This is a genomic window from Sphingomonas alpina, assembly GCF_014490665.1.
Taxonomy (GTDB): domain Bacteria; phylum Pseudomonadota; class Alphaproteobacteria; order Sphingomonadales; family Sphingomonadaceae; genus Sphingomonas; species Sphingomonas alpina.
Genome location: NZ_CP061038.1, coordinates 3,434,728 through 3,492,398, shown reverse-complemented (window position 1 = coordinate 3,492,398; position 57,671 = coordinate 3,434,728). Strand labels below are relative to the sequence as shown.

Below are 57,671 nucleotides of genomic sequence, written 5' to 3'. Positions count from 1 at the left end.
TGGCGGGGCGCTTGACGCGATGATGGACGCGCCATTCGCCAAACTGGAAATCGAAATCATGCGCGCCCGATGGTGCTGACGTTGCCGCCACCGGTGCGGAAGCCTGATCGGACGCGAAGGCGGGAATTGGTCCGCACAGCACGACCATCATGACGATCGCCCGGGTGATGCGAGACTCTCTCATGTGAATCCTTTCGGCAGGATCGGTGGTGGCGGAAATCTAGCGCGCTTCTCCACTACATGGGAGTCCGTCACGCAACTCGGGATGAGGTGGCAGCGAGATGATATGTCCGATCCTGTGTGATGGTTGAATCGCAATCGGGTACAGCGCTGCGGGGATCAGCATGTGCGCGGGGAGGGCGAGCGGCGGGAGATATGGGACACCGGTATGTGTCAGCCCCTATTCCGTCGCCATCTCGGCGGATTGCAAATAAATCTATTATATATCAGATATTTAATAAGATATGATTGCCGCCGGGCGCGAACTTAGCCGCCCGTCATCAATCGTATCTCCACCACCGCACCCTTTCTGGCTGGCAATATCGCAATCGTGCCGCCGGTAGCCGCGAGCAGCGAGCGGGCGATTGACAGGCCAAGGCCGGTGCCGCCGCTTTCGCGCCGCCCGGTGAAGAACGGTTCGAACACGCGTTCGGCATCGGCGGGTGGGATGCCGGGGCCGTCGTCATGCACGACGATCACGATAGCGTCGCCCGCCAGGTCGATCGCGATCGACACGGTGCGCGCGCCGGCCTGGGCGCTGTTGGTGACGAGCGTGTCGAGGACGGTTTCAAGCACTTCGGGCGCAATGCGGGCGAGCGCGCTGGTCAGGTCGGTGGTGACGGACACCTGCATTGTTCCGAAGCGCGCGGCGACGCGCCGGGCGATCGGGGTGATATCCGCGATTGCCGCGCTGTCGCCTTTCGCCATATCGGCGCGAGCAAGGTCGAGCAGCCGGTCGGTCAGGCGCTGCAGCCGTTCCGCATCGGCACTGGCATTGGCGATGAAGCGGCGGCGATCCTCCGCATCCATCGTTGCCCAATGATCGTCGAGCAGTTCCAGCGCCCCGCGAATACCGGCGATCGGAGTCTTGAATTCATGACTCACGGCAGTCGCGAAATCGCGCAGATAGCGCGAGCGCAGCGCAATGCGATCGGCCATGATACGGAAATTGTCGAACAATTCGCGAATCTCGATCGCGGCGGTCGGTGGCGTTTCGGGAATCTCGCTCGACCCTTGCGCGACCGCCTGAGTGGCGCGGGTCAGAGTCGCGATCGGCCGGGCGATGCCGCGCGAGAGCAGCGCCACCAACACCAGCAACGTGCCGAAGATCAGCGCCACGCCGAGCGCGATCTTGCCGCGATCCTGATAGATGCCGAGCAGCAATCCGCGCGGGCTGCGCGAGAGCATGACCACACCGACGATCTGCCCTTGCGCGATCACGGGGCGAGCATGATGAACACGGATGGTCGCCGCACGGCTGATCGTTTCCCAGAAAATGCCGTCGCGAAACTCCTGGCGCTGGCGCAGCACCGTTCCGCTGCGCCCGGTCAGCGCCCGGCCGACCTCGGGTGCGCCGGCATAGCTCTGGCCGAGATCGCGCCGGCCTAGCACGACGATGCCGTCGCGATCGAGCAGGCGCACGGCCGCGAGCGTCACGGCCGCGGAATCATCTGCGATCGATTGCATCTGTCGGGCCACGGCAATCGCATGCGGGTCGGCAGGATGATCTGCGGGATTGGTCGTGCCGGGCGGCAATACAGTCATGGTGCGCAGGTCGATTTGCGGCGGTTCAGGCGCAAGAGGTTGAGCCTGAGGCTCCTGCTTGCCGTCATTCCAGGCGGATTTATAAGCCGCCGCCAGCACCGCTCCCTGTGCGATCAGCTCGGCCTCGGTCTGCTGCACGATGGTGTTTTCATAGACGCGCAGGAACACCGCGCCAAAGCCGGGCAGGGCGGCGACGAACAGCAATGTGCCGAACAATATCGTGCGCAGCGGCAGCGCCGGCCAATGGCGCTTGGCCAACTCCTTGATCGGACGGATCAGGCGCACGCGCCGATACGATAGCCGATGCCGGCGCGGGTCTCGATCAGGTCGCTGCATCCGGCCTGGACGAATTTCGCGCGCAGGTTGCGGACATGGCTGTCGATCGTGCGGTCCGTCACCGCAAAGCCCGGACCGTGCAGCCGATCGATAATCGCATCGCGCGAAAACACCCGGCTGGGCAGTGAGGCGAGCAGCAGGAGCAACTGGAACTCGGTCGCAGTGGTCGCGACCGCTGTGCCGTCCCAGCGTGCTTCCCATGCTTCGGGGTCGAGCGCGAGGCGGCGATGAACGACCTGCTTGCTCGCGCCCGCCGTGCCGTTCGATCCGTTCTGGCGCTTCAGGATTGCCCCGACCCGTGCGACGACTTCGCGTGGCGAAAAAGGCTTCACGACATAATCGTCGCCGCCGACCTCGATCCCGACGATGCGGTCGATCTCATCGTCGCGCGACGAGAGGAACAGGATCGGCAGGTCGGCCTGTGGCAGGCTGGAGGCGCGCAACCGGCGGCACAGGTCGAGCCCGTTCAGGCGTGGCATGTTGATGTCGAGTACGATCAGATCGATCGGCAGGGTCGATGCATCGGCCGCGATTACGGCAAAGGCCGCTTCGCCGTCCGCTGCCTGCGTGATCCGCATGCCCGCCTTGGTCAGCGCAAAGCTGAGCAGCTCGCGGATATGGGGGTCATCATCGACGACAAGGATATGGTGGGACATTGCGTGCACCGTGTCACTCCGGGGTAGCGGTCGTCAACGACGCTTGCTCGACGGTAAGCGACGCGGTCCAGGGACCCGTCGACCGGCCGAGCAGCGCCGCCCAATACCAGGACGAAATATCGGGCCAGGCTTCCCCGGCCTGTATGCCGCGGACCTGTTCGCAAGCCAGCAGGGTATGACCGTCGCGTGTCGCGGTGAAGCAGGCGGCGGGTTTGCCGTCGGGGGCGATGCGCATCGCGACCGGCTCGACCGAATAGCCGATCGCGCGAAAACAATCGCTGGCCGGATGGAGTTTGCGGGTCGCGGCGGAGAGGCGGCGCAGCACGATCTGGCGGTGTCCATCGCTGAAGCGCGCGATCTCACCGGGAAAGTCGCCCGCCAGCGCTTTGTCCGTGGCAGTGGCGGGAATGCGGCTGATCGGGCGTCCTTCGAAACGGGTTGGCCAAGGAGAGGTGATGAGTGGCGAAGGCGATCCTGTTGTCGCAGCCAGGGGCAGGGCGGCCGCGGCAAGAGCGAGCAGGACGGCTAGCCCAATTGTCGCTGATCTCCGGATAGGTCGGGAAGAGTGCGGCCCGAAGCGGTCGACGTTCATGCCAATTTCCTCGCTCGCGGTGCAACCATCGCCACCAGCGCACCGGCGGCCATGATGAAGGCCGCGATTCCTACTGCTTCATGCGCGAACGACCCGTTCAATCGCGGCACGAAACCATTCTCGACATAGAACAGGCTTGCCGCGCGCAGCGCGTTGGCCGCGATGGTCAGCACGATCGCCAGGCCAATGGCGTGCGCATAGCGTGAAGGCGTGAAGCGCGCGGTCAACGCAATCGCGCTGACCAGCAATAGCGCCGCCCAGAGCATCTTCACCCCGGCACAGGCGGCGTCGAACAACAGCCGGTCACCGTTCCAGTCGAGCGCGACACCGTCCACCCCGACATTGATCCCGCCGAGCCGCAGCAGTGCGGCTGTGAGCATCGCCGAGACGAGCCGCAATGGATAAGCGAGGAAGAATTCGAGGCTCGGCAGCACCGGGAGTGCGAGCAGGCCAAGCCCGAACGCCGGGGCAGCCGGGAAGTCGTTGCCCGCCGCCTGGCGCAGGATCAGCACCAGACCGACCACGGCGATGCTCATCCGGATCAATGGCGGCATGGTCAGTGCGGCGAGACCATAGCCAGCGAAGATGGCGCATAACAGCATCGGCGAGACGGCACTGGCCTGACCATCGCGAAGCTTGCGCACCATCGGCCAGATGAGTGCTGCTGCAACCATTGCGAGCGGAAGCCAGGTCAGTCCCTCGCCGAGCCGTCCGGCAAGCAGGCGACCGGCATCCCAAAAGGCCAGTATGGCCAGCGCCAGGGCGAGACCCGGATGCATCAAGCAAGCGCCTGTGTGAACGTCGAGCCGAATGGGCGATGGCGGCGCCACAGCCAGGCAAGGAATGCCGCGATGATGGCCAGCAGCGCCCATTCATGCGGCTCGGGAATGGTCGGGACGGCCTCCGGATCGGGGATGGCCAGCCCGTTTTCCTTATAGTTGGCATCGGCTTCCAGCACGACCGCGCCGCTGATCGGAGTGACGACATTGGCCTGTCGTGCGAGCAGGATCGCGGCCTTGCGCGGTGCCTCCTTGCCGTTCAGTGCTTGGGTCGCCTCGCTGGCGGCCCAGAGCCGCGCGATATGGATTGATCCCGATGGAGCCGTGCCTGCCGCCTCGGCTGTGCGTGTGACGCGCCAGATCGTGCCGCTTTGCGCGATATCCTCGAGCAAGCCGCGCAGGTCGCGCGCCGGATCGGCCGTCGGTGAAACAAAGCGCGCGGTTTCGAACCAGGGCTGACCTTCCTCGGTGATGGCGGCACCCGCAGTCGCCTGATAGCGCACCAGGCGCGGCAAAGCGGTCGAACGCTCAAGCATCTGATCGAGTCGTGCGCTGGAACGGTCGAATTTCACCGGTTGCGGGCCGTGGATCCATAACAATTTCGCGTTCGCGGCGGATGTTTCGGCGATCGCGTCGCTAACCGCAGGAATATTGTCCTGCCCGCCCGCAAAGCCGTTATCGGACAGTGCCTTTTGCACCAGGTCGCGCTGTGCCGAGCTCCATGGCGCAAGTGGGACCGTTGCCGGCCGCTCCGCCGCGATGCGCAGCGACACGGGCAAGCCGCGTGGCAGCGTATCGAGCGTGGTGGCGAGCGCGTCGGCCGCACTCTTGTTGCCGACCGATCCGTCGACGACGATCGCCAGCGCGCCGGGGCTTGTTGCTGCCACGCGTTCGATCCGCTGTGTGACGATGATGGCGGGCTGCTTGCCAGCGGCGGGTATCGTGCCACTGCGCAGGCTTGGGCTGGTGATGGGTGTGATATGCAGTTGCGGTCGCGCACGCGCATAATCGGCATCGGAGATCGTGCCCGTCACGCCGGCCTTGCCCTCCAGGATCGAAGGCCTGAGTGCCGCAGTTGTGGCGATCGGGCTGTCGCCCTCGACCCACACATTGTGCGGCTGATCGGCGGCTATGTTGAAATTGCGCTCGACGATCGCCGGTAGCGATATGCTGCGCGATCCATCGCGGGCGATGATCAGCGGCGCCGACAGGCCAATGCGGAATTGCATCGAGGCATTGGGCCCGATCGGGAAGGCCTGGACGAGCAGTCGTCCAGCCCCGTCGGTGGTCACCAGCAGCGGGTCGCGGCTGCGCTGAACGACCGCAGTGTAAGCGGCGCGTGTTTCTGCTCGTCCGCCAATGCTCGCTTCACGCGGTTCGCCATTGATCCATAGGGTGGCGCGCGACGCGACGGCACCTTCGGGCAGCGCCAGGGTCAGCCGTGCCTCGCGCTGTTGGTCGCCGCGGTTGGAGACGGTACCGGTCCATTCGAGATAGGCAAGACTGTCCGCACTGCTGATCGATCCATCGATCCGCGACCCGGTCAGCGCCAGATCGTCGATCCGTCCGCCGACCGATGTGCCGCCCTGATCTGCATCCCAGTCGAACATCCCGTTACGGCGCGCAGCGGCCCTGACAATGGATGGATCGACCGCGTTGAATGGGGTGCCGGTGACACGGTAATAGAGCTCGCGCGCGGCCGTGGAGGAATCCTGCGGTGCGCCGAAGCCGCCCGACTGCCAGCCCGAGGCAATGAAACTCAAAATGCCCGGTGCCCGGCCGGTATCGCCGCTGCCGAGCCGGAACAGGATGTCACGATCGCCAATCAGGCGCATCGTCGTTGCGGCGCGCTGCTGGCTGGTTGGGTCGCCGTGCCACCAGCCGACCGCGAGATAGGTTGCAGTGGCGGGCACATCGACCGCAACTAGCGCGGCGATCCCGATCATGACGCCGGCTGCGATGCGCCGTCCGCTATGCTCGATCCAGTCGGTCAGGCGATTGGTCAGCCGGATCGCGACGATCAGCGATCCCAGCGGCGCGAAGGGCAGCAGGCCGAAACCGAAGAAGATGATCGCCACCAGTGCGATCGGCAGAATCGGCAGGAAGACCAGCGCATAGCCCGCCGCAATGCTCATCGCCGCGCCGCCCAATATGATCAACGCCGCCTTCGGTGCCTCCTCGCGTTGCGCCGCGCGCCACAGGAAGAAATTGATCAGCGGAACGCTTGCCACCAGCAGGACATGAGCGAGCGTCGGCATCGGATCGAAAAAAGCGTTGGCGCACAGGCCGGTGAGCAACTCGATCAGTATGACCAGCGCCGGGAAGATCGTGCCGATGATCAACGCCAGCGGACCGGGTGATGAACTGACGGGGGTGCGGTAGGACATGGCGACGCTCCTGACGGCTTTGGTCATGCCGCTGTGGCGGAGCGATATCGTCGGGTGTTCCGGGTGGCGTGGAAATACCGGGGAATTGCCATGCAGAAATTGTGCAGGTCGCGGCGAGCCGTTCAGTGGGCCCTGGCAAGCGCAATGCCGGCGAGATTCTGCGATCGCTTCACGTGGCGGATCGGCACCTTGCCGATGGAGCGCGTGAGATCGCGGAAAACCTGCAAATGCCCCTGGAGATCGGCACCGCGGCATTTCCACAGCCCGTTGGCCTGGTTCACGACCGTCGCGGAATCGCCGATCAGCACGAAGTCGGGCTCCTCCAGTGAGAGCGCGATCCGAACAGCCTGGATCAGCGCGAGCCACTCGGCGTCGCTGCTTGTGCCATATCCATGGCCGCGCGAGATGTACGTATGCCCGCGGGCCACGACGGCGATCTCGATTGCGCCGGGGTTGGGCCGGCAGCCACCATCGAAATAGATTTTGAGCCTGTGCGGTCTGATTCGAGCGAGGGCTGTGGGTTCCTGCGACAATCCGATCAGCCCTCGGGATAGGGCCGCTCGACCGGTAGCAGGGCGCGCGCTTCCGCTGTCTTGCCGTTCGTCACAAGATCGTGGATCGCATGCGCCAAGCCCGTCACATCCGTAATCCGCCTGATCCAGTCGTTGACATAATGGGCAACGGTCACCCCGCCGAGTCCGATCTGGATCGCGCGATGGGGTAAAGGTTGCAATGCGAGATCGCGTTCCGGATCCCATTGGATGCGCACCGGGGAGTTGGCCTTGAGCCGGTCCCAATCCTGTTCGCTCATCGATGGTGGAGGCTTGCTCGGGCAGCTGTTGTCGAGCGCCCAGTTGAAACCCGCGTGGCTGATGTCGATCGCCAATACCCGGTACTGATCGCGATCTTTGCTCGCCCAGCCCGAGCGATACATCATCCACAGGAATGACGGTTTTATCCAGGTCATCCGTTCCAGCTTGAACGGTGGCGATACAAAAGTGCCGTGCGCCAGTGCCGTATCGGCGATCGCGTCATTATAGGCCTGATAGACCCGGATCGCGTCATCATCATACAGCGCGCGAATCTGGCGATCGGGTATCTCGGCTTTCACATTACCTCTTGGAATTATGGCACCTCTTAGAACGGTGGCGCCTGCGAGTCTTGCGCCGATTCAAACCCTGCGCCACCGCCGCTAACCCACCTGTATGACCATCAGCATCACCATCTGTAATCTCGCCCTGGGCGAGCTTCGTGCGCCGCCTATTGTCGACATCGATGAGCACAGCATCGAAGCGCGAGAATGCGCGCGCTATTATCCGCAATGCCTGACGGTGCTGCTCGAACGGCATGAGTGGAGCTTTGCGACGAAGATCGTGATGCTTGCCGCGCTGACGCTCAACCCACGGTCCGACGAATGGGCCTTTGCCTATGGCCTGCCCGCCGACCTTGCCACGGCCAAGCGGCTCGTGCCACCGGTGGGGGCAATGGCACTGGGCGGCAGTCAGCCGTTCATCGTCGAGGCGGGCATCCTCTATGCGCAGGTTCCTGGCGCCGTGCTCGAATACTCCACCAACATCATTGCCGAAGCGGTGATGCCGGCGATGTTTGTCGACGCGCTGGCCTTCGCGCTGGCTGCGCGGCTCGCCGTGCCGGTGCGCGACAGCCGCGAGTCCAGGGGGCAATTGCTGCAACAGGCCGAAGTCGCGGCGCAGCGCGCGATCGCCGATGACCGCAACCGCCAGCCGCAGCATGATATGCCGTTTGCCGATGAAGTGACCGCCGCGCGGCTGGTGGGCGTCTGATGGCGATGCGTACCGGCCAGCCCAATTTCAGCAAGGGCGAGATCAGCGAAGACCTGCTCGCGCGCGTCGATGTCGCCGCCTATCAGGTCGGACTGCGCCGTGCGCGCAATGTCACGATCCTCAAATATGGCGGCGTCACCAAGCGACCGGGCACAAGGCTGGTCGCGCAGGTCTACGCCGATACCAGCGAGGCGCGCTTCACCGGAAGCATCATGGGCGCTGTGCTGACCGTCGCGGCCGATGGCGATGTCACATCGGGCGGCCTTGCCGTCGGGCAGACGATCACCGGAACGGGCATTGCCACCGGGACGATCATCACCGGCTACGGCACAGGCAACGGCAAGGCCGGCACCTATATCGTCAGCCCGGCCCAGACTCCGGCAGTTGGGCCAACCAGCATCTTCGCAACCATGCCCGCGGCGGTACGGCTGTTCCCGTTTCAATTCTCGCTGACCCAGACCTACGCGCTGGAAATGGGGCAGGGCTATATGCGCCCCGCCGCGAATGGCGGATTGGTGATTGAGGAAAAGCTCACCATCAAGGCGATCACACTTGGCACGACCACGGTGATCGAGGCCGATTATCACAGCTATGCCGTTGGCGATCAGGTCTATTTCTCCGGCATCGAAAGCATGACCGAACTGAACGGCCGTGTCGCGCGCGTGCTGGCCGTGGCTCTCCACAGCTTTACCATCGATGTCGATTCGACCGGTTTCACGCCGTTCGTTCCGAACTCCGACACGGGCGGCACGACGCGAGTTTCGCCACCTGCGCCGCCGCCGCCGCCGCCAGCTGTGCCTCCGCCATCACCACCGCCTCCGCCGCCCGATGTCGGTGGCGGCGGCGGGTTCGGTGGGCACTGCGTCACCGTCGATACGATGATCCTGATGGCCGATGGCCGCGAGAAGGAAGCGCATCTGGTGCATATCGGCGACCTGCTGCGCACGCGCCACGCGCGGACGCTGGAATGGGGCAGCTATCCGGTCACCGCGATCTCGTTCCACACCGCACCGGTATGGCGTGCCGAGGGGCATCCGCGCGCCACCGCCGGACATCGTTTCTGGCACGACCGCTGGGTGCGGATGGACGAGATCGGCGCGCCCGATGGCGAGGCACTGGTTGCGCGCATCACGGTTGCTGACGCGCAGACCTATGTCTCCGCCGGCGTGCTGTCGCACAATTTCAAGGAAAATTCATACCAATGAGCGTCGCGCGCATTTATCGCACCGGATCGCCCTATAATGGCAATGAACTGGCCGAGATCGATTTCGAGCAGTCGGCCGATACCATGTATCTGGCGCATCTCGACCATGCGCCGACCAAATTGGTGCGCACCAATCACGCCGACTGGACCTTTTCGAGCATTGCCTTCGAGCCGACATTGCCCAAGCCGACTGGTCTGGGGGTCACCCGGGTAACGGACAATTCGGTAACCAGCGGCGATGGCTATTTCGCGCAACCGGCAACCTATGTCGTTACTGCGGTGAACGATGTTTCAGGCGTTGAAAGTCGTCCGTCCACATCCGTCACGACGAGCAACGACCTGACCCTGAAGCGCAACTATAATTCGCTCAGTTGGATTGGGGCAACGGGCGCGTCGCGCTACCGCGTGTTCAAGGCCGATAACACGCAGGAATATGGCTATATCGGTACGACCACATCGCTGAATTTTACCGACGACAATATCGGGCCGGACTATTCCGATGGTCCGCCAGTCAGCCAAAACCCGTTCGAACTCAAGGGCAACTGGCCCTCCACCGTAACCTTTATCGACCAGCGGCTGTTATGGGGTCGGACCAGCAACCATCCCAATGCGGTCTATGGATCGCGATCGGGCAGCTTCGAGAATATGGACATCTCGCGGCCGTTGAAAGCCTCCGACGCGCTGTCCTTCGCGCTGGTCGCCGGGCGGGTCAATGCAGTCAATCAGCTGGTATCGATGAACAGCCTGCTCGCGCTGACATCGGATTCGATCTTCAAGATCGAGGGCGGCCAGAGCGGCTATATCAGCGCGACCGACTTCGTCGTGCGGCGGCAGAATGGGCGTGGATCGTCACGCCTGTCGCCGCTGGTGGTGGATAGCGTCTGCTTCTACCAGACCAGCGTCGGCAATGGCGTGCGCACGCTCGGCTATCAGTTCCAGACCGACTCGATCGATTCCAACGATGTGACGATCTTCTCGCCGCATCTGTTCCGCGGTTTCGACATCAGGGCCTGGGCCTATGCGCAGGAACCGCGGTCGATCGTCTGGGCGGTGCGCAATGACGGGAAATTGCTCTGCTTCACCTGGGAACAGGAACAGCAGGTGTGGGGATGGACGTTGTGCGAGACCGACGGGCTGGTCGAAAGCGTATGCGTGGTATCGGAAGGGGCCGAGGACCGGCTGTATCTGACGGTCAGGCGCAATGGGAAATTGCTGATCGAGCGGATTGCGGCGACGCGCTGGGCCGAGGTCGAGGATTGCTGCTTCCTCGATAGCGCGGTCACCTATCAGTTCGAGACGCCGGCGACGGTGCTGCGCAATCTCGACCATCTCGAGGGCAAGGCCATTTCGGCGCTGGCCGATGGCAATGTCGTGTCAGGCCTGACCGTGACCGGCGGTGTCGTGACCCTGCCGTTCAAGGCGACCAAGGTGACGGCGGGCCTGCCATATTCCGCGACGATCGAAACCTTGCCGCTCGCAGTCCAGGGGCAGGGCGGCTGGACTGTCGCCAAGGTGCAGAGCCAGGCCAAGGCGGTGATCCGTGTGATCGACAGTCGCGGGCTGAAGACAGGGCCCACCGATGCGACGCTGGAGCCGCTACGCGGCCGGACGCGCGAAAGGCCGGGGCAGGCCAATGCGCTGCAGACCGGATTGCTCGAGACCTATTTACGGCCCGACCTCAATGGCGGCGCCAGGGTGGTGGTGCGGTCGGACGATCCGCTGCCGATGACGGTCAGCGCGATCTATCTCGATCCCAGTGTTTCCGAATGATCCCGTTCGTCTCTTCGCGCGGTTGCGGGGAAGGCGGGGCGCTCCATCCGGGGATTGAATTCCGCCCCGCCTCGCCGGCGCATATCGGCCCGATCGCGCACCGCATGCGCGACGACGACCGGATCGAATGCGCGGCCCTTGGTCATGGCCCGAAACAGGCCTTGCGCGAGGGGATCGTCACCTCCTCATTCTGCCTGACGGTGTTCGTCGATGGCCGGGCCGAAGCGATGTTCGGACTGGTCGTGACCAATGCGTTGTGCGGCGAGGGGCGACCCTGGATGCTCGGCTCGGACATGATCTATGCTCGGCCGCGTGCGATGCTGCGCATCGCGCCGCACGTCATTGCCGCCATGCTCGATTCAACACCGCGCCTGACCAACCTAGTCGCGTGCCGGAACAGCCGCGCGATCCGGTTCCTGACACGCATGGGCTTTGCCCTTGCCAAGGAAAGAATCGTGCACGCCGGGACGGAATTTTTCTCTTTCGAATTGGAGCAACATCGATGTGCGATCCCGTCAGTCTGACCATTGCCGCGACCGCGGTCGCCGCCGGCGGCAAGGTCGTATCCGGCATCGGCCAGGCGCAGCAATATCGCTACCAGGCGCAGATCGCCGACCAGAATAACCGCCTCGCCAATGAACAGGCGAGGGATTCGATCGACAACACCAACCTCGAGGCGCGGGCGCGCTATCGCGAACTCGCGCGGATGAAGGGCGCGCAGGAAGCGGCGCTCGCGGCGAATGGCGTCGACCTGAATTTCGGCAGCGCCGCCGATATCCAGAAGGACACCGCGATGACCGGCGCGGAGGACATCGCCCAGATCTACAAGGGCGGCAACCAGCGTACCCGCGGCTTCGACATCAGCGCCTTCAACGCCCGGTCGGATGCCGCCGCCAATCGTGCCAAGGCAAGTGGCGCGCTGATCAATGCAGGGTTCGATGCACTGGGCACGGCCCTGAGCGGTGCGTCGCAAGCGGTCGAGACGAACATGCGCGTCAAGAAGCTCAAAACCCCTGCCGGGGGATAGCTTGTCGGGGGTGCCCGATTCAACATGCCGCAAGACCCGCTTAGTCAGCGGATATGCCAACAGTCCCAATCGAGCAGAACCGCGTCGGCCTTGCCGGCGTTACCGATGAAAAACTTCGCCCCGGCGACTATGGCGGCAGCGGCCTGCAGGCGGCCGGTGCCGGTATGGAGACGCTGGGCAGGGCGCTGGGCGGTGTCGCCGGCGACCAGCTGATCCGCGCGGAACAGCGCCAACGCGATCGCGCCGCGGCGGAGGATGCGGCGCTCAAGCAGAGCTACAACGCCTATGATGCAAGGGCGCGTGCCTTGCTGCGCGATGGCGGCGCGGCATTCTATGCGCAGGCGGGGCAGGTTGCGGTGGATGCCGCCGATGGGATCAGCGCGACACTTCGCCAGATTCCCGATGAAATCGGCAAGACGCTGCAGCCACATATTCGCGCGCTGTTCGATCACGTGATCGGGCAGCGTGTCGGCCAGGATATTGCCGGGGTTCAGGACCACGCCGATGCGGAAAAACGTGTCTGGCAGGAACAGCAGGCCGAACAGTTGATGGCGGCCAGTGCGCGCAATGCGCTCGACCATATCGGTACGCCGCTGTTCGCCGATCATGTCGCGACGGGTCTGAAGGCGATCGATGATCGCGCGGCGGTTCAGCGATGGGATCCGACGGTCAAGCTGGCGGCCGAACAGCATTATGTCTCCGGCATCCACAAACGGGCGATCGACGGACTGACCGTCGGCGATGCGATCATGGCTGAGAGCTATTACCATCGCCATAGCGCGGAGATGACGCCACAGGATCGCTCAGCGATCGAGGACAGCCTGCGCGGACCGTTGCTGGAACGGCAGGGAGCCGCGGTGATCGATGGCTATGGGAATCTGGTTGACGGCGCGCATGACGGGCTGGCTTCGCCCTATGCGCCGCGCACCGTCGATCTGCCCGCGATCTACGGCCATATCGAACAACAGGATCTGCCCGATGCGGTGAAGCGTTCGGCGCGGACGGATGCCGGCGCGCGCGCGACGCGGAACGAGCGCCGGATCGAACAGGAACAGCATGCCGCGCGCGATGCGGCGTTCGTACAGGTCGACGATCTGGGCGATGCGTTCATTTCGGTATCGCAGCTGTCGCCGGAGGTGCTCCGCGGACTCGATATCGAGACACTTGATGCGCTGAAGCGCCAGGTCGGGGTGAATGCCACGCCCGGGCGCATCGAGCCGCATGGCGAGACAGCACATGAACTGGCCATTCTCGCGGCGACGGATCGACAGGCATTCGCCAAACGCGACTTGCGGCTCGACCGCGCTCGGATGACGCCGGACGAATATGCCGCGATGAGCCATGTGCAGCAGGGTTGGCGCAGTGATCCGCCCGCCATCGGCGCATTGATGCATCAGCGGGTTTGGGAAGCCGCCCGCCGCAGCGATCCGACCGGCGACGAGCAGAATCTGCTTCTCCCGGATCAGGACGGAGCCGCGCCGGGCATGGCGACGCATGCTGCGGCCGACCAGGTCGTCGATCGAATCTTCCAGCGCGATTTCGGCATCCCGACCGCACAGTCTCGCCCCACACAACTCGCCGCCAAATCGCTACTTTCCAAAGGCGTGATAACCACTCAGGACGTGGAGGAAGCGACATGGGTAATGCATCAGGCCATGGCGAACGGGGCTTATGACCATGCCGATCAGGCGTTCCTGAACACACTCAACGACAGAGTCGCGATCCGTTCGGGATACAAGGCGAGGGCGGCGCCGGAGCGCAGCTTGCAGCAAAGCGAGATCGGTCTGATCCAAAGGGCGCTGCCGGTTGGGCTGGATCTGAAATCTGTCCGCATTGTCCGGGGGAGCGGAGGGAGCGCCATCGCGGCCGTCGCGTTCAGCCGGGGCCATCCCGCGATCACGATCGGGAATACCGTCTACCTCGATTCCGGCGAATACTCACCCGATCTGGCGGCGAGCGCGAAGGGCATCAGGACATTGATTCATGAATTGAACCATGTCCGTCAGTACCAGCGATATGGCATGCTCCCCGTTTTTGGCCGTATCGGCCGCGAAAGCGCCGTTTACGGCGAAGACGGGGCGTATAATTATTTCGCACATACTGGAAAAAACTATGAGAGTGCCACTTTGGAGGCGCAGAGCCAGATTGCAGGAGATTATGCCGTGTTCATGGAGCTTGGCGTGCTGCCCGTGTACATGCCAAACGGAAAGCCATATCAGGTTACGGCCCAGCAACTGAAAGCCCACGCCAAAGGATCGGGAATCTATGGCAATTAAGTCAAAATCGTTTCTGACGGCCACCGTTATGGTGGCGGCCATGTCCGTTTCCGGCTGCAACAGGTCGAAAGATTTGATTGTTGAACAGGTTGGGGGGAAGATTCAGGCGAGATTTGACGATGAGGAAAAGGGAAAGGTCTGTATAAATTCGGTTTCGGTTTATAAGGTCGGGGCTGATATCTCATTGAGGACGGAAAAAGACCTTGTTTGGAATATAGCTTTAAATGCCACCCGCATGGGTGATTGTAGGTCTGGTATTGAGATTCTGACGACTCCAAAGGAATTCGACGAAAAGGTCAGAAGAAAATTATCTCGCGGAAGGTATTTGATTCAGATCAATGGCGGGCTTTTGTCCGGTCAGGGATTCTTCGAGCTACGATAGAGCAGCGGCTACTTTTCCAACCTGCGCACCTTCGAGGCCATGTGCTGGTGCTGTTGAAAATAGAGCAGGATATTTCAGGAAGTTGAACGCCGGGTCGGATGGATCAAATGGGCCGATGAGACCTTGAGAGGTCATTTCGGCCCCTGGCGCCGCATCCTGCCGGATGCGCAAATGACAGGATCATCGGCGCACCAACGCCTGCCTCCACGGCCTAGCGCTGAACGACCCCCATTGGCTTGTCGTTGCCCTGCTGGATTTCCTCCGTGGCATTGCCATAGATCATCAGGCCGACAAACAGCAGGAGCAGGCTGCCGAGCACGATCGCGGTGCCGAAACGTTGCCAGAAACTGGGCTTCATCCGATTATCCAAGTGCCAGGACCAATGAGCGCTGCGCCTAGCGGAGCGCTCGCCGCAAATCCAGCGGCTTACCCCTGGTTGCCCCGGAAATCCGCTCGCCCCGTCGATTCAACTTATCTTTCGCCGCGGTTACGCACTCCTATCAACAGGAGGCAGCAAGCGTGCCAGCAATCAGCCCGACCGTGTACACCGGACCCTATACGGCGAACGGAACACAGACCCAATTCAGCTTCAATTTCTCGATCGTCGGTGCAACCGATATCGCGGTCGAGGTCGACGACGTCGCCATCTCGTCGCTGCTCTATACCGTGGAATTCAACGCCACCGGCGGCACGATAAGCTTCGCCACGCCCCCCGCCGCCGGCGCACAGGTGATGCTCCTGTCTGCACCCGACTATCTCCAGACCAGCGAGTTCGAGAATGAGGGCGCGTATAATCTCGATACGGTCAACAAGATCAATCGTAGGGCATCGGTCAAGGCACTGGTTACCGAGGATAAGGCGAGCCGGGCGTTGAAGGTGCCGCGGGGCGAGGAGGGGCTTGAAGTCCCTCTATCGGACGTGGTGTCGATTGTTGCTGTGGGCAATAACCTAATTGCGGGCAACGATATCTCCACCGTTGCCGCGCATGCCGCTTCAATCGCTATTGTCGCCCCTCATGTTGAAGAGATAGCCGCAATAGCGCCCCGCTTACCCTCAATCGCAACGGTCGCCACAGATATCATAGGTCCAAATACCGTAGGTGATGTAGCGGGTGTAGCAGCTCAAGTTGCGCAGATTGCGCCGCATGCAATGGCAATCTCGGCAGTGGCACCTCATGTAGCAGGAATCGACGTGGCTGCTGCTAACATTGCTGCGATCATTGCAGCACCCGCGGCTGCAACGGAAGCTACTATGCAAGCCGCAATAGCAGTGGCGGCCGCCGCTACCGTCAATGCTTCGATTACGCCGATCATTTACGGTCGAGGGGCTCCTGATATCGTGACAGGAGGCCCAGACGGAGCAACTTATATCGATACGAGCTCTGGCCGACAGTATGGGCCGAAAAAAGCGGGGTTATGGCCCTCGCGGTATATCCAGCAAGCAAATATAGGTACAGGATTCGAGTCGGCTACCGTGGTGTTTACAATCGGTCAATCAAATGGTGATGGATACTCAACGAACTATTCAGTAACTACGCCACTTGATGCAGGTTATGGTTACGAATATTATTATAATAACGGCGGTTTTGGTGCCGTGCTGCCACTCGGCCCCAACCGTCTCGGTCGTATTTTCGGTGGTCCGCAATCAGCATTCGCTCAAACCTGGGCTGCAGGCGGCGGCGGTACGGTAATATTTGTGGATTGCGCGATCGGTGGTTCATCGATGGTGTCTGCATATAAAACGACCCTGACAGGAACATCCGATATTTGTGCTCTGTCGGGAGGTACTTGGGATTTATCAGACCCAGCAAATCTATACGACAATTATATCCGCTCTCACATGCAATTGGCATTGCGAGAAATCGCCCGTCTTGGTTTCACCGTCGCAAAGAAGGTCGTGTATCACTCACAGGGTGAGCAGGATGCGTTGGGTAACTGTTCCCAGGCTGCGCATGAGGCAGCGCTGCGGCATCTCGCTTCGCGAGTGAAATCAGACTTTCCCGATATGTGGTGGCTGACGGAAAGTCTCGGTACCAATCAATCGGGCAGCAACGCGGTCGCATCTGCAAGAATCAGGGCGTCGCAGGTAGCGGTTGCTAGCGATGATCAATTCTCAAGTTGGATGAAAATTGGTTCAACATTAGCGCAAACCTTCTCAGGTTTGGGATATTTCAGTGACTCATTGCATTATGATCAGGCTGGATACAATCTACTCGGTGCAGAAATGGCAATGAATGGCCTGCCGTTCACTCGCTCTAGCGGCATGTATTCTGCTCCAGACGGTAAAAAATATGCCGACTTACTATCTCATTTGCCTCCGGTTAATAATTGGTATCGCATAGCATTGACTACAATTGCTAGCGGAGCGTTCAATATTAGCGTTTTTAACGATCCAACGACGCCATATGCGGCGACATGGTACGACACTAGTGGAATTAATCGAGTAGATGGGGCGCAGTCTCTGGCGTGGGCTTTCCCCAACAACAATTCGAAAGAGGTTTTTCTCTATGTCCACAACTCAACAGGGGCGACGCTGATGATTAACGCCTTTACAGCTAATGCTAGGATTTCGGCGGTCTCGGTGATCGACGACGGATTTCCCCTAAGCGGCCTGAACATCAATGGCACCAATGAGACTGTTAGCGGCATAGTTGTCACGGACGCCGACCTATACCGGCTCTCGGGTGCCAAGATGCGAACAATTGGTCTTGGTCCCTTTGCGAACTTCACCGCAGCGACGTTGAGCAACACGCTATTGGCAAAGCTCAGTGGCCTGACGGGTCTATCTATCGCGCGCAGCCCCGCAATTGCTGCAAATCTTGACCTGACGCTTACTCCGAATCTCATAATGTATAATCACGCGGCTTCGGGCTTGAGCGTCGCGCAAGTGAATGCCCGTTTAGTCGCGCTAGATACGAATGGGAAGAGTGGTGGCTCAATCAATATCGCGCAATATCTGGTCGGAGTTTACGCTAGCTCGCCCCCGAGCGGCGCCGGAGTAACTGCAAAGGCAAACCTTCAAGGCAAGGGTTGGTCGGTCAGCACAGATTAGTTAAAGAGCAATAAGGAATCCGACTAAGCAAGTGGCATTTTTGGATGCATCTTTAGAGATCGGAGCCCCACACATGTAATGAACAGCATCTCGACAAACGAAAATATCGAAAGTATAAGATTAAACGTCAGGACCGCTCGAGTACTTGTGAAGCTGGAAGACAGACCGACACCAACGATCGCGACGACGTGTATTAGATAGATCATCGTCTCGATTTTCACCCAACCCATGGCGCGGTTAAAGCGACCGAGCATCTGCGCGACGAGAGAGAGCGAGGCTGCAGAAAGTGCGAGGATGAGCTCGTGATGGAGACCGGCATAGGCCTTTCCGAGCAGGAACAATGCCTGATCCGAAAAGGCCGCTGCCAATAGGGTCAACATCAGGCAGCCCGCGCCAACGATTGCAGGCGGCAGCAACCCGTTGCGGATCGCATGGCCGTCGCTGCCGAGATTGGCGATACGTGGGATGACGACGTTTGCCATCACGCTGCTGATAACGACAAATATGGCGGCGAGGCGGCCAAGCGCAAAGGTCTGCGCGATCACCTGCGAACTTCCCTGCAGCGATGCCAGCGAATAGACCAATATATCTTGTGTCGCGAAAATGACCGTGCCCAACATCGTGCTCAGCACATAGCCAAGCACGGGCTTCATTTCGGATGGTGCGCCTTTGACGAGGAACATTGATCGGTCGACGCCCCGTCGGGCGATGAAAATAGTGAGAAGCGTCGTTGCACCCATAGTGGCCAGGGGAAACCAGGCGCCGCGAACCAGGAGTAGGAACCCCACGCCAGCAAGCGCGGCGCGGGCCAAAGAACCGGCGAGTTCGGCCGAGTAGGCGCGCCGCAACTGCAAGCCGAGGCGCGCGAGCGATACGATCATCCCGCTCCTGACCTGTAGCCAGCCCGTTACGGCGACGAGGCCAAGCAAGGTTGCTATCGTTGGGATCGTGCCGCCATGGCGCGCTATCATAACGCCGAGGATCGACAAGCCCGCTAGCGACGACAGCCCGAAGAACCAGGTACGAAGCTGTAGGATGGCGCGATAGCGCACTGGAAAGGCAACGCCGCCACGCACCGCCTCTCGCCAAAAGAATTGCATCGATGCACCGAGGCCCAGGTCGCTGCTGATGACGATAAAATTAAGACTGACGATGCACAGTCCGAATAGCGCGTATTCGTGCTCCGGCAGAAGGTGGACGAAAGACAGCGTAGTAATGGCGCCCAGCGCTTGCACCACTATGGTCGCAAACGACTGTTCGATTATCTGGAGGAGCAGGCGCGGCGACGGAAGTATGCGCGCCAGCCCGGATTTAACGCGCTTGATCAAACGCCCTTTTCAACCACGAAGTTCTCGATAACCAGCGCATCTAGCCCAGAGGTGTAGAATGTGCGGACGGCATCGAATGGGGTGTTGACGATCACTTCACCTTTCAGATTGAAGCTGGTGTTCATCACGCCAGGCGTTCCGGTCAGCGCGTAGAATTCAGTGATCATATCGAAGTACACATCGTTTCGGCCTTCACGCACCGTTTGCACGCGCGCGCTGCCATCGACATGGATCGCTGCCGCCAATTTCTCCAGCGCGAGTGGCTTGGCCGGAAAAGTCAGAATCATGAACGGGCTGTCCTGATAGCTCTCAAACAATCCGTCGCAGTGCGCCTCGAGGACGGATGGCGCGAATGGCCGCCATTCCTCGCGAAATTTGACGGCATTGTTGACCCGGTCTCGATTTTCAATCGGCTTCGGATCGGCAATGATCGACCTGTGGCCAAGTGCGCGCGGCCCGAATTCCTCGCGCCCCTGAAACCAACCAACCAAAGCGCCTTTTGCGAGCAATTCGGCGGCCGCCTTGGCTGGCGATTCGACTTCGCGGAACGGCAGCTTGAACTTGATAAGTTCGGCTCTGACCTGATCGGGAGTGAAGCTCGGCCCAAGATACGCCGACATTTGCTTCATCTCACGTACGCCCCCCTCGAAAGATGGTGCCAGGGCTGCGCCTAGGGCAACGCCGTCATCACCGGCCGCAGGCTGGACGAAGATTTCGTCGCAAAGCCGCTTTTGCAGGAATAGGCCGTTCGCTTTGGAATTGAGACCAACACCGCCTGCGATGCAGAGATTCCGACAGCCCGTGCGTTCGATTGCCTTGGTGATGAAATCGCACTCGACGCGTTCGCACATGTCCTGCACCGCCCAGGCTAGGTCGCGATCGGCCTGTGTCAGTTCGGCATCAGGATTGCGCGCCGGTCCGAGGAAACGTTCAACGCCAGCATATTCCCTGCCGCCCTCATGAAGCATGAGCAGGTCGGAGCGGACCTGATACTGACCATTCGCATAAGACACGAATGGAGAGAGGTCGACAGCACCGGGCGTGCCGTAAGGCGCGAGGCCCATGACCTTCCATTCGTCGGCATATTTTTCGAATCCGAGGAAACCGGTGAAGGTTGCGTAGAAAAGCCCAAGGGAATTAGGCCATTTCACAGTTTCGACGTGATCCAGCCGATTGCCTTTGCCGTGCCAGATACTCGACGCTTCCCAAGCGCCACGACCGTCGATCACCACGACGGTCGCTTCTTCCATCCCCGATGGAACATAGGCGCTCAGTGCATGCGCGTAGTGATGATCGATGCGACGAGGAGCGACGAACTTTCCACCGAAATGGCGTCGCATCATTCGTTCGCTACTACGTTGATAATCCGCCAATGTATTTCTGGCGACATACCCAGGCAGCGACTTGAGCGGCATCGGTTCTTTGCGGGACAGGACGTTGCTCACGGTCCGCTTGATAATCTGGCCGTACGGTTGCCAGCCCAGCACGATCTGATCAATTTCGGTGATAGTGATGCCTACATGGTCGAGGCATGCTTTGATCGCCAAGGTCGGAAAGGCAGCGTCATGCTTGACCTTGCTCAACCGCTCTTCTGCTATCGCGAAGAGCGGGATGCCGTCCCTGACGATTGCGGCAGACGAATCGTGATACGCACTATGATTGATGCCGAGAACGATCATTATTCCTGCTGCCCCTAGGTCTGCCCTGGGCAACCCATAGCGCTGGAAACAGCATTGCCAAGATGAAACGAGAAAATGCGCTTGGCTCCCTAATTACCGGAATCAGGAGATAGCGGGGCGCGCAACGAAGCATCTGCGGTTCCAGTGCTGGCCGACGTGCGCCGCTGCATGAACGGCAGCTCGATATATCGGTAACTCAGGGCCGAAAGGAGGATTGTCAGGCCGATTGCCAGCGCCTTTGTTTGCGCCGACCCGCTTCCCCACCCGCTCCATGCGATGATGGCGATGAGAACGGGTAAGTGCAGCAAGTAAATGGAATACGACCATCGACCAAAGGCCTGAAACACAGCGGTCGACAGGAGGGTTTGCGTGCGAGAGCCGAGATAGATGCACAATGCGGAAATGGGATAGAACAGAGCGGCAATCGCTGGCCAAGTTGGCGCGATCTCCATGATCACGATCGCGAAGGCGAACAGTGAGAGAACGGTCCACGGCATTGCCTGCCTTGGCGGCAATGACTGGGTCAGCCGCGCCAGGGCCATGCCGCTGCCAAGGCCGAAGATTGCCCGCGCATGTCTCCAGTCGGGGCCGTTCGCCTGAACGATCGATACAACACACCCGCCAAGGATTAGCAGCACTAGGAGTATGACGATTCGCCGGTTCGAAAACCTGGTGAGGGGATCAAGGAGAACCAGCATGGCAAGCGGCACAAACAATTCGAACGGCACGCTCCAAGCGGGGCTGTTGATCGACCGAAACCCCAGAATCGACGCGACTCCGGCAAAGTTTGCTACTGTTTCCAGAATGGCGAAATGCTCGGGTCTCACGCAAAGTGCTAGCGCGGTCGTCAGGATCAGAAGTGGCATCAGCCGGCGAACCCGCTTGATCATATATTCCGAGAATGTCGGTTGGCGTTTTGCAAAAGATAGAAAAAGAACGAAGCCACTAAGAATGAAGAAGAAATCCACACAAAGTGGCGCAAGGCTTCGCTGAAAATATCCTGCGCTTACAGCTTTGAGTATGCCATCCGACCCCATATGGAAAAGCATTACTACGATGGCCAGAATGCCTCGCATGCCGTCGAGATCATGAAAATGACCGGCCTGAGGTGGAGCGCGCAACTTCGAACCGGCATTGTCCATCGCGGCCTTATACAGGCGGCTCTCTCGCCTGCAATCTAACGGCGCCGATCTTGGTCAGCGCGCTCTTGTTTATGTCGCGGCGCCCTGATGATCCAGCTCTCGAGCGATGGGCGCGCCGGCGTCGCTCGCCTGCTGTGCCAGGGCTCCACCGCCAAACTTACTCGGCGCGATGCGGTCGCGAATGCTAATCGAAAGTCGCTCGACCGTGATGTAGAAGAGATAGCCACATGCTGCGATGGATGCGGGCCAGAACAGCAACATCGCCCCGTCGGTCAAGAGCGGCACCCTGCTTTGCAACATGTCGCCGGCATGGATGACCAGTGTATGGATCAGATAGACGCTGTACGATGACAGGGCGATTGCGCGAACAGGGGCTTCCAGCATCCCGCCCATAATCGATCGGCGCCCTGCCACTGCGAGCAAGACCGCGCCGAACAAGGCGGCGACGGTGGTGCTTGAGACGACATAGCTGGCCTCGCGCGACCAGAGGGCTCCGGCGATGCTAATCGTAGCAAGTGGAATGATCGCCCACAGCGCCGCGCGGTGGGCCCTGTCCCAATACGCTGGATGAAAGATGTTCAACCAAGCGAGAGCCATGCCCAGCGATAAGCCTTCGAAATGCAGATGTGTCGCGGTTTGGTAGAAACCAAATGTCGGATTTATGCCCTGGCTGACATAGGCAAGCCGGAACAATGGCGGTGCGACGATGCCGATCACCAGCAGGCCCGGTCGCACGACACGAAACCGGCGTGTTAGTGAGAGTGTGAGCGGTACGATGAGATAGAAATGTTCTTCAACACACAGAGACCAACTGACGGCAAAGAACGGCATTTCAATCCGAAAGTTCTGAAGAAACAGCAGATAAGCCCAGTCAAATTTGGTCTGGCGCACGATGCTGACCGCGAACCAGGAAAGAGCTAACGCCACCAGATAGGGCGGAATCGTGCGCAGCCACCGACGCTTGAGGAATCGCATAAGTCTTACTTCGCCGGCGTCACGTTCCTCGCGCCAGTAGATCGATCCCACCAGAAAGCCGGACAGGATGAAGAACAGGTCGACGCCAGTGGCGCCCGGGACCGACAGCATCTTGAACCAGAGTGGGAAAAGGGGCGACCACCAAATGATGTGGTATGTCAGCACCATCAGAATTGCGATGGCGCGTAACAGGTCGATATTCGAATCGCGATGGGCCTTGTAGTTCGTCACCCATGCCCCCGACCGCTTGCCAATTCCGCGCTATGTCCATAGCGTTGAGCTATGCAATGGCTACTCGCAATCTGGAATTGGCCTTACCGAATTTTGTCGCGCTTTCCCAAGCGTGATGGTTCGGGATGCAGCAGGCCAGGTTGTTCGGCTGAGACGCCGTGCCTTGAATGCCAATGGGATATCGCGCAGCCTTAAAGCATACTCATTCACAATCCGATGACCCATCATTGCGATGCTTGAAGCGCGATTCTGTTTCGTCCGTCGGCCGATTCAACCAGCGCTTGAGTAGCTCTATCTCGATGCTCAGCAACAGGAGCATTGAATTGAGTCCGCCGCGCACCACGACCGAACCGCCGCCCCCAACCCTCAATGAAAACAGCCTCATCCTCGGTGAAGTGCGCGGTCAGATGCGTGAACTTGTACATACGCTCAATACTCTCTCCGCCAAGCTCGATGGGCTGACGCGCGAGGTTGTCGGGCTCGGGCCGCTCGCCTCCGACATCACTGACCTCAAAGCGCGCATCGCAGCGCTCGAGGCGGCCAATAACCGAAGCGAAGGTGCGCGGACGCTTGGTGTGGTGCTGATTAAATCGCCCGTGCTCGGCTGGCTGGTCGGCGTTGCCGCCACCGCCTGGGCGCTGCTGACTGGGAGGATCCATCCATGACATCATCCGACAATGGCGTGAAGCGGCTTTTCGATGCGATCCGCCGCATCAAGGGCAACGCTCTGAGCGACACGGATGTGCATTCAGTGAATGCTGTGCTGGCCGATATCGTCCCATCCGTGCCCGCCCCATCCACGCTCGCACCATCCCTCCGCTGCGCCAATTTCATCAAGGGTTTCGAGCAGTGTCGCCTCAGCGCCTATCTCCCAACGCCGGACGATGTGCCGACGATCGGCTGGGGGACGACGGGGCCGGGCATCAGGCTCGGCCTGGTCTGGACCCAGGCGCAGGCGGATACCGCGTTCGCAGCCGATCTCGATCAATTCGGAGGGCGCGTTGCGGCATTGCTTGGCGCCACCCCCACCACCCAGTCGCAATACGACGCGATGGTCAGCCTCGCCTATAATATCGGCACGACCGCCTTCGCCAATTCGACCCTGTTGCGGCTCCACCGTGCCGGCGACCCTGCCGGCGCGGCCGAGCAGTTCGCGCGCTGGAACAGGCAGGCGGGCACGGTGCTGAACGGACTGACCCGCCGCCGCGCGGCGGAGCGTGCCTTGTATCTGACGGCGCATCGGGAAGAGGAGCGGCCGGCATGACGCTCTGGACCTTTCTCGACAGCTGCCTCGATCGCCTGCCCGGCTGGCCGAGCGAACGGCAATGGGTGACGATCGGCGCGTTCGCCCTCGCCGCGCTGCTGCTCGGCATGGCCGCGCACAATCCGGCATTGTGGGAGGTCGAGGTGTTCAAGGTGATCATTCAGGCGGTCACGCTGACCGGCCTGCTCAACATGATCTTCGCGTTCCATTTCGCCGCCAACAAGGGCGATGAGGACAAGACGCGCAACACCGCGGCGGCCTTTGCGGCGATCACCGCGACGGCGAATGCCGGCGGCGGCGACGCGCCCAATCTCGTGCCGGAACCGGGCGCGGCCGCGCAGGAGGAAGGCAGGGCATGATCGCAACGCTCATCGCCTGGTTCGGCGGCATCGTCGGCCCCAAACCGGCCAGGCCGCTGCTGATCGGGCTGGCCATGGTCCTGGTCGTTGCCATGCTCGGCGTCGGCAAGTGCCGCTACGACGCCGCGATCATCCAGCGCCACGATACCGCCCGCAATGCCGAGATTTCGGCACAGGGCCGGGCCGGGGAGGCCAGAGCGGCAGAAGAGCGGCGCATCGACGATGCCCGCATCCGGAACGAGACACAGGAGGTCACCAATGCCACGCAATCCATCCCGGATCGGACGGTTAGCGATCGTCAGCACGCTCGCGCTTGCATCATCCTGCGCCGGCAAGCCCGACCTGGCGATCCAATACCCGCCGGCTGCTGACATGCGCGTCGAAGCGGAGCCGGTTGCCCCGCCCGAGATCGCGACGTCGGAGGCGGCTTATGAGGCGTATAATGAAGCGGTGGCGGCATGGGGCAAGCGCGGCTGGGCACAGGTCGCGCGGCTCTGCCGCTATTTCAACGGCGCCGGCATGACGGTGACCTGCCAGCCGTCAAGGCACGAGAGTCGGCTTCAGTAAGACGGCACCAGCCCGCTCCCCCATCTGGCCGCTCAGCGTCAGTCTATTCTGCGGATAGCCAGGGGGAGCGGGCTGGTGCCGATTCAACTCAGCTGAAAACAACTCCGGACGCTCGGGAGGTCGCATCGTCCGGGGTCCGTCAGAAGCGGGGCCGGGCCTTCCGGCATAGGCCGGAAGGCCCGGGCCTGTCTCGTCAGGGCTTGGCGACGACCGGCGTGGACGTCGCGACAGCCGGTGTCGTCGCCGGCACCGCGGCGGACGGCGTGGTGCTGACGGCTGCGGGTGTCGGTTGCGCGACCACGGCCGGTGTGACGACGGCGGGGGCGACAGTCGGGGTGGCGGGCGCATTGGCTTGTGTGGCGGCGACGGCGGGTACGGTCATCGCTGCCGGCGTGCCGTCGGCAAAGGTGACTGGCACATCCTCGTCGATGAACGCGTTGACCGGTGCGCCGAGCGGAATCTGGGCGCTGGTGCCGGTGGTGAAGAACCCGGCGATCGGGACGAACGCGATCGCGGCAACGACGCCGGCGGTTCCCGTCACACCCTTGTCGTCGAGCTGGCCGGTCATGCGGATCTGGCGCCCATTGGCGCGCACGAACAGGACGCGGGCATTGATATGGCCGGACTTGCCCCACATTCCCTTGTTGCGCACATCGGTGACTTCGCCGGTCACCGGGCTGCCCGCCGGAATGACGATCTGGCCATTGACCGTGACCGGCTCGGCGATCTCGAGCATGAAGCGATAGCCGACACGCAATTTCTTGCCTTTGGTGGTCAGCGCCTCCGCCATTTTCAGCGGCACGGCAGTCCCCGCGCGCAGCACATTGGGGGCTGGCGCACCGGCCACGATAGGCTGGCTGGCGCTTTGCGCGAGTGCCGGCGTTGCGGACATGAGAACAAGCGCGCCCGAAAGCGCGATCAGCGACTTTTGCATTGGAATTCCCCCAGAAGCCGGTTTCCCCACCGGCGCGCGCAACTGATTGGAATATGGCGGGTGAGTCAAGCGCGCGCTGACCCATATCCTGTCCCATTAAAACGCGACGGCTCCACCGGCCCGATCGTTCGTGCATCCGGCAATGGCGGGACGCTCGCCGTGTTGCGGCGCACGTTCGCCGCGTTTTCACCGCCCTCGCGGCCGCCAACTCTCTCATTGATGCGGCCGAACGTCGCGCGTTGCCGCGGCGAAACGCTCGGCGGCTAAATCGCGGCGCTGAACCGCCCCGGCATTGGATCGAACGACCCGCGCCCCCCTCACTGCCGCGATAACCAAAAAAGGGGCTCTTCAATGACAATCAGTATTCGCGCGCGCTTGCTTGCCACCACACTTGTCCTGATGGGCACCGCCTCGCCGGCGTTCGCCCAGGAAATGGCTGCCCAGGAAACGACTCAGGCAGGCGGTCCCCAGGATCAGGCGGCTCCCGCATCCGCCATGCAGGAAGCGGAGGCCGATCCGGGCCCCGACATCATCGTGACCGGGTCGATCCTGCGTCAGACGAGCACCGCGACGCCGTCGCCCGTCACCGTCCTGTCCAGCGAAACGCTCGACCGGCGCGGCATCTCCACCGTGCAGGACGCGATTCAGCAGCTGACGTCGAACAATGGCCCGGCGCTGACCAACTCGTTCACCGCGAACGGCGCCTTTGCCGGCGGCGCATCCGCTGTGTCGCTGCGCGGCCTGTCGACCAGCTCGACTCTGGTGCTGTTCGATGGCCTGCGCGCCGCCTATTTCCCGCTGTCGGATGACGGCACGCGCAATTTCGTCGATCTCAATACCATTCCCGACGATATCGTCGACCGGATCGAGGTGCTGCGCGACGGCGCCTCGTCCAGCTATGGCGCGGACGCCATCGCCGGCGTGGTCAACGTCATCACCAAGCGCCAGTTCAAGGGTGTCTCCGGCCGTGCCGAGGCGGGCATTTCGCAGGACGGCAACGCCGCCAATCAGCGCCTGACCCTGACCGCGGGCATCGGCGATCTCGATGACAAGGGCTTCAACGCCTATGTCAGCGGCTTCTACATGCGCAGCGAGGCGCTCTACAATCGCGACATACCCAGGCCGTACAGCACGGATGATCAGCGCGGTATCTGCAACAGCATCGCCTGCGGCCCGAACAACATCCTCAACGGCCTCGACAAAGACGGCGCGTTCGGCATCTTCAACCCGGTGGTCAGCGATTTCTACGTCACGCCCTTCGATGCGGCGAACGCCAATGCGCTGGGCCGCCCGCAATTGCTCAACCCGGCGCGGGGATGCCTCAATGGCCCGGGCCATACGCTGACCGCCGCCGAACTGGCGAACAGCGCCGCCAACCCGACCTTCGCGTGCCAGGAGGATCAGACCTATCGCTATGGCCAGGTGACGCCGGCGCTCGAACGCTTTGGCGGCTCGGCGCGCTTCACCGCCAAGGTCGGCGACGATGCCGAGGCCTATATCCTGTTCAACTTCCAGCAGAGCTCCAGCGCGTTTTCGGCACTGCCGGCGGTGGTCCGCGCCAATGCCAATGCCGGTATCCTGTATCCGCGCTTCTCGACCTCGGCCGGCGGCGCGGCGAACGCGCCGGGATCCGGTCCGCTGACCTTGCCGGTCTATGTCTGCGCGGCGCGGGTGAACTGCAATGCGGTGAACGGCACGCTCAACCCCAACAATCCGTTCGCGGCACAGGGCCAGGTCGCCCGGCTTTCCGGCCGCCTGAGCGACACGCTCACCCAGAACGAGACGCGCAGCCGGGTGTACCGGGTCGCGGCCGGGATCAGCGGGACGATGTTCGGCGACTGGGATTACAAGGTCGATGCAACCGCGATGCACAACGACCTGCGCCGCACCACCAATGGCTATGTCTATATCCAGCATCTGCTCGATGTGATTGCCGATGGCAGCTATAATTTCGTCAACCCGCAGCTCAACAGCAAGGCGGTGCGCGATTATCTGTCGCCGGAAAACGTCACCGATGCATCCTCCGACATGTATCAGGGACAGGTGACGCTGGGTAAGGCGCTGTTCGACCTGCCGGGCGGTCCGCTGCAGCTCGGCGTCGGCGCGTCGATCCGCTACGAGGCGATCGATGCGCCCAGCGCGAATGACGATTATAACGGCCCGACACAGCGTTACTTCACGCTCAACGCCTTCGGCACCTCGGGTCACCGCACGGTCTACTCGGCCTTTGCCGAACTGAACGCGCCGATCGTCGAGCAGTTCGAAGTCAACCTGTCCGGCCGTTACGATAAATATTCGAGCGGACAGAGCACCTTCTCGCCCAAGGTCGGCGCGAAATTCACGCCGATCAAGCAGCTCGCCATTCGCGGCACCTATTCGCGCGGCTTCCGCATCCCGAGCTTTGCCGAGGCCAATGCGCTGCCGACCACCGGCTTCGTGCCGCTCCTGCCGGCGGGCCTGCCCAATTCCTTCCTGCAGCAATATGGCGCGGCGTGCACCAACACCAATACGCCTGCCTGCCCGGCCTATCTGACCGCGGCGACCTTTGGTCAGACGACCTTGGCGTCGCCCGATCTGAAGCCGGAAAAGTCGCGCAGCTTCACGGCCGGGATCGTGTTCGAGCCGATCCGCAACCTGACCTTCACGGTCGATTACTATAATATCAAGAAGACCGGGGCGATCACCTCGGCCTCGACCAGCGATGCGATCGCGGCCTATTATGCCGGGCAGCCCATTCCGGCGGGCTTCCAGGTGATTGCCGATGCGCCGTCTCCCGCCTTCCCCAATGCCCGGCCGCGCATCGCCTTTGTTCAGTCGCAGCTGGTCAATTCCGACACGATCCGCTCCGAGGGCATCGACTTCTCGGCAAGCGGGTCATTCGACATCAGCGACACGGTTCATTTCAGCACGTCGCTCGAGGCAAGCTACATCCTCGACCTCAGCACCACCTTCGCCGACGGGACGACTGAATCCTATGAAGGGACGCTCGGCAATTTCAACCTGACCGCAGGCTCCGGCACGCCGAAATGGCGTGGCAGCTGGCAGAACACGCTGACGGTCGATCCCTTCACGCTGACCGCCACCGCGAATTATTTCGGTGGCTATAATCTCTCGGCGGAGGATCAGAATGGATCCGGCACGTCGGGCGATTGCGGCCTGGCGCCGAACCCGCGCTATGTGCCGTGCGACGTGAAGCGCTACATCACGCTCGACGCAGTGGGCAGCGTCAAGGTCAACGACCATTTCACTTTCTATGTGAACGTCCTGAACCTGTTCGACGCGCTGCCGCCGGTCGATGTCGTGACCTATGGTGCGACGCTCTACAATGCGGTGCAGGGCGGCAATGGCATTCTCGGCCGCCAGTTCCGCGCCGGGGCGAAGTTCAACTTCTGAATCGGGCCCAACTTTTGAATCGGGCCCAACTTTTGAATCGGGCCCAACTTTTGAATCGGGCCCAACTTTTGAATCGGGAACGTCCGGCGCGTCGCCATGATGCGCCGGGCGACCGCCGAAGCGGAACGGGAAAGGGGCGGTCGTCGATCTGACGGCCGCCCCTTTTCCTTTGATGCGAGTGTGTTCCCGGCCGGGAAAGCGGATCAGGCGGCCGGCGTTCCGGGGTTCGGACCGTCGCGTTCCAGCAGCACCGCGCGCAGCCGCTTCGCATGGATCCGTCCGGTCGCGATCCGCGTGCCGTCGCGCAGGATCACGTCGCGCCGCCCGGTCAGGCTGCGCCGCACCTCGGCGATGCGCGACACGCGCACCAGCGCCGCGCGGTGGACGCGCACGAACTGCGTCGGGTCGACGCGCGCCTCGAATGCGCGGATCGACAACCGCAACAGATGCGACGTGGCGCCGGTGTGCAGCCGGACATAGTCATCCTCGCTGCTGACCCAGTCGACCAGGTCGAGCGACACGCGCGTCAGATTGCCGGTGACGCCGCGGATCCACAGCTCGGTTTCATAGGGGGAGCGCGCCTTGTCGTGAAACTCGGCGCGCAGGTCGGCGATCACTGCGCGCATTTCCTTGACCTGGCCGACCGAGTCATCGGCGATGATCCGCGCCCGCGCGCGATCGACCGCTTCGCGCAGCCGCCCGGCGTCGATCGGCTTCAGCACATAATCGACCGCCGACACTTCGAACGCGCGGATCGCGAAATGGTCGAAGGCGGTGATGAAGATCACCGCCGGCGTCACGTCCCTGGGCAGCCGGTCGAGGATATCGAACCCGGTTCCGTCGCGCAGCCGGATGTCGAGCAGGACGATGTCGGGCCGGCGCTCGGTGATCAGCGCGACCGCCGCGTCGCAGCTGCTCGCCGACCCGACCAGCCGCGCACCCGGCACGCCGCGCAGCACGATCTCCAGCCGGCTCAGCGCCAGCGGCTCGTCATCGACCGTGACGACGCTGAACTCGCTCATCGCACCAAACCGATCGGCAGGGTGATGCGGACTTCGAACAGATCGGGGCCTGCCGACACGGCCAGGCTCTGCGCCGCGCCATGATGCTCGCTCAGCCGCTCGCGCACATTGGCCAGGCCGATGCCGTCGCCGCGCACCGCTGCGCCATGCCCATCGCCTCCGGCGGTGTTGGCGACGACGATCGACAATATGTCGCCCTCGCGCCGCGCGGTGATTCCGATCCAGGTCGGCGGCAGCGATTTGGCCACGCCGTGCTTGACCGCATTCTCGACCAGCGGCTGCAGGATCAGCGCCGGGACGGCAACGGACTTCAATGCCTCGGGCAAATCGAACTCCACCGTCAGGTCGGGGTAGCGCATCTGTTCGATCGCCAGATAGCGCCGGTGCAGGTCGAATTCCTGTTCGAGTGCGACATCGACCAGCGGATCGATCGACAAAGTGGAGCGAAAGAAGGTCGACAGGCCGGTCAGCATCCGCTCCGCATCATGCGCGCGCCCCTCGAGGATCAGGGCCGAGATCGAATTGAGGCTGTTGAACAGGAAATGCGGGTTGATCTGGTTGGACAGCGCGCGAAGCTTGGCATTGTGCGCCAGATTGCGCAGCTCCGCCGATCGCTGCGCTTCGTCCTTCGCGTCGAAATTATACTCGATCGCCAGATAGAGCCCGGTCCAGCCGATGAAGAACCAGGTCCATTGCGACAGCACATTGGCCGCAACGGCCCAATCGACGATCACCATCCGCATCGATGTGCCGTGCAGATAGGCATACGCGAAAAAGCCCAGCCAGGCATAGGCCTCCGCCGCAAAGGGCGCTGCCGCGGCGAGCACCAGCGCGCGGGTGCGGAACGGGCGATGCGCCAGCCGCCGCAGCAACCGGTGCATCGCATAGCATAGCGCGATCCCGACCGACATGACGAACGCCCGCACGCCGGCCGCGACCCACTGCCCCGGATGGCCGTTCAGCACATTGCCCAGGGTGAAGAGCAGGTAGGTCGACCCCCACATCGCCAGCGTCAGGGCGACCTTGGCGCGCATCTCCGGCCCGGTTTGCACGCGCCCGCGCCGCACGGCCGATTCCTCGACGTAGAACGGCTCGCGTCCCCGGTTGGGTATGGGCTCGGAAATGGGCTCCTGCCCGCGATCTGGAATCAGGGCGTCCACGGCACCGGATGTCGCAAATCGCGTGCCGCCTGTCGACTGACGCTCACCCGCCCGGAATCGACGTTGGGCCGGTCCGGAGTCCGGCGCGGCCGAGATAGCGCATGGTGACCAGCGCCATCGGGATGCCGACGCACACGATATGGGAAAAGAGCGCGTTGCCGAACGCCCACAGCGTCAGCTGGGGATAATGCCCGGTCCAGCGCGCCGGCACCACGATCCAGTACATCACGGTGTAGATCAGCAGCCCGTACAGGATGCCGGCCAGCACCGGATTGGCCCGGATCGCCGCGATCCGCGACGCGGCGATCACGAACAGGGTGACCATCACCGCCATCAGCACGAAATGCGTGGCCAGGCCGATCGCGGCGGCGCCGCTGCCCGCTTCCCTCATGCCGTCGCCAAACGGCCCCGATGCGACATAGCGCAGGATCTGGCCGGGCCCGGCACCGGCCAGGCCGGCGAACAGGAACGCGCTCAAGATGTCCAGCGTCCCGCATATCAGCGTCGCCACCAGTATCGCCGTGAACATCTTGTTGGTCATCTGTTTCCCCCGATCATGCCTGTGCCGGGTGCGAAGGCCCGGACTATATCGTCCCCGGGACTCGCCCATCGCCATGCTATCACGCCGCCGGCCTGCCGATCCAGAGCGAGGTCGATCCGCTGATATCGGGCTCGACCCGCAGCCTCAGGCCCCAGCCGCGCAGCCGCTCGACCGGGTCGGGCGCCCCGGCCGCGGCGAATTTGCGCCGGATGCGATGGACGCTGATGTTCAGGCCGGCCGGGTTCGAGCCCGCCGTCCGGAATGCCGCGACCAGTTCCTCATGACTGGCGCGGCCCCGGCGGATCAACAGGCCGAGCAGCACGGATTCGGTCGGTGACAGGGCGATGGGGATGCCGTGGCGCAGGATCTCGACCGCATGCGCGGTAACCGCCAGCGCACCGCGCCGGGCGATGACCCAGCCATGTTCGAGCACCGGCTGCCAGATCTCGCCGGCGCCTTCCGGCCGGGAATTCTCGCGGAGCGCGCCGATCAACGCGGTCGGGACGATGGCCGCGGGGATGTGCTGGCGAAGCATATGGACCAAGACGGCTCTCCAACAATAGGATCTCGACCCCACAAAGCCCGCAGCATTCGCCAACCCCAAGGACACAGCGGCTCAGTGCCGCTCCGGCGCGGCTCAGCACCTGCGCCTGCTGCCGAACGTGCGTTTGCGGCGGGCGAACGGCGCTTCCATGGCCAGCCGGCACCGTCCTGCGCGGCCGCTACAGGCGGATCCGCACCGGCCCTTCCTTGACCTCGATCTTCCCCTCGCTGCGCCACCGTTCGATCACCGGGGCGATCGAATCGCGCTCGGGATCATAGGGCGGGACGTTCTTGCGCCCGGCCGCCCAGCTCTTGTGGACCTCGTCGCAGCTCGCCGCGTCATAGGTGAGGTGCACGGTATAGCCGCCCTCCGGCCGCACCTCCTCGATCAGCTCGAGCGTCGCGCGGTCGGGGTTGCCATAGGTGCCGTCGCCCGACGCGACATAATGATCGGCACGGATCTTCGCGAAGAAATCGCGCGTATTGTTGCGGATCGACCCGTGATGCGGCAGCTTCAATATGTCGATGTCCAGCGCGCCTTGTCCCGGCATCAGCCCGGCACCGTTCAGCCCGTCAAGGATATGGTCGCCCCGCGCATCGCCGGTCAGCAGGATCTTTCTTCCCTGCCATTGCAGCAGCACGACGATGCTCGACAGGTTGGGAACCGCGGTGTCGAGCGTCGCGGCCAGGCTGGCCGCGTCCTTCTGCTTCGCCTTCCACGCGCTCCATTCCTTGCGCAGCCGCTCGACATCGGGCTGCAACGGACCGACCACGGTCAGCGTCGCATCGCCCAGCTGCAGCACGCGCGGCTGCGCCGGGTCGAACAGGATGGTGCGCTGGTCGGGCGGGTTGCGGGTGACCTGGATCGCCGCGGCCAGCGTGGCGAGCCGGCTCGCCTGGCCATAGCTTTGCAGCACGAGCCGCGCGGTCTGGCTCTTCATCGCGCCGTCCGGATCGTCGGCCGGGCCGCCCGCCAGCCCGGCGCTCAGCGCCGCGTCGAGGCTGGCCAGCACGGTCGGCCCGGACAACGCCCGCGCCACGCCGCCTTCGCCTTCGCCGATCAGGCCGTCCAGGCTGTTGTGCAGCAGCCATTTCGGCTGGCACGGCCGCGGCGTCCGGCCCTGGTCGGCCTCCTGGATCTTGCCGAACAGGTCGACGATGCCCAGGATATGGTCCTCATCGACATGGCTGACCATCACCGCATCGATGTTGACCGGCTTTTCCTGCGGAAACTTCGCCGCTTCGGCGGCCAGCCGGCGTTCGAGCGCGGTGCGGTACACGCCCGCCGGCCCGCCATCGATCAGCAGCCGGATCGGCCGGTCCGGCCCCGATCCCGGGAGGGTGATGAACAGGCAATCGCCATAGCGGGCCTGCAATGCTTCGAATTCCATCCGCTTCGTCCCTTCGACAGCCTCTGTTCGCGCCTTGAAAACCAGGCGCGGCGCCCGGATGATCCGGCCTGGACCCCGCACCACCGCCCCCACCACCGCCCGCGCCACGCTCAGACCGCCTGCAGCGCACGCAGCGCATCGACCAGGCCTGCGCCCTGGAAATAGCGTTCCCTTCCCAGGTCGGTGGCGGTCGCGACGATCACCGATTTCACTCGCGCCGGATCGCCGACCATTTCGGGATGGCGCGCCATCAGCAGCGCGGCGACGCCCGACACGTGCGGCGCCGCCATGCTCGTCCCGTCGAGCCGCCCGAAACCGAGATTGGGCAGCGGCCCGTCGATCCGCTCGCCCGGTGCGACCAGGTCGGGCTTGATCCGTCCGTCGCCGGTCGGCCCGCGCGAGGAAAAGAAGCTCACGCCATATTCGTGCGGCCGCTCGCGGTGCGTCGCGCCGACCGTGATCACCGACGCGGCATTGCCCGGGTCGGCGATCGACGCCTGGGCATAGCCGGAATAGTCGCCCTTAGCGGTGCGATAGGTCTGCGCGCCCCAATTGCCCGCCGCCGCCACCACCGTCACCCCCGACGCGACGGTCGCCTCGCACGCCATGCACACCGGCGTGCGGCCACAGGCGAAATTGGCCATGTCATGGACCAGCCCGATCGACAGATTGGCGCCGTGCACGGTGATGAAGCGGTTGCGGCGGTTGAGCCAGCGCACGAATTCCAGCGCGGCGATCACCCCGAATTCGGTGTCGCGGCTGGCCGTGCCGAGCACGCGCAGGTCGTACAGCCGGATATTGTGGCACACGCCGCGATACACGCTCTGGTCGTCCTCGCGCCAGTCGCCCGCCAGCACGCCCGCGACATGCGTGCCATGCCCGTCGGGCTGGCCGGCGCCGACCGGGGGCAGGTCGCCGACCGGCACCTCGAGCAGTTTCGACAGCCTTTCCCAGTCATAGGGCCGTCCGGCCAGCGCATCGGCGCGCAATTCCTCCAGCCACGCCCGCGCCTCGATCTCGCTCACCATCAGCTTGGCCGCGATCGCTTCGGCCTTGGTGTCGAGCTGCCCCGGCCCGAGCAAGGAATCGAACGAGACGAGTTCGCGCAACGCGCTGAAATCGAACGCCTTGTCGACGCGGGTCGCGAAATTGCCCGCATCATGGTCGCGAAACGCCGGGTGCGCCGCGTCGATCCCGGAATCGATCACCGCCCAGGTCAGCGACCGGCAATCCACATCGAACACGCGCTGCGCCGCATCGGCCTTGATCGTCTCGACCGACACGCCCATCGGATAGACCGTGCGGTTCAGCGCCACGCGCCACACCAGGACCTCGTCGACGCGCCCCGGTCGTCCGCCGAACAATTCCGGGCCGACCCAGATCTCGCGCAGCGCGGCCCGGGATCGCGCCCGCCGGAAATCCAGGATGATCGGGCGCGGCCGGTCGTCCCCGGTCTCTTCCCCGTCCGCATCGCCGATCCGCTGTGCGACCCGCAACAGCACGGCGAGCAGCGTCGCGCGCAAATCCGGCGTCAGCGCCTGCCGGTGCTTATCGGCATAGCGGAACAGGTCGTACGCCGTCGGCATGCCTTCGGGCGGCGTATCGCGCCCGCCGTCCAGCGCCCGCGCCGCCAGCACCAGGGTGATCAGCTCCTCGAACCGCGCGGCGACGTCCAGCCCGGTCAGCGGCAGGATCTGCCCGATGAAATCGTCCAGGCTGACCCGCGCGGCGACCGCGCCTTCCAGCGGCGCGATATGCCGCGGCTCGATCGCGGGCAGCTCGACCAGCGCGCGGTACAATGTCTGCGCCAGCCGCGCCGCCGGGGTCGCCTCCATCGGCGTCAGCAACAGGTCGACCGGCTCGGAATCTGCCGCGGCGAAGCGCGCCCAAACATCGACCTGCACCGGACTTTCGTTGAGCAGCCGCGGCCCGCCGCGCCCGTTGAGCAAAATGTCCCTGACCAGTTCCTCGGTGATGATCGCCACGTATGCCCCCCGGCCTGTTCCGCGCGGCGATACGGCCCGCACGGTTGGCTCCGCGCGCATCCCGCATCGCGGCTGTTCCGCGATGTCCCGGTCCGGGATGATAGCGGAGCCGGTTCGCCGAGTCCGCCGCGATCTGGCGCTGCGGCCATTTCGGACGCGATTGTGGCGTTATCCGGCCGTGCCCTCACCCCGGGGAGGGCAATGAAATTCAAATTATCTTGAATTCATTTTATATTCTTGAAATCCTGAGAGAATGGGGCATCCGGAAACCATTTGGAAAACTCTTCTCTGAGGGTACTCATGCTATTATGATTTACGCCTTCAGAAATCGGAAGATAGTGATCTACTGATATATGCCTTGAGGTATTCACCTCTCCGATAGATCCGAATAAGATTATTTCTCCGGCATTCTCTATGTCTGCCGCACCTATTTTATATTCTTCGGGATAAAATATTGTGATGCTGGCTTTGTCTTTGTTTAATTCAGCGATGCTCCACTGCCAATCCCATCCTTCAATCTGCAAAACTAATCCGTCGCTGCCTATCATTTCAAAATATCCTTCCCAGGATTTTGGAGGGATTCCGGCCACGATTTTCCACCCCTGGCCGTCCATTGGAAGGTTGAGATCTTTCTCCATGATATCCAACAGAATCAGGTCGCCATGGCATCCAAGTGCCAGGACCGTAATTTCATCATTTATGGGATCGGGGCCTATTTCCCATGTGATGGCATCATCCAAGAATATCTCACTCAGTATTTCATCTATTCCGTCATCGGGAATTGATGAAATATTATCCATGAGATGGGCTAGATCACGTCGGTTGTGGTTCATTGTTTACCTAAAAATACTTCTGGCGTTCGATTCCGTATTTTAAACGTCGGTGACATGGATTGCCAGTGACGGCACACTAATTACGCCCCGATAGGCGTGCGCCAGGATTGAGTGATGACTTGGCAAGCGCGTGTGGCATTTTCATCGCATCCCACCATGTTGCGTCGCGTGGCAATCATCGCGAGTGGATCTTCTTGGTATTGCACCGCGCCGAGCATTCGGTCCCAGCAAACGTCGGAACCGACTGAAGTGCACTATCGCTGTAATCCTCCGGGAGAAGAAGCCTGCTACCGCCCGCCGGTGCCAGGCGCGCGGGTGAGGGTGGAGTGTTCGGTCGGAGGGGCCGGCTTGACCGGTCCAGGACGGGCCATTAAAGCGCGCCACATGAACCTGTTTCGCGCCCTGATCTCGTCTTCCAGTATCTCTTTGCGATACTGACGGAACGACGATCTGCGTCACCCGTCTTTGGAGGGTGACGCGCTAAGGAGCGCAACTAGTCTCGAAAACTAGGACGTACACCGAAAGGTGCGGGGTTCGACTCCTCCGCCCTCCGCCATATCGGAGCGTGAACCAGCAAGGCGCTGGCTCCGCCTGCTAAGCGAGAGGGGCCTTTCACGGCCTGGGGTTCAATCCCTCCGCGCTCCGCCAATCCACATGAATCTCGGGGACCTCTAGCCCAATTGGCAGGAGGCGGATGCCTTAGAAGCATTACAGTCTCGGTTCGAATCCGAGGGGGTCCACCACGGGAAGGGAAAGGCGTTCGGATACGCCAGCCGGATTGTAACTCCGGTCCTTCGGGGAGTGGTTCGAGTCCACACCTTCCCACCATTGCCGGGGTAGCCCAACGGTAGAGGCAGGCGTTTCAAACGCGCCCCAGCGTCGGTTCGACCCCGACCCCCGGCACCATTGGCAATGCATCTTCCTGGCGGGGGTACGGCCTCATTTACGGAAGCGAGGACTGCATTGTCAGGCGGGCGGGAGCGGCTGTGGACATGCGAGAGGCGATGCGCGTGCCGCGCTTTGACAATCCGGTTGTCCGATTGTCAGAAAGAGAGCGCTGGTATCAACCCGGTACGATGGGTGGCTGATCCTGGGTTATGGTTGAATCGCCGCCGATGCCATGGTTGCGGGGGCGAGGCTGAAGGGACGGAGGCCTGAGATATGGGGCACCGGTATATCATCTATCTTATTTCGCCGTTGTCCCGGCGAGAGGCTTATTCGTAATTTGCCAACTCCAGTTCCAGATCAGCAGCAAGCCGATCCGGTTCCACTTCGATTCCTAGGCCTTGGGGAATTGGAAACACGGCAATCAACCGTCCATCACGCTTCGCGCCGCTTATCCAACGCTTCATCCAAACCTCAAGTTCAATGAGTTTGGGAGCGCTTCCCTCCCAGCTACCTTCAGCGCACAGCGTAGCGTATTTTTGATGCGGCCAGATAGGGATTAACTCTTGCCCCTTTGTCGTCTAGCGCCAACACCCATCCTTCTCTCCAAATACTCCACAATTCTTCCTGATCGATAACCTTCTTTAAAAAGTAACGGTATCTATCATTGCTGTTCAAATTGACGATAGATTCCACTTCTCGATCGCTAGGCTTCCATGAAATTCTAATAGCCTTCATATTTATACTGTAACTTGCGCAAAATTGCCTTGGAGATAGCTGTATCCATAGTAAAATACTTTATTTTCTTCAAAGTCTCGCAGATGGTCAAGGTTTTTTCTATGGGAAGGCATATGAGTTTGCGCTATAAACATTTAAGGAATAACATTAATTAATTAGTATTGTAAATGCATAACTCAATAGTTATTTTGTATCTATGATACATTTAAATCATAGTGAGCATATTAGTATTTTAATTTAAAATGAACTTGATTTTGGTAGGATAAAATGAATCATTGGAAAATACTTTAATTTTATTAATGCCTTTAATTGCATCTATACTGATAATTTCCCTAACGTTAGAATCGTTGAATGATATTTTACCACTATCGGATTTAATATATCCGGAGAACCTAATTTCTTCCTTAATGTATTCCGATTCCGAAGATATAGATAATTCAACTTGTTCATCATCTTCATGAGCGGTCCATACTGATATGCAGTTTTCAGTATAAAGAATTGGCCCTGCGCCTGTGTCTGGTGGTACATCAATAATCATATTTGGATCGTATATAAATACAATACCATTGGGTACTGAGTACAGTATATTTCTAGTCATCTCTTGGTTTCCTTTCGTCTCCGTTTCATGATTTCCTGAGTAACTTCACCTCCTTGACGCCTGCTGCATGAAGCACAATGAGGATAGAGCCGTTGAGGGGATCCGCTCGAATTTAAAGCAGACGGAGGCTGATGATCTGGAATAGCATTACCGCTAGGCGTTTTCGGCTTTCTCGTTCCACATGTGTGACACCCTGTATCTCTCATATTGCGATTAGTCGCCTCTCTTTCGCTGGGCGTAAAATCGCGCTCAGGACCACGTGCGGGGATAGAGTTTCCTGCATGCGGTCCAGGCAGAAGCGTGGACGGCTTTAGTGCTGGGCCTCTCGGTACCACTGGAGAAGAAGGGACGGAAGGTCCGAATATTGCCGTGAGTATCCTAATCGCAGGCCCAGAAAGAGGAACATATTGAGCCAGCTCTAAGGACTCTGGAGGAGGTGGGTTATCCTTCATCGCCTCGGCGAGAGAAAGTGCTGTTTTATAGCCTACACTTCCGGACTCTCGGCCATCTGGATCCATTCTATTCATAGGATCATTCGCAACATATGCATAGAGATTGACCTGATCGTCATACCCGATGGGATCGGTCTGCAGGAATCGCCCTAGGCTCGGCGAGTAAATCCGTGCCTTGTAGTGGTACATACCAAGCTCTTGCAGCCAGGCCTGGCCGGTATATTGGAACCGCCCGAACTGCCCCGGCGCTGCGGTGCCATAGCCATTGGGGATGCCATATTCGTCATAGGCATTGATCGCGATCAGCGCGCCGGCCGCATTGGCCGTCGAGATGATCGAGCCCTGATGATCACTCTGCAAGCTGCGGCGATCGGTCAGGCCTGCCCCCTCATACCAGAGCAGCGGATCATCCTCGGCCGGGCCATGCACATAGCGTCTCAGCAGCGCGCCGGCAGCGCTGTACTCCGCGACCAGCTCATCACCATCGTAGAGGAAAAGTGTGTCGGTCGTCGCGCTCGGCGAACTGGTCGTGCCCGATACCTTGTACAGCCGACCCATCGGGTCCCAGGCAAGTGCCGCCGTCGTCGTGGCGCCCGTTCGCGACACCAGCCGGTTCTCGACATCATATCCGAAGCTATTGCCCGCGCCGTCGCCAAGCAGATTGCCGTTCGCATCGTAGCTGAAGCCGCCGGTATACTGGTTGAGCCCGTTGACCGTATAGGGACGGCTGATCGGAGTGCTCGGATAGCTGGCGAACGCATAGCTATTATTGGTGCGTATCCTGCTGGTCATCTGGCTCGCCGGCGAATAGCCGAACGTGCTGGTCACATCGCTCGCTGTTCCGGCGAGATTGTCCGCAATGCTCGCCAATCGCGCGGCGTGATCATAGCCGTACCCCGTCGTCACTCCTGCACGCGTGCTTCCTGCGCGCCGGCCCTGATTGTCGTAAGCGATTGTCGCAACAGTCGTCGCGCCATTCTCCCGGACCGCGGTCGCCCGGTCGAGCCCGTCATAGTCATAGACGAAGTAATTGCCGTCAGGATGCGTCACGCGGGTGCGCTTGCCGTCGGCATTATATTGATAGGAGAGCGTACGCGCCGTCCCGCCCTGGTCGGTCAGGCTCGAGATCAGCCGCCCGGCATTGTCATAGCCGTTGGTGACGCCTTGGCCGGTGTTCGACCCGAACCGCGCATAAAGTTGAAGCCCGCGCAGATCATAGCCGTAATAGACGTCGATCGCCGTTCCGCCGGGAATATCCTTCACCGCTCTCCGGTTGAGCACGTCATAGCTGTATCGGATGACCTGCCCGTCGCGCTTCATCAGCTTCGCGCGGTTGCCGCCGCGGTCATAAGCGTATTTCTCGCAATCATCCCCCGTGCTGCTGGTTTCCGCCGGGCCGGTGATGCCGCTCGCTTCGCTGATCGTGCCGATCGTGCAAGGCGCGGTCGTGCCGCTTACCGTCTTTGACGGAAACAACCAGGCCACCTGACGGTCGAACCCGTCATAGCTATAGGCCGCGCTGTTACCATTGGCATCTGTCACCGATGCCTGCTTGCCATTCAGCGTATAGCCATAGGTGACATAGGCCTGCTCGAGCGCCGGAGCGATCGTCGCGACCGACTTCCGGATCTGCCGCACTTCGCCTGCCGCTGTGTACAGCGTCTGGGTGATCCGGTCCTCGCCATCGCTGCCGGTCGTCCCGAGCGTACAGGCAAATGTCTTGCTGTAGCTCGTCGGCAGCGCCGGGATCGCCGCCAGGTTCATCCGTGTCGCCACGCAATTGGGGCGATCGTCCTCGTCATAGCTCGTCTGGGTCACGCTCTGGACGCTGCCGTCGTCGCCGAGCATACGCTCTTCGATCTTGTTGCCGCCCGGATCGTAACTGACCAGCATCGTCTGATAGACGGTGAACCCGCTCCAGCTCGCCGGCGCCACTGTCTCCGCCGCCCATGATCCCAGCGTACCGGTCTCGGTCTTGGTCAGCTGTCCGTCGACATCATAGGTATAGCGTACCGCGGGAAAGAGCAGCGGACCGGCACCGTCCGGATCCGGTTGGATCACGCCGGTCAGCCGCCCCTCGCCATCCCAGCGATAGCCGGTGGTATAGGGTGACGCGGCCGATTGCGCCTGCGCCGTGCCGGTCCAGCCGGAAACGGCGGCGAAGGCGAGCGATGTCGCCAGTATCGCGCGGCGGCATGCGCGCACCGATGACGGGATCAACTTCATTGGCATGACGTCAGCCCCGCATTGGGATCGGTCTTCGCGATCAACCGCCCGGCGGCATCGAACTTGTAGCAGGTGCGCAGGGCAAGTCCGCCGCTATCGACCACGTGTCCCTTCATCGCGAACTTGTTGGCAGCGTCATATTCAAAACTGGTGGTCGTGGTGCTGCCCGTCGCGATCGGTTCCTGCTTCGATATCGGCAGGTACAGCGTCCCGCCCAGCGGCGCCGTTCCGGCGAAACTGCCATAGCCGATCGTCGTGACCGGGCAGGTTCCACCGGCGAGCAGGCAGGTACCCGCCGCATTCAGCCCCGAACTCGCCGTCAGCAACTGCCCATGCGTCGCGTCCCAACTGTAGCTTATGCGATGGTCGAGCGCATCGATCTCATACGCCGGCTTGTTGCACGTCGTCAGGCTGGTGCAGGTCGCCAGCGTCGGCCCGCCGACATAGCCGGTCTTCTGTACCAGGTCGGGCAACCCTGTCCCCGGCTTGGCGCGCTGCGTCCGCTGCACGACATTGCCGCGCGCGTCATAGCCGATCAACTCGCTATTGCCCTCCGGCGCATAGGTTTCGGCGACGCGTCCGACATCGTCATACCGCGTGGTCGTGGTCCGCAGCAGCGGATCGACCGACCGCACTCCCTGGCCCCATCGGTCATAATAGGTGACCGCGCCATTGGCCGGGTTGGTCGCCGCCTGTGTCGGACTCAGTGTCTCCGACCGGAACGGGCTCGAATAATAGGTCCATGACTTGCCGTTCAGATCGGTGAGCGAGCGGACATTTGCATCCTGACCATAGCTCAGCGCCAATGCCGGATTGGTTGCATTGCTTGCCTTGTACAGGCGGTCAACCACTACATAGCCGCCATAATAATAGGGATTGCTCTCACCGACCCGGGTCAATCCATAAGCCCATGTCGCGCCGGCACTATCGGTCGACGAGATGACGTTGGAGGTGCCGCGATAGGCGATGACCGGTTTTTGGAAATCGCCCAAATCCGCGAAGGGCTGGCCTTTATTACAGCCATATTCGAAGTTGATGTTGGTGGGATTGTAGATGACCTGCGCGCCCATCGTGACCGTGAAACTCACATTTCCGGATGTTTTGTAATGAGTGGTCGCGGGCCTGGCCGGCAGCCAGGTGAGCGTGTCGCTGTTGGTGCCGGTGTTGGTGCAGACCGGTTGCCGGGTTCCCGATCCGGCGTCGGGTGCGGGATCGGCAATGATCGATGCACCCAGATTGTTGGTCACCGAATAGAGACCCACCACCTCCGGTGATGCCAGCGTGTTGTAATAGAATGTCGAAATCTTGACGCCGGTCGGGAAGGACCAGGTCGAAAGCCGCAGCGCCTTGGGCGAAAACAGGCCGGCAATAGACGGGCTCGACAGATAGGCGGTCAGCGACGACCCCGCCATACCATGGGGATAGGTTCGTATGGAGCCGCCGCGATCGGTATAGGCGATGGTCACCGGGTGATAGAGCCGGCGATTGATGATCCCGGTTATCGGCGTGCCGGTTTGCACCAGGACTTCGCCGTCGGCATCCGCACTGACGAAATTGCCGTTCGCCTGGCGGTAGAATGTCTTGGGCTTGTCGAGGCCCGGTGTGACCACCACGCTGTTGTTGATGCTCTGATCGCCAAGCCAGGCGACCACCTGCGCTGCCGCATAGAGATGCTGTGCGTCCTGGGTCGCCGTCAACTCGCCCAGCGCCTGGATCGCCACCAGCGCGCTGCCGATCGCCTGTGCTCCAGCGCCACCAAGTGCCGCCTCGCCATTGTTGGAAAGCGCGGCCGTCTGGTTCCAGTTGGTCTTCCAGCCAAAACCGAGACCGTAATTCCCCGCTTCATTCTGGTCATAGGCACGCTGGAAACTCAGCGATCTCGGAAAATCACCCGTTCCGTCGACCAGGTCGGGCGGTGGTGCATAGCTGAACGCCCCCGATTTGCCATCGATGCTGGTCGCGCTGCGCAGCGAAGCGGCACTCTCCGCTTTAGGGATATCGGGCGACCGGATCGATTGCGACAATGGATCCTTCGCAACCCCGACACCGCCCTTCAGGATACGTCCATGGCGCGGATCATAAATGACCAGGGCGACGCGATCCGCGATCGAGCCGGTGGCTTTCCAGGCCAGGAAAGCGGATCTGGTCAGCTCCGGTCCCGGGCTGGTTGCGGTGATCGGCAACCCTTCGATCAGGCTTGCCGTTCGCGTAACACCACTATCGGTGACGGAGATTCTCGGCTGGCGCAAACTCCCATGCCTTGGCGCCAGCAGCGAATAACCTTCATTGATGTAACCCTGCATCTCATTGACGGCGGCGGGCGGATAATCGCCCGACAGCTGCGTCTTGACCGAACTCCATGTCGCCGGTGTTGCCAGATAGGTGGGATAGATATCGCCCGATGGCGCGCGCGCCTGTTGCTGGGTCAGCAGATTGACCGCCGCCATGTCATAGACCGCGTCGGTTTCCTGGCGCGGAACCGCGCCTTCCGCGAGCGACAAGCCCAGCCCTGCGGTGAAAGCCGCTCCAGCATCCTGCGTCCCGTCAATCGAAAGCGCGCTGACCGCGGCTTCGAAATCCATCGTCAGCATGCTGTTGACGGTATAGGTCTGATAGGTGCCGGTGGGCTCCAGCTTCTGCGCCGCTTCGTCGATCGTATGCAGGCCGATCAGGTCGTGGACCAGAAAGGAGCTATTCTGCGCTCGCCCCGCCAGATCGAGAAATCGCGAATATTGGCCGGCGACATTCGTCAACGTCCGCCCGATCATCATCGTCTGCGAACTGCCGGTGGTCAGGCTCAGGCGTTCGCTCGCCAGGGCCATGCGGCTCGCCGTGCCCGTGCCCGTATAGCCCCAGTCGTTCGTAACGAAGAAGGAGCCGCCGCCGCACCTTTGGGCGACGAGCTGCTTTGACAGTGTCCGGTCGGCATAGCCTCCCGCATTGGCGGCATAGGGGTGGTTGATCGCGATGCTGACGATCGCCGGGGCCACGCTTGCCTGGCCACCCAGATAATTGGCGCACTCGCCGTCGAAACTCCCCTCGATCACCGGCAGAAGCGGGGTGACGCCGGAGAACTGAAACGTACTCGATCCGGTGTTGAAATAATAATTGAACTGCCGCGTCTGCTCACCGACCGTGTCTGCGAAATAGGTGCCGTAGGAAACGCCATTCAGCGCCACGCTGAACGATGCCCGGAATATGTCGGGAATCTGCCCCGCCCATAGCCGGTCCGGCGCGCCGACCGCATAGGGTAGGGCCGTACGCCGGTTCTCGGTTTGCGGATGCGGGACGATGTCGCGGTAACCGACCAGCGCATCGGCCCGCTTGCCTGCCGCATTGGTCGCGATGAACGCTTCGGCATTGGCTCGGTAAGTCGTCAGTTTCTGGCGAAAGGCGGTATCGTTGAACCCGTCGACCACGGTCGCATTCGCGCCGCCGCCGGCGGCAAGCAGGTCGGTCTTGGCATAACCTGTCGCCGCCTTCCAGTTGAGGCCAGCCACGGCCACGTGCTGCTTGAAGCTTGGGTCGAACAGATAGGCGGTACCGCCGACCGTCGCCTTGACCCAGATATGCTCCATCGTCACCGTGAAGCTGTTGCCGCTCCCTGTGACGGTTGCAGGGATGCCGCCATTGGCGAGCAGCTTGGTCGCGATGGCTGCATCCGCAACTCCGGTCCAGCTCGTGAAATCACTTGCGGACAGGGTGATCTGGCCCATCACATAGCTTGGATTATATTGTCGTCCGCCGGCCGCATCGCTTTCCCGGAGCGCCTCGACCAGGAACTGCGCCTGGTCGAACGCCGTCCCGTAGCCGTCGAGAACCACACCACGCGCGCCCTTCTGCACGCCGAAGATCGGCACGAACTCGACATGGTCGCGGACATGTTCGAAGATGCGATCGATGTCGTAACGAAGCGAGCGCGCCAGTTCCTGGATAACCGGGTCGCGCGTCGCGGCCGCCGCTGGGCTTGCCGGGCTGCCATAATAGCTGAGCGCGGTGGCCGGCGAAACGATCGGCGCCTTGGCGATCACGACTGCTGGCGCCTCGGCATGCGCCGCCGTGCTCGCCAGCAGGGAAACACCCAGCAAAAGCATTGCTCTTGCCCGAAGAGCAGGGCTGATCTTCAACCGAACAGATCGATCATATGCCCGACCCTGTTCAAAGCCCGTTTTCGTCATGCGTCGCCCCGTCAAAATAATAGGTCGTTCAAATCAAAACGGCTAATCCGTTCCGCCGCCAAGACATTGGAAAAGGCCGCCGCTGACATTGATGCTGCCCGTTCCGGTCGATGTTGCGCCTAGGCTGTCGGACACCGTGTAGGTGAAGGTCTTGATGCCTCCCGTCCCATAATCCTGCCCCGCTGGAACATAGTTGGCGATCTGGACCGTGGTGCTGCTCACCACCGAAACGACCAGCGTATCCGTGGTCGAGACGGAGGTCAGCGTCAGCGGATAATTGCCCTCCGGATCTGTGTCGTTGGCAATGACGTTGAAGGGCTTTGCGCCACATCGGATGATCGTGCCCGCATCGTCCGCGACCGCCACCGGGGGCTGGTTGCCGACATCATTATCGTTGATCGTCCCCGATCCCTGGGCCGTGGTGATGGTTGCGCCACCCGATGCAGCAGACAGATTGACCAGCACCGTTTCGGCGGATTCGACGCTTGTATCGTCGATCGTCGCGACATTGACGGTCTTGCTGGTGTCGGCCGGGGTGAAGGTCAGCGTGCCGCTCGCCGCGCTATAATCCGATCCGGCGGTGGCCGTACCGTTCGCGGTCGCGAAATTGACCGTGAAGTTCGATGCGGCAGCGCCGGTCCTCGTCACCGTATAGACAAGGGTGCCGCCCTCGGTCACCGCCTGCGCATTGGCAATGGCGAAGCTTGGCGGCGGTGCGGCGACGTCATTGTCATTGATCGTGCCCGATGCCTGGGCGGTCGTAATGGTGGCATCCCCTGATACATTGAGCAAATTGACCAGCACCGTTTCGGCGGATTCGACGCTCGCGTCGTCGATCGTGGCAACGCTGACGGTCTTGCTAGTATCGGCTGGCGCAAAGCTCAGCGTGCCGTTGGTTGCGACATAGTCCGACCCGGCACCGGCCGTTCCATTCGCGGTGGAGAAATCGACATCGAAGCTCGACGACGTCGCGCCGGTCTTGGTCACTGTATAAACAAGAATGCCGCCCTCGCTGACGGCAGGGGCGGCGGCAATCGCGAAGCTCGGTGCCGGCGTCGGGGTGGGGGTCGGCGTTGGTGTCGGTGTCGGAGTGGGCGTCGGGGTGGGCGTCGGTGTCGGTGTTGGTTGTCCGGGGCATGCCGCCGGCGCCGCCGTCGCGACATCGTACCGCACCCGATTGCCCGCCGCATCGAAACAGGTGCCCGTCCGGCGGCTGTCGTTGGTTCCGCCGGCAATCGAACTGCCGATCAGCCGACCGAGCGAATCATATCGATAGACTGTCGTTTCCTGCGCCAACGCGATCGCGGCGCCGCTGATCAGCGCCAGGCCTGCAGCACCAGTCAATAATCTGGATCTGTCCCGCATTCTGCTCCCCCGCTCCGATCGAATCGGCGTCGGGATGACATAGAACAATTGAGGAACAAACGATACTGTAGAGCCAGCATTATATCCGAAGTGGACCATTACTCCGCAAATCATGGCCGAAGTGACGAAAGGTGCATGCACCGAGGCCGAGATGCATCGGCGGAGATCCAGTGCGACAGCCAATTTTGTCAGCATCGCTGCGTACAACATCCATGTCGGGCCTCATGCTCTTTCCAATCATGAAAGTACGGGTACGGTCCGCTCGACTTAATCCAGAGGCCAAAATGATTGTTTCAATCGAAAATCGGGCTGTTATTCAATAACGCCAGCTCGCTCATGACATCCTGACAAGCGGAAGTTCGTCCCTGAGACGCGCCGACAACCAGTAAAACTCGGAGAAAACAGCTAAACCGCAACTGGCATTGCGGGCGCGCAAGGATCGGCCAGCCCCGAGGGCTACCCTATGGTCGGGCCGCGCCTCACCACAATCCCAGGTCGACCATGCTCGCATGGCCGGTGCTGCCGATGATCACATGGTCGAGCACGAACACGCCGACCGTGCGGGTCGCGGCGGCGATCGACCGGGTCAGTTCCTTGTCCGACAGGCTTGGCGTGACATCGCCCGACGGGTGGTTGTGGACGAGGATCAGGCCGCTCGCGTCAAGCTCCAGCGCGCGCTTGACGATGGTGCGGATATGCACCTGGCACTGGTCGACCGTGCCGGTCCACATCACCTCGTCGCGGATCAGCCGGTGGCGCGCGTCGAGGAACAGGACGCGGAACACCTCATGCCCGGCATAGCCCATCTCGGACCGCAGATAATCGATCACCACCGTCATGTTGGGGAGCAGCGGGCGTTCCTGCAGGTCGGTGCGCAGCGCGTGGCGCATCGCGTTGCGGAAGGCGGCGATCGCGCCGATCGCGGGGACGTCCTGGCCCGAGGCGCGCAATTGCGCGCGGCGGGTCGCCGCGAGCACGCGCGGCAGGCTGCCGAACTCCGCGATCAGCCGGCCTGCGGTGGCCGCAGGATCGACCGAGGCGCCGCGCGCAATGATCGCCTCCAGGATGCGTCGGCACCGTTCAGCGCCACGCGACGCTGGTGGCGCCACGTCGCGAGAATCAGCAGCACCACCGCCGGCCATCCCCAGAAGGAGAGCATGATCTGATACACGGTTCGGATGACGGCGGGGTCGAGCAACTTGGCGATATGTCCCCCCACCGCCATCATCATGAGCACGGTCATCCATATCGGCCAAACCCTGTTTGCAGTGAGCATGACGGCGAGCACAATAAAGAAGAGTAATACATCAACAATGAATACTCCTGTCTCTATATCAAAATAACGCTCCGGCCGCGAAGATCGAACGGCGATCGTCAATACATAAGCGGCAAGAAAGGCAAAGGCGACAATGCGCTCCGGGGCTCCGCCGCGTCTAACGGCGTAGCAGCAGGCGGCGATCAACAGCGCCAGAAAGATGGCGGTCCGCATCATCGATGGCGCGGACTGTAACACCCGCGCCGTCGACTGTCACCCTATTGCGTGAAGACCTTGCGCTTTTGGATGGTCGACTGGCGAACACTCGTCGCTGTCGCCGAACCATGCCCGCAGCCCGACGGCATCGCGTATCGCGGCGAGATCGGGGTGGAGCGAAATGACGTCGCGGCGCGCCTCGATCAGGCGGGTGGACAGTGCCAGCATCCGGGCCAGTTCGTCCAGCCCCGTCGCGATCGGGACGCCGGACAGGGCGCGCGCCTCCATCATGGTGGCGAGGCAGCGGGTGGCGAGAATGGCGGCCTGGTCGATGGCTTCTTCGGCGGGACGGAAGGCGTCGGCGACCGATTGTGCCGCGGCCAGACGTTGATTGAGCATAGCTATCTCCCCGCCGCGCGGGGGCGCGGCTGATCTGTTCAGTGTGACGGATAGGTCCAGCCGATCAGGAGCTGCTGCAGCTCATGCGCGATGGCCAGAAAGCCCGCCACCAGCGCGGCGAGCAGGACGGTCGCGATGATCGACACGATCATCCGGTGCCGGTCGATCAGGTCATACAGGCCGGCCCTTTCCTGCTCGGCCCGGGATGGGGGCGGCGTGCCGGTGGTCGAATGGATGAAGGGAACATAGTCCTCCCGCACCGCATCGAACCCGGCCTGCCGCGCCCCGCCGCCGGGCGGTGGTTGCTGGGGCCGGTGTGCGGTGAAATCGCGCGGGGCGGCAAGGTCGTGCGGTTCGTTGACGAAGGGTTCGTCATCGCTTTCGGGCCGGCCGCGGATCATCTCCGCGGCGTCGAACCGGGTCGCGGCGCCAAGCAGGCGGGTGGCGTTCTCGATCTCGCGGTGGATGGTGTGGTGCGATCGCCCGAGCAGGCGGGCAATATCCTTGGTGCGCTTGCCCTGACCGACCAGGCGCAAACATTCGCGCTGTCTTGCAGACAGTGGATCGAGTCGGTGGTCGCTCATCCGGATACCGTCCGCCAAAACAGGATTGAGGGGAAGCCGAACAATGATCAGCCACCATGGAGTATTTCTTTAACGCGGCCGTTCCGAAATCCCGCACCGGGCGGCAAAAAGAAACCGCTCGGGCGGTGCGGGCGCGACAGGATGCGCCGCGATCGGATATGCCGCGATACGATGAGATCGTGTCGGGGATGTGAAAGAGATCCGCGATCCGTTGTGCCCCGGCGCGGGATCGGGGACGGGATGCCGAAGAGGAGAGGGTGATGCCGCCAATGCCGAAGATCGTTCCAGCGTTGCTCCTGCTCGCCGCGGCGGGGGGCAGCGCGCAGCATGCCGCCGCGCGCCCGGTTCCCGCGCCTCGGGCACCCGCACCCCAGGCCCCCGCGCCTCAGGCCCGCATCGAGCGGTTGCCTTTCTCCACCGCCGTGTCCGATGTCCGCCTCGCCATCTCGCCGGACGAGCGGCACATGCTGTGGGGCATGGTCAACCGCACGCCCGGCAGCGGGCTGGAGATCGTCGAATCCTGGCGGTTCGACGGCGCGTGGAGCGCGCCGGTCGCGGTGTCGTTCAATGGCTCGGCCAATGATTTCGACCCGTCCTTCTCGCCCGACGGCAAATGGGTCTATTTCTTCTCCAACCGGCCCGGCGGCGCGGGCGGCGACGATCTGTACCGGGTCGCCTTCGATCCCGCCACGCGCGCTTATGGCGTGCCGCGCAATCTCGGGCCCCGCGTCAACACGCCCGGCGACGAATGGGCGCCGTCGGTCTCGCCCGACGGGACCGCCTTGCTCTTCTCCTCCAATCGCCACGGGCTGCGCGGCGGGCAGAATCTGTTCATCGCGCCGCTGCGGGGCGGGAGGATCGGCACGCCCGTCGCGCTCGGGCCCGCGGTCAACGGCGCGCAGGATGATTTCGACGCGACCTTCCTCGGCAATGCGCGGCACATCGTCTTCGCGCGCGGCGATGCGGCAGGGGACAAGGGGACGCGGCTCTATGCGGCGCACAAGGAAGGCAAGGGGGGCAAGGACGGGGGAGCGGGGGGCTGGCAGGTCGATGGCGTGCTGCCGGCGGCGATCAACTGCTCGGCCGGGCTGAACATCGGCCCGTCCACGTCGCCCTCGGGCGCATTCTACTGGTCGGCGGCATGCGGCCCGGGCGATACGCGGCTCGACCTGTGGCGCAGCGATTTCCCCGTCGCGGCGGATGCGCCCTAGTCTTTTCCCGCCAGTCGCTCGCCAAACCGCGCGCCAGCGGCTATGGTCCGGTCATCGCCGGCGCATAGCCTTGAGCATGCCGCGACTGAGGGCCGGTTTGTGCTCCCGCTTTACTGGCCCGCGACCATCGCTTCCGTCCTTGCCGTTCCCGACCGCCCGCCGGCGCGATCGCTGCACGTACGAACGGGAACCCGCGGCCGAGATGGAGAAGACCGATGTCGAGAATCCCCGTGCGCCCGTTCCTGATCAACAAGGATGAAACCGGCCAGTTTCGCCTCACCGTGCGCCACACACGCTATAATTCGCAGAATTATCCGATCGTCACCGCGACGCTGCAGGACGAAGTGTTCAAGACCGCCGCCGCGGCAAAGGTCTTCGCGCGCGACAATTTCGGCGCCGAAGCCGGGCAATACGCCACCAAATAACGGGCGCCGCTATCTCGGCCGATAGCGGACGAGGTACAGCTCCATCGACGTCGCGCCCGCCCGCTGCCCGCTGAACAGCAGCCGGTCGGGCTGCGACCAGTCGAGCATCGGGCCATAGCTGTCCTTGCCTGGCATGTTGACGCTGGCCGGCAGGATCGTGCCCGCATCATATCGGCCCCGTACCGGCGACGCCTGGAACAGGTCGACCCGGTCGACCTGCATGTCGCCGGCGCGCGCAAAGACGATCGTCTTGCCGTCCGCCAGGAAAGTCGCGTCGAACTCGTCCGCGCCGCCGTTGACCGCGCCCGCCAGCGGGCGTGCGGCTGCGAAACCGTCGCGCTGGCGGCGCGCGGTGTACAGGTCGTACCGCCCCGCACCGCCCGGACGGTTGCTGGAGAAGAGCAGGGTGGCGCCATCCGGCGAGAGCATCGGTCCGAACTCATTGCCCGGACTGTTGACGCCCGGCCCCAGCGCCTCGGCCGGCCCGAAGCCGTCGCGCGTCACGGCGACACGATAGACATCGTCGCCGCCCAGCCCGCCGGGCCGGTCGGAACAGAAATAGACATGGCGCCCGTCGGCCGAGAAAGCCGGGTCGAAGTCGCGCGTCGGCGAATTGAACGGCACCGGCTGCGCTTGCGCCCACCGCCCATCCACCAGGCGCGATATCCAGATGTCGTAACCGCCCGCGCCGCCGGGGCGGTTGCGGCTGAACCACAAGGCGGTGCGGCCATCGGGACTGATCGTCAGGCGTACTTCCGATGACGCGGTCGAGGCGATGCCCGGCGCGAAGAGCTCCGCGGATCCGACGATCTCGATGCCCGGCCGGTGTGGGGCGGCTGCGCCGCCCAGCGTGGCGATCAGGCCGATCGCCGCGGCGATGCGGGATGCGCGCCTCATGCGACCCTCGTGAAGTCGCTGGTCCAGTTGACCTCCCAGGTCGCGCCGCCATCGGCCGACAGCGCCTGTTCCCAGCGCGCCGATCCGGGGGTGATGCGCGACCAGATGATCCGTGCCTTGACCGGCTTTCCGTCATGCTCGTCGTCGCCGATCAGCATGCGGGTGCCGTCGGCGAACTTGCCGCGGACCGGTGCGGCGATCGTGGCGGGTGTGCGGCCATCCAGCCACCAGCTGGTCCATTCGCCGGTATCGCCGTCGAGCGCGCGCAGGCCGATGCCGCGGTACGGCGCGCCCGGCACGTTCATCACATTGTCCCCGACATTGCCGCGCCCGCCAAGCACCGGCCAGTTGGTAAAGGTGCCATCGAACTCGACCCAGTCATTGCTGCCGACCAGCCGCTGCGCGAGCTTGCGGTGTCGTACCGTCCAGCTGCCGGCCAGAAAATCCCAGTCGCCCGCGCCGGGTGCGGTGTCGGTCCGCGCCGGCAAGGGCGCGGGCGTCGCCGCGGTGCGGGTGAAGTAATTGCGCCAGTTGATCTCCCAGGTCCTGCCGCCATCCGCCGACAGCGCCTGGTCCCAATGCGGCCGGGCGCCATGGATCTCGTGCCAGCGAAATCGTGCGATGACCGGACGACCCTCGAACAGGTCCGGGCCGGAGAACTCGCCCTCATCGCCGTGGAAGCCGCCGCGGACCGGTGCGTCGATCCGCGTCGGATTGCGCCCGTCGAGCCACCAGATCGACCAGGTCCCGCTGGCTGGATCGAACGCGCGGATGCCAAGCCCGCGATAGGTTCCGCCGGGCAGGTCGAGCGCATTGTCGTCGATCGTGCCGAGTCCGCCGAGCGTGGTCCACAACACGCTTTTGCCGGCAAATTCTTCCCAGTCATTATTGCCGGCGAGGCGTTTCTTCAGCCTTTGGTGCGACACGTCCCAGGTGCCACGCAGCCAGTCCCAGTCATGCGCATGCGCCGCCGCGGCGCCCGGCAACGCCAGTGCGGTTCTTCCGGGAATCAGCGCAGCGCCGCCAGCCATTGCCATGCCGGCAAGCACGCCGCGGCGCGTACAGAAGAATGGCTCGGTCAAGATAGCGTCCTTTCGAAACCGCTCGTGATGCGCCTGGAATGACAGGGCAGGGCGATCACTGGCTATGCGAAGATAGCGGAGAGAGGCTAAGTCAGACTTATGGTCGATCCGCACCGATTCCCCCTCGCTCGCCTCGATCCGCGCGTTCGAATGCGCGGCTCGGCTCGGCAGCTTCACCCGCGCGGCGGCGGAGTTGGGCACCTCATCGGCCTCGGTCAGCTATCATGTCCGCCAGCTCGAAGCGCAGATCGGCGTCACCCTGTTCCGCCGCCATGCCCAGCGCGTCGAGCTGACCGAGCCCGGCGCGGTCGTCGCAGAGGAAACGATCGCCGCCTTTGCCGCGCTGCGCGCCACTTTTGTGCGCGCGGCCGAGGCGGATGAGCGGAAGCTGTCGATCACCACCTTGCCGACTTTCGGCACAAGCTGGCTGACGCCGCGGCTCGGCCGCTTTCGCGCGCAGCATCCGGAGATCATGGTCGACCTCGATCTGTCGGCCGAGGCGCACGACCTTGGCGCCGGCGGCTTCGACGCGGCGGTCCGCAACGGCCATGGCCGTTGGCCCGGCTTGCGCACGGTGAAGCTGATGCCGAGCATCTTCGCGCCGCTTTGTGCGCCGGCGCTGCAGGGGGCGGCAGCCGATCTCGGCAGCCCGCGCCGGCTCCCGACGGTGCCGCTGCTCGGCCGCCCCGACTGGTGGGCCTTGTGGCACCGTGCGCTCGGGATCACCGATGCGGCGCCGCCCGAGCGTTTCGGCACCACGCTGTCGGCCGAACATCTCGACATGGCGGCGGCGCTTGCCGGTCACGGCATCGCGATGGGATCGCCCTTGCTGTTCGCCGACGAGATCCGGGCCGGCCGCCTGATCCTGGCGCATGATCTGGTGATCGATACCGGGCGTTCCTTCTGGCTGACCTTCCCGGTCACGCGCCAGCGCAGCGGCAAGATCGCCCGCTTCCGCGAATGGATCAGTGACGAGGCGGCGCGGGAGTGCGCGGCGGGAAGCGACCCGATCCGGCGTGCCGTGCTGATGATGGATCAGACCTGACCGGCTTCGATCAGCTCACCCGGACCGTCATGCCGATAATGAACACCGCACCAATCAGTGCGACGATCGTGGTGATCCAGCCGATCCTGCGCGACCGTGCCCAGCCGCTGCAGCCAAGGCTGGCGAGCAGCGACAGCGTGCCGAGCGAAAAGCCTAGCGTCAGGATGGTCTGCGGCGTGGATGCGCTGAGCGTCGCCATGAGCCGCGGCGCTTCGGGATGAAGCACCGCGGTCAGCATGGTTGCCGCGACCACCGTGACGATGAACGCGACTGACGATATGACCGCGAAGCTGATCGTGACCGTCATCAGCCGGCTCTGATGACCAAGCGTCAACAGGGTCGCCAGGAAGGTCGCCGCAAAGCCGCCGAGAAACGCGCTGAGCGATGCCAGTTGCGCGGCGAGCGTCGACAGGTACGCGGGGGAAAGTGGTTCCATCCGTCGGGATAAGCAGGTCGCCAGATGCCGGGCAAGCGACAAGTGCATCCGGGTTTCCCGGCGCCTGCTCTGCCGGGGGAGGGGCGTCGATCCCTCCCCATAGCATCAGGAAAGGTCAGGGCTCAGCGGCTCAGCAGCACCTCGACATAATCGGCCAGACGGTCGGCGATCGACGCCATGCCGGTGGCAATGCCGCCATCGACATGCTCCAGCCACATCGCCTCGCTGGTGAAGTCGGTGATCACCGTCACCGTGGTCTTGCCGTGGAGTTCGTCGAACAGGATGGTCACGATCATCTTGTCCTGATCCGAATTCAGGAATCCGTTGGTATAGACGATCTTCCTGTTCGGCTCGATTTCCAGATAGGTGCCGCCAAAAGGCGTACCCTCAATGCCGTCGGGTCCAGTCAGTGCGAACAGGATATCACCGCCGACCCGGAAATCCATCTCCACCCGCGTCGCCGGCCAGTCGCGCGGGCCATACCAGTTGAGATAATGTTCCGGTGTCGTGTGCGCCTCGAACAGCAGGTCAGCGGTTGCGTCATAGACGCGCGCTACCGTCACGCGGCGTTCGTCGCGATTTTCGTTGATACGGTTATAGGTTGTCATTCGGGCTGCTCCTTTTTCCGGTTTTTCAATTCTTCGACATAGTCACCCAGCCGCTCGAGGCTCTCCTCCCAGAAGCGCCGGTAATGCCCGAGCCAGGCATCGGCCTCGGCCATGCCGCGCGCATTGAGCCGCACCGGGCGAAACTGCGCGGTGCGGCCGCGCGAGACGAGCCCGGCCTGTTCGAGCACTTTTACATGCTGCGAGATGGTTGGCTGGCTGAGGCCGAACGGCTCGACCAACTCATTCACCGTTGCCTCGCCACGCGACAGGCGCGCGAGGATCGCACGGCGCGTGGGGTCGGCCAGGGCGCCGAAGATATCATCAAGCGGGTCGCGGGTCAGTGCCATATATCGATTCTCATCTATATAGGCATTTGACTATATATGAGTCATGGCGCGGTCAAGGAGAAACTCGGCACCGTGTGAAGCCATTACGCGCGTCACGCTGTGGCAATCCCATTTTCGACAATAAGAAGGAGCTGCCGATAGCAGTCCGCAAGCGATGAGATGCCCGATCCCAAGCGATGGTTGAATCGCTGCGGAGCGACGGGGCTGCGGGAGATATGTTACACCGGGCATGTAACATATCTCGGGCCGATGTTCGGCGGTGAGTCTATATTATATCATTATATATCAAATAGATAAGACAATCTATCCTTATCCGTCGCCAATGAGGCGCGCTGGCTATTCCGTAAAGGGCAGCCATTCGTCGACTACCCGGCCGTCCTCCACTACCTGAAGCGCACCGAATTGCAGCAGGGAGCCCTCCGACTGATGCGGCCGCAAAAAGAGCCAGTCGTCAACTGCCAGAGCTTGTTGTCTGGGGCCCGAGAACATGGCCTGGTTGTAGCTGACGCCGAACCATTTGTTCGGCACGATTCTGGAGGGCGAACACACCTCACCGCGCCAGTCGCCGCCATAGGTGAAATAGGTACGTTCGCGCGATTGCCGTCCGCCGAACAGCAAGGAGGAAAGCCATTGCGGACCGGCGAGATGAGTCCCGTCCCATGCCTTGAGGATCGGGGAAGCGATAAAGATCGCCGGTTCGAAATCGGCGAGAAGATCCAGGTCGAACATCGTTCCCTTGAGCAGGCACGCCCCGGCGCTGATGTCGTTGAGCGGCGACTCGTCGCTGTTGTGCAAAGCAACCGTCGGACTCCCTGCGCCATTCCAGCAAATGTCTTTGCTCAGTTCGGAAAACTCGGCGCAGGCGATGGTCTTGAAGGCGGTATAGGCTTGGTTAGCCTTGTTGAAACTGGTGTTCCGGCTTTCGACCAGCGACGGAATTTTGCCGACATGGGCGTCATACCCCATCAGCCCGGAAAATTGCAGATGATCGCCTGCCGCTCGAATGGTTTGCAGCATGGCCTGCAGCATGGCCGGATCGGTGACGCCGCCGCGGTGAAGCCCGACATCGATCTCGATGTTGATCCGCATGCGGACGGTCAGCCCCTTGGCGAGCTGCAGATATGTATCCAGCCGCTCCGGCGTATCCACCAGCCATTGCAGCTGCCTGGCCGGGTCGAAATGGGTGTTGCCAAGATGGAGGTAGAAATGCCGCGCTGCCTGAACGGGCATGGGTTTGCCCAGCAGGATGTCACTGTCGGGAAAGCGATAGGCGGTCTGCCGCAATTGCGGCTCGTGGAAAACCATCAGCGCCTGGGTTCGGGCCAATCGCATCAGCTCGTCCAGCATCGAC

The 57,671-nt window shown here is 62.4% G+C and carries 53 protein-coding genes and 4 tRNA genes (2 of these 57 only partly in view); 21 read left to right on the top strand and 36 right to left on the bottom strand.

Annotation, left to right across the window (positions count from 1 at the left end):
• The 8 genes from H3Z74_RS16270 to H3Z74_RS16235 form a co-directional block, all read right to left on the bottom strand.
• Positions 1-184 carry the beginning of a DUF1579 domain-containing protein gene (locus H3Z74_RS16270; protein WP_229726630.1) on the bottom strand. It extends 392 nt beyond the left edge of the window, so only the first 184 of its 576 coding nucleotides appear in the window; it begins with the start codon at positions 182-184; the stop codon falls past the left edge of the window.
• Between the two features lie 302 nt (positions 185-486).
• Complete coding sequence (locus tag H3Z74_RS16265) at positions 487-2,049, bottom strand: HAMP domain-containing sensor histidine kinase (RefSeq protein WP_229726629.1); 1,563 nt, start codon at positions 2,047-2,049, stop codon at positions 487-489.
• Entirely contained in the window at positions 2,040-2,756 is a 717-nt protein-coding gene (locus tag H3Z74_RS16260) for a response regulator transcription factor (RefSeq protein ID WP_187764367.1), read from the bottom strand. Before H3Z74_RS16260 ends, H3Z74_RS16265 begins: the two co-directional genes overlap by 10 nt.
• 13 nt (positions 2,757-2,769) lie before the next feature.
• Positions 2,770-3,081: a hypothetical protein gene (locus H3Z74_RS16255; RefSeq protein ID WP_187760625.1), complete on the bottom strand. Its 312-nt coding sequence runs from the start codon at positions 3,079-3,081 to the stop codon at positions 2,770-2,772.
• A gap of 263 nt (positions 3,082-3,344) precedes the next feature.
• Positions 3,345-4,127, bottom strand: coding sequence for an archaeosortase/exosortase family protein (locus H3Z74_RS16250; protein ID WP_187760624.1), 783 nt, complete (start codon positions 4,125-4,127; stop codon positions 3,345-3,347).
• Entirely contained in the window at positions 4,127-6,514 is a 2,388-nt protein-coding gene (locus H3Z74_RS16245; RefSeq protein WP_187760623.1) for a VIT domain-containing protein, read from the bottom strand. The genes H3Z74_RS16250 and H3Z74_RS16245 overlap by 1 nt, the downstream gene beginning before the upstream one ends.
• A 122-nt stretch (positions 6,515-6,636) precedes the next feature.
• Positions 6,637-7,047 carry a reverse transcriptase-like protein gene (locus H3Z74_RS16240; protein WP_229726628.1) on the bottom strand — a complete coding sequence of 137 codons (411 nt, stop codon included), beginning with the start codon at positions 7,045-7,047 and terminating at the stop codon, positions 6,637-6,639.
• Between the two features lie 5 nt (positions 7,048-7,052).
• Positions 7,053-7,625 (bottom strand): DUF4291 domain-containing protein, encoded by a 573-nt coding sequence (locus H3Z74_RS16235; protein WP_187760622.1) that lies wholly within the window; start codon positions 7,623-7,625, stop codon positions 7,053-7,055.
• A 94-nt stretch (positions 7,626-7,719) separates the two neighbouring features.
• Here H3Z74_RS16235 and H3Z74_RS16230 point away from each other — a divergent pair, with 94 nt between their 5' ends.
• From H3Z74_RS16230 to H3Z74_RS16200, 7 genes are all read left to right on the top strand, one after another.
• Positions 7,720-8,316, top strand: a complete 597-nt coding sequence (locus H3Z74_RS16230) for a hypothetical protein (protein WP_187760621.1) — start codon at positions 7,720-7,722, stop codon at positions 8,314-8,316.
• A complete protein-coding gene (locus H3Z74_RS16225) occupies positions 8,316-9,521 on the top strand; it encodes a ubiquitin-activating E1 FCCH domain-containing protein (RefSeq protein WP_187760620.1) in 1,206 nt (401 codons plus the stop codon). The genes H3Z74_RS16230 and H3Z74_RS16225 overlap by 1 nt, the downstream gene beginning before the upstream one ends.
• Positions 9,518-11,290 (top strand): phage tail protein, encoded by a 1,773-nt coding sequence (locus H3Z74_RS16220; RefSeq protein WP_187760619.1) that lies wholly within the window; start codon positions 9,518-9,520, stop codon positions 11,288-11,290. Before H3Z74_RS16225 ends, H3Z74_RS16220 begins: the two co-directional genes overlap by 4 nt.
• Before the next feature lie 104 nt (positions 11,291-11,394).
• Positions 11,395-11,814: a hypothetical protein gene (locus tag H3Z74_RS16215; protein WP_187760618.1), complete on the top strand. Its 420-nt coding sequence runs from the start codon at positions 11,395-11,397 to the stop codon at positions 11,812-11,814.
• Positions 11,793-12,317, top strand: a complete 525-nt coding sequence (locus H3Z74_RS16210; RefSeq protein WP_187760617.1) for a hypothetical protein — start codon at positions 11,793-11,795, stop codon at positions 12,315-12,317. Before H3Z74_RS16215 ends, H3Z74_RS16210 begins: the two co-directional genes overlap by 22 nt.
• A gap of 53 nt (positions 12,318-12,370) precedes the next feature.
• Positions 12,371-14,593, top strand: a complete 2,223-nt coding sequence (locus H3Z74_RS16205) for an eCIS core domain-containing protein (protein ID WP_187760616.1) — start codon at positions 12,371-12,373, stop codon at positions 14,591-14,593.
• The gene (locus H3Z74_RS16200) at positions 14,583-14,975 is read left to right on the top strand and encodes a hypothetical protein (protein ID WP_187760615.1); all 393 of its coding nucleotides are present in this window, start codon (positions 14,583-14,585) and stop codon (positions 14,973-14,975) included. Before H3Z74_RS16205 ends, H3Z74_RS16200 begins: the two co-directional genes overlap by 11 nt.
• Before the next feature lie 211 nt (positions 14,976-15,186).
• Here H3Z74_RS16200 and H3Z74_RS16195 read toward each other — a convergent pair whose 3' ends face one another.
• On the bottom strand, positions 15,187-15,333 hold the full coding sequence (locus H3Z74_RS16195; protein ID WP_187760614.1) for a hypothetical protein: 147 nt from the start codon (positions 15,331-15,333) through the stop codon (positions 15,187-15,189).
• Positions 15,334-15,494: 161 nt separating this feature from the next.
• On the opposite strand from H3Z74_RS16195, the gene H3Z74_RS16190 reads away from it, so the two are divergent.
• On the top strand, positions 15,495-18,026 hold the full coding sequence (locus H3Z74_RS16190; protein WP_187760613.1) for a sialate O-acetylesterase: 2,532 nt from the start codon (positions 15,495-15,497) through the stop codon (positions 18,024-18,026).
• A 23-nt stretch (positions 18,027-18,049) separates the two neighbouring features.
• On the opposite strand, the gene H3Z74_RS16185 is transcribed toward H3Z74_RS16190, so the two are convergent.
• From H3Z74_RS16185 to H3Z74_RS16170, 4 genes are all read right to left on the bottom strand, one after another.
• Positions 18,050-19,354, bottom strand: a complete 1,305-nt coding sequence (locus H3Z74_RS16185) for a hypothetical protein (RefSeq protein WP_187760612.1) — start codon at positions 19,352-19,354, stop codon at positions 18,050-18,052.
• Positions 19,351-21,033 (bottom strand): carbamoyltransferase family protein, encoded by a 1,683-nt coding sequence (locus tag H3Z74_RS16180; RefSeq protein WP_187760611.1) that lies wholly within the window; start codon positions 21,031-21,033, stop codon positions 19,351-19,353. The genes H3Z74_RS16185 and H3Z74_RS16180 overlap by 4 nt, the downstream gene beginning before the upstream one ends.
• 89 nt (positions 21,034-21,122) lie before the next feature.
• Entirely contained in the window at positions 21,123-22,175 is a 1,053-nt protein-coding gene (locus H3Z74_RS16175; protein WP_187760610.1) for an acyltransferase family protein, read from the bottom strand.
• A 69-nt stretch (positions 22,176-22,244) separates the two neighbouring features.
• Positions 22,245-23,381 (bottom strand): acyltransferase family protein, encoded by a 1,137-nt coding sequence (locus H3Z74_RS16170; RefSeq protein WP_187760609.1) that lies wholly within the window; start codon positions 23,379-23,381, stop codon positions 22,245-22,247.
• A gap of 236 nt (positions 23,382-23,617) precedes the next feature.
• On the opposite strand from H3Z74_RS16170, the gene H3Z74_RS16165 reads away from it, so the two are divergent.
• The 5 genes from H3Z74_RS16165 to H3Z74_RS16145 are packed head-to-tail and all read left to right on the top strand — an operon-like array spanning position 23,618 to position 25,571.
• Positions 23,618-24,046 carry a hypothetical protein gene (locus tag H3Z74_RS16165; protein WP_187760608.1) on the top strand — a complete coding sequence of 143 codons (429 nt, stop codon included), beginning with the start codon at positions 23,618-23,620 and terminating at the stop codon, positions 24,044-24,046.
• A complete protein-coding gene (locus H3Z74_RS16160; RefSeq protein WP_187760607.1) occupies positions 24,043-24,645 on the top strand; it encodes a lysozyme in 603 nt (200 codons plus the stop codon). The genes H3Z74_RS16165 and H3Z74_RS16160 overlap by 4 nt, the downstream gene beginning before the upstream one ends.
• Positions 24,642-25,004: a hypothetical protein gene (locus tag H3Z74_RS16155; RefSeq protein WP_187760606.1), complete on the top strand. Its 363-nt coding sequence runs from the start codon at positions 24,642-24,644 to the stop codon at positions 25,002-25,004. The genes H3Z74_RS16160 and H3Z74_RS16155 overlap by 4 nt, the downstream gene beginning before the upstream one ends.
• Positions 25,001-25,375: a hypothetical protein gene (locus tag H3Z74_RS16150; protein ID WP_187760605.1), complete on the top strand. Its 375-nt coding sequence runs from the start codon at positions 25,001-25,003 to the stop codon at positions 25,373-25,375. The genes H3Z74_RS16155 and H3Z74_RS16150 overlap by 4 nt, the downstream gene beginning before the upstream one ends.
• Position 25,376: 1 nt before the next feature.
• Positions 25,377-25,571: a hypothetical protein gene (locus tag H3Z74_RS16145; protein WP_187760604.1), complete on the top strand. Its 195-nt coding sequence runs from the start codon at positions 25,377-25,379 to the stop codon at positions 25,569-25,571.
• Between the two features lie 193 nt (positions 25,572-25,764).
• Here the strand turns inward: H3Z74_RS16145 and H3Z74_RS16140 are convergent, their stop codons facing one another.
• Entirely contained in the window at positions 25,765-26,505 is a 741-nt protein-coding gene (locus H3Z74_RS16140; RefSeq protein WP_315444131.1) for a hypothetical protein, read from the bottom strand.
• A gap of 351 nt (positions 26,506-26,856) precedes the next feature.
• Between H3Z74_RS16140 and H3Z74_RS16135 the strand changes: the two genes are divergently transcribed.
• Positions 26,857-29,898, top strand: a complete 3,042-nt coding sequence (locus H3Z74_RS16135) for a TonB-dependent receptor (RefSeq protein WP_187760603.1) — start codon at positions 26,857-26,859, stop codon at positions 29,896-29,898.
• Positions 29,899-30,101: 203 nt separating this feature from the next.
• Here the strand turns inward: H3Z74_RS16135 and H3Z74_RS16130 are convergent, their stop codons facing one another.
• The 7 genes from H3Z74_RS16130 to H3Z74_RS16100 all read right to left on the bottom strand — a co-directional run bounded on the left by H3Z74_RS16130 (position 30,102) and on the right by H3Z74_RS16100 (position 37,340).
• Positions 30,102-30,920, bottom strand: a complete 819-nt coding sequence (locus H3Z74_RS16130; protein ID WP_187760602.1) for a LytR/AlgR family response regulator transcription factor — start codon at positions 30,918-30,920, stop codon at positions 30,102-30,104.
• Complete coding sequence (locus tag H3Z74_RS16125; RefSeq protein WP_187760601.1) at positions 30,917-31,987, bottom strand: sensor histidine kinase; 1,071 nt, start codon at positions 31,985-31,987, stop codon at positions 30,917-30,919. Before H3Z74_RS16125 ends, H3Z74_RS16130 begins: the two co-directional genes overlap by 4 nt.
• Positions 31,988-32,123: 136 nt before the next feature.
• On the bottom strand, positions 32,124-32,621 hold the full coding sequence (locus H3Z74_RS16120) for a hypothetical protein (protein WP_229726627.1): 498 nt from the start codon (positions 32,619-32,621) through the stop codon (positions 32,124-32,126).
• A 79-nt stretch (positions 32,622-32,700) separates the two neighbouring features.
• Positions 32,701-33,165, bottom strand: a complete 465-nt coding sequence (locus tag H3Z74_RS16115; protein WP_229726626.1) for a helix-turn-helix domain-containing protein — start codon at positions 33,163-33,165, stop codon at positions 32,701-32,703.
• Between the two features lie 178 nt (positions 33,166-33,343).
• Positions 33,344-34,555 (bottom strand): ComEC/Rec2 family competence protein, encoded by a 1,212-nt coding sequence (locus tag H3Z74_RS16110; RefSeq protein ID WP_187760599.1) that lies wholly within the window; start codon positions 34,553-34,555, stop codon positions 33,344-33,346.
• A 110-nt stretch (positions 34,556-34,665) separates the two neighbouring features.
• Positions 34,666-36,540, bottom strand: a complete 1,875-nt coding sequence (locus H3Z74_RS16105; protein WP_187760598.1) for a S8 family peptidase — start codon at positions 36,538-36,540, stop codon at positions 34,666-34,668.
• A 224-nt stretch (positions 36,541-36,764) separates the two neighbouring features.
• The gene (locus tag H3Z74_RS16100; RefSeq protein WP_187760597.1) at positions 36,765-37,340 is read right to left on the bottom strand and encodes a hypothetical protein; all 576 of its coding nucleotides are present in this window, start codon (positions 37,338-37,340) and stop codon (positions 36,765-36,767) included.
• 500 nt (positions 37,341-37,840) lie between these two features.
• On the opposite strand from H3Z74_RS16100, the gene H3Z74_RS16095 reads away from it, so the two are divergent.
• The 4 genes from H3Z74_RS16095 (at position 37,841) to H3Z74_RS16080 (ending at position 38,279) form a co-directional block, all read left to right on the top strand.
• Positions 37,841-37,929 (top strand) — tRNA-Ser (locus H3Z74_RS16095).
• A gap of 109 nt (positions 37,930-38,038) precedes the next feature.
• Positions 38,039-38,116, top strand: a tRNA-Leu gene (locus tag H3Z74_RS16090).
• Between the two features lies 1 nt (position 38,117).
• A tRNA-Ser gene (locus H3Z74_RS16085) sits at positions 38,118-38,201 on the top strand.
• Positions 38,202-38,203: 2 nt separating this feature from the next.
• Positions 38,204-38,279 (top strand) — tRNA-Leu (locus H3Z74_RS16080).
• 308 nt (positions 38,280-38,587) lie between these two features.
• On the opposite strand, the gene H3Z74_RS24890 is transcribed toward H3Z74_RS16080, so the two are convergent.
• The 9 genes from H3Z74_RS24890 to H3Z74_RS16035 all read right to left on the bottom strand — a co-directional run bounded on the left by H3Z74_RS24890 (position 38,588) and on the right by H3Z74_RS16035 (position 50,269).
• Complete coding sequence (locus H3Z74_RS24890) at positions 38,588-38,785, bottom strand: DUF2750 domain-containing protein (protein ID WP_412034840.1); 198 nt, start codon at positions 38,783-38,785, stop codon at positions 38,588-38,590.
• 443 nt (positions 38,786-39,228) lie between these two features.
• Positions 39,229-39,594 (bottom strand): hypothetical protein, encoded by a 366-nt coding sequence (locus tag H3Z74_RS16070; protein WP_187760596.1) that lies wholly within the window; start codon positions 39,592-39,594, stop codon positions 39,229-39,231.
• Entirely contained in the window at positions 39,591-42,278 is a 2,688-nt protein-coding gene (locus H3Z74_RS16065) for an RHS repeat domain-containing protein (protein ID WP_187760595.1), read from the bottom strand. Before H3Z74_RS16065 ends, H3Z74_RS16070 begins: the two co-directional genes overlap by 4 nt.
• A complete protein-coding gene (locus tag H3Z74_RS16060) occupies positions 42,269-46,366 on the bottom strand; it encodes an RHS repeat protein (RefSeq protein WP_187760594.1) in 4,098 nt (1,365 codons plus the stop codon). Before H3Z74_RS16060 ends, H3Z74_RS16065 begins: the two co-directional genes overlap by 10 nt.
• Positions 46,367-46,492: 126 nt before the next feature.
• Positions 46,493-47,815 (bottom strand): Calx-beta domain-containing protein, encoded by a 1,323-nt coding sequence (locus tag H3Z74_RS16055; RefSeq protein ID WP_229726625.1) that lies wholly within the window; start codon positions 47,813-47,815, stop codon positions 46,493-46,495.
• Positions 47,816-48,294: 479 nt separating this feature from the next.
• Positions 48,295-48,924 (bottom strand): JAB domain-containing protein, encoded by a 630-nt coding sequence (locus H3Z74_RS16050; protein ID WP_187760592.1) that lies wholly within the window; start codon positions 48,922-48,924, stop codon positions 48,295-48,297.
• Entirely contained in the window at positions 48,819-49,304 is a 486-nt protein-coding gene (locus H3Z74_RS16045) for a hypothetical protein (RefSeq protein ID WP_187760591.1), read from the bottom strand. The genes H3Z74_RS16050 and H3Z74_RS16045 overlap by 106 nt, the downstream gene beginning before the upstream one ends.
• Before the next feature lie 39 nt (positions 49,305-49,343).
• Positions 49,344-49,685 (bottom strand): hypothetical protein, encoded by a 342-nt coding sequence (locus tag H3Z74_RS16040; protein WP_187760590.1) that lies wholly within the window; start codon positions 49,683-49,685, stop codon positions 49,344-49,346.
• Between the two features lie 38 nt (positions 49,686-49,723).
• Complete coding sequence (locus H3Z74_RS16035) at positions 49,724-50,269, bottom strand: helix-turn-helix domain-containing protein (protein ID WP_187760589.1); 546 nt, start codon at positions 50,267-50,269, stop codon at positions 49,724-49,726.
• Between the two features lie 260 nt (positions 50,270-50,529).
• On the opposite strand from H3Z74_RS16035, the gene H3Z74_RS16030 reads away from it, so the two are divergent.
• A complete protein-coding gene (locus tag H3Z74_RS16030; RefSeq protein WP_187760588.1) occupies positions 50,530-51,480 on the top strand; it encodes a TolB family protein in 951 nt (316 codons plus the stop codon).
• Positions 51,481-51,695: 215 nt separating this feature from the next.
• Positions 51,696-51,905 carry a hypothetical protein gene (locus tag H3Z74_RS16025; RefSeq protein WP_034159594.1) on the top strand — a complete coding sequence of 70 codons (210 nt, stop codon included), beginning with the start codon at positions 51,696-51,698 and terminating at the stop codon, positions 51,903-51,905.
• Positions 51,906-51,914: 9 nt separating this feature from the next.
• Here the strand turns inward: H3Z74_RS16025 and H3Z74_RS16020 are convergent, their stop codons facing one another.
• Positions 51,915-52,802: a TolB family protein gene (locus H3Z74_RS16020; protein ID WP_187760587.1), complete on the bottom strand. Its 888-nt coding sequence runs from the start codon at positions 52,800-52,802 to the stop codon at positions 51,915-51,917.
• Positions 52,799-53,884, bottom strand: coding sequence for a hypothetical protein (locus H3Z74_RS24460; RefSeq protein WP_229726624.1), 1,086 nt, complete (start codon positions 53,882-53,884; stop codon positions 52,799-52,801). The genes H3Z74_RS16020 and H3Z74_RS24460 overlap by 4 nt, the downstream gene beginning before the upstream one ends.
• Before the next feature lie 106 nt (positions 53,885-53,990).
• On the opposite strand from H3Z74_RS24460, the gene H3Z74_RS16010 reads away from it, so the two are divergent.
• Positions 53,991-54,929 carry a LysR substrate-binding domain-containing protein gene (locus H3Z74_RS16010; protein WP_187764363.1) on the top strand — a complete coding sequence of 313 codons (939 nt, stop codon included), beginning with the start codon at positions 53,991-53,993 and terminating at the stop codon, positions 54,927-54,929.
• A gap of 10 nt (positions 54,930-54,939) precedes the next feature.
• Here the strand turns inward: H3Z74_RS16010 and H3Z74_RS16005 are convergent, their stop codons facing one another.
• From H3Z74_RS16005 to H3Z74_RS15990, 4 genes are all read right to left on the bottom strand, one after another.
• Positions 54,940-55,365, bottom strand: coding sequence for a hypothetical protein (locus H3Z74_RS16005; RefSeq protein ID WP_187760586.1), 426 nt, complete (start codon positions 55,363-55,365; stop codon positions 54,940-54,942).
• Positions 55,366-55,487: 122 nt separating this feature from the next.
• Positions 55,488-55,973, bottom strand: a complete 486-nt coding sequence (locus tag H3Z74_RS16000) for an SRPBCC family protein (protein WP_187760585.1) — start codon at positions 55,971-55,973, stop codon at positions 55,488-55,490.
• Positions 55,970-56,320 (bottom strand): ArsR/SmtB family transcription factor, encoded by a 351-nt coding sequence (locus tag H3Z74_RS15995; protein WP_187760584.1) that lies wholly within the window; start codon positions 56,318-56,320, stop codon positions 55,970-55,972. The genes H3Z74_RS16000 and H3Z74_RS15995 overlap by 4 nt, the downstream gene beginning before the upstream one ends.
• Positions 56,321-56,656: 336 nt before the next feature.
• Positions 56,657-57,671, bottom strand: partial view of an alanine racemase gene (locus H3Z74_RS15990; protein ID WP_229727091.1) — the 3' portion only. The gene runs 83 nt beyond the window's last position; 1,015 of the gene's 1,098 nt are visible here — the last part of the coding sequence; its start codon lies off the right edge, out of view; it ends in the stop codon at positions 56,657-56,659.

Coding starts and splice junctions, on each gene's coding strand:
- H3Z74_RS16180 (WP_187760611.1), bottom strand. CDS start 21,033: ATGATCGTTCTCGGCATCAATCATAGTGCGTATCACGATTCGTCTGCC.
- H3Z74_RS16030 (WP_187760588.1), top strand. CDS start 50,530: ATGCCGCCAATGCCGAAGATCGTTCCAGCGTTGCTCCTGCTCGCCGCG.
- H3Z74_RS16045 (WP_187760591.1), bottom strand. CDS start 49,304: ATGCGGACCGCCATCTTTCTGGCGCTGTTGATCGCCGCCTGCTGCTAC.
- H3Z74_RS16070 (WP_187760596.1), bottom strand. CDS start 39,594: ATGACTAGAAATATACTGTACTCAGTACCCAATGGTATTGTATTTATA.
- H3Z74_RS16110 (WP_187760599.1), bottom strand. CDS start 34,555: ATGGAATTCGAAGCATTGCAGGCCCGCTATGGCGATTGCCTGTTCATC.
- H3Z74_RS16230 (WP_187760621.1), top strand. CDS start 7,720: ATGACCATCAGCATCACCATCTGTAATCTCGCCCTGGGCGAGCTTCGT.
- H3Z74_RS16100 (WP_187760597.1), bottom strand. CDS start 37,340: ATGGATAATATTTCATCAATTCCCGATGACGGAATAGATGAAATACTG.
- H3Z74_RS16195 (WP_187760614.1), bottom strand. CDS start 15,333: ATGAAGCCCAGTTTCTGGCAACGTTTCGGCACCGCGATCGTGCTCGGC.
- H3Z74_RS16155 (WP_187760606.1), top strand. CDS start 24,642: ATGACGCTCTGGACCTTTCTCGACAGCTGCCTCGATCGCCTGCCCGGC.
- H3Z74_RS16150 (WP_187760605.1), top strand. CDS start 25,001: ATGATCGCAACGCTCATCGCCTGGTTCGGCGGCATCGTCGGCCCCAAA.
- H3Z74_RS16130 (WP_187760602.1), bottom strand. CDS start 30,920: ATGAGCGAGTTCAGCGTCGTCACGGTCGATGACGAGCCGCTGGCGCTG.
- H3Z74_RS15995 (WP_187760584.1), bottom strand. CDS start 56,320: ATGGCACTGACCCGCGACCCGCTTGATGATATCTTCGGCGCCCTGGCC.
- H3Z74_RS16035 (WP_187760589.1), bottom strand. CDS start 50,269: ATGAGCGACCACCGACTCGATCCACTGTCTGCAAGACAGCGCGAATGT.
- H3Z74_RS16040 (WP_187760590.1), bottom strand. CDS start 49,685: ATGCTCAATCAACGTCTGGCCGCGGCACAATCGGTCGCCGACGCCTTC.
- H3Z74_RS16060 (WP_187760594.1), bottom strand. CDS start 46,366: ATGCTTTTGCTGGGTGTTTCCCTGCTGGCGAGCACGGCGGCGCATGCC.
- H3Z74_RS16215 (WP_187760618.1), top strand. CDS start 11,395: ATGCGCGACGACGACCGGATCGAATGCGCGGCCCTTGGTCATGGCCCG.
- H3Z74_RS16020 (WP_187760587.1), bottom strand. CDS start 52,802: ATGAGGCGCGCATCCCGCATCGCCGCGGCGATCGGCCTGATCGCCACG.
- H3Z74_RS16160 (WP_187760607.1), top strand. CDS start 24,043: ATGACATCATCCGACAATGGCGTGAAGCGGCTTTTCGATGCGATCCGC.
- H3Z74_RS16140 (WP_315444131.1), bottom strand. CDS start 26,505: ATGCAAAAGTCGCTGATCGCGCTTTCGGGCGCGCTTGTTCTCATGTCC.
- H3Z74_RS16205 (WP_187760616.1), top strand. CDS start 12,371: ATGCCAACAGTCCCAATCGAGCAGAACCGCGTCGGCCTTGCCGGCGTT.
- H3Z74_RS16025 (WP_034159594.1), top strand. CDS start 51,696: ATGTCGAGAATCCCCGTGCGCCCGTTCCTGATCAACAAGGATGAAACC.
- H3Z74_RS16245 (WP_187760623.1), bottom strand. CDS start 6,514: ATGTCCTACCGCACCCCCGTCAGTTCATCACCCGGTCCGCTGGCGTTG.
- H3Z74_RS16200 (WP_187760615.1), top strand. CDS start 14,583: ATGGCAATTAAGTCAAAATCGTTTCTGACGGCCACCGTTATGGTGGCG.
- H3Z74_RS16135 (WP_187760603.1), top strand. CDS start 26,857: ATGACAATCAGTATTCGCGCGCGCTTGCTTGCCACCACACTTGTCCTG.
- H3Z74_RS16220 (WP_187760619.1), top strand. CDS start 9,518: ATGAGCGTCGCGCGCATTTATCGCACCGGATCGCCCTATAATGGCAAT.
- H3Z74_RS16145 (WP_187760604.1), top strand. CDS start 25,377: ATGCGCGTCGAAGCGGAGCCGGTTGCCCCGCCCGAGATCGCGACGTCG.
- H3Z74_RS16120 (WP_229726627.1), bottom strand. CDS start 32,621: ATGACCAACAAGATGTTCACGGCGATACTGGTGGCGACGCTGATATGC.
- H3Z74_RS16260 (WP_187764367.1), bottom strand. CDS start 2,756: ATGTCCCACCATATCCTTGTCGTCGATGATGACCCCCATATCCGCGAG.
- H3Z74_RS16210 (WP_187760617.1), top strand. CDS start 11,793: ATGTGCGATCCCGTCAGTCTGACCATTGCCGCGACCGCGGTCGCCGCC.
- H3Z74_RS16000 (WP_187760585.1), bottom strand. CDS start 55,973: ATGACAACCTATAACCGTATCAACGAAAATCGCGACGAACGCCGCGTG.
- H3Z74_RS16005 (WP_187760586.1), bottom strand. CDS start 55,365: ATGGAACCACTTTCCCCCGCGTACCTGTCGACGCTCGCCGCGCAACTG.
- H3Z74_RS16250 (WP_187760624.1), bottom strand. CDS start 4,127: ATGCATCCGGGTCTCGCCCTGGCGCTGGCCATACTGGCCTTTTGGGAT.
- H3Z74_RS16225 (WP_187760620.1), top strand. CDS start 8,316: ATGGCGATGCGTACCGGCCAGCCCAATTTCAGCAAGGGCGAGATCAGC.
- H3Z74_RS16065 (WP_187760595.1), bottom strand. CDS start 42,278: ATGCCAATGAAGTTGATCCCGTCATCGGTGCGCGCATGCCGCCGCGCG.
- H3Z74_RS16175 (WP_187760610.1), bottom strand. CDS start 22,175: ATGGACAATGCCGGTTCGAAGTTGCGCGCTCCACCTCAGGCCGGTCAT.
- H3Z74_RS16055 (WP_229726625.1), bottom strand. CDS start 47,815: ATGCGGGACAGATCCAGATTATTGACTGGTGCTGCAGGCCTGGCGCTG.